Source organism: Oerskovia sp. USHLN155 (assembly GCF_037145535.1).
In the GTDB taxonomy this organism is placed as follows: Bacteria; Actinomycetota; Actinomycetes; order Actinomycetales; family Cellulomonadaceae; genus Oerskovia; species Oerskovia rustica.
In genome coordinates this window covers 57,672-114,486 of the sequence record NZ_JBBCXG010000013.1, presented here as the reverse complement: position 1 = coordinate 114,486, position 56,815 = coordinate 57,672, and the positions used below count along the sequence as shown (strand labels likewise).

The following is a 56,815-nucleotide window of genomic DNA, read 5'->3' as shown; positions in this document are numbered from 1 at the left end:
AGCTAAGCCTCTCAGCGCCGATGGTACTGCCCTGGAGACGGGGTGGGAGAGTAGGTCGCCGCCGGACAACCATTCACCAAAGGCCCACCCCAACAGGGGTGGGCCTTTGGCATACCCGGACCCCATCACCCCGCCGCGACGCCCACGACCGGAGCCTCCACGTCCTCGGCCCGGGCACGGTCCGCCCTCCGTCACCGAGACAGGCCGCGGTACCAGCCTGCTCGCATGGCCGAACGAGGGATCTACGTTGAACTGATCCTGACGTCCGGTGCGCAGCGTTTCTACGAAGGTCCGCTGGGGTTCCGTTTCCCCCTCCTTATGAGCGGCCGTGCCCACCTCCACGAGTGGTACGACGAGGCCGCCGAGGTGTTCCGTGTCGACCTCGAGGTGACGAACGACCGGTTCGGCTTCCTCTTCGGGCATCGCGGGTCGTTCACGTGCGAGTGGACCTCCGCGCACGACGCTCCCGAGCGGCTCACGCCCCGTCGCCACGAGGCGCGGACCTGACCCGCGACACCCGCGACGCGGCCCGCCGCGCGGCGGGCCGGGACGCCCCGGTGAGCGCCGTCGTCGGGCACTAGACTGGCGACCATGTCCACCATCTCCCGTGATGAGGTCGCGCGCGTCGCCGTGCTGGCCCGCATCGACCTCCGGCCCGAGGAGCTCGACCGCCTCGCCGGCGAGCTCGACGTCATCGTCGATGCGATCGCCCAGGTGAGCGAGGTCGCCACTCCTGACGTCCCCGCCACGAGCCACCCGCTGCCGCTGACCAACGTCTTCCGTGACGACGTCCCCGTGCCGCCGCTGCCCGTCGAGGACGTCCTCGCCGCAGCACCGGCCAGCGAAGACGGACGCTTCAGCGTCCCGCAGATCCTCGGGGAGGAATGATGAGCAACGACCTGACGCGGCTGAGCGCCGCGGACCTCGCCGCGCACCTGGTCTCGGGCGAGGTGAGCAGCGTCGAGGCGACGCAGGCGCACCTCGACCGCATCGGCGACGTCGACCCCGCGGTCCACGCGTTCCTGCACGTGAGCACCGAGGACGCCCTCGCGACGGCTCGTGACATCGACTCGCGCCGCGCCGCGGGCGAGGACCTGCACCCGCTCGCGGGCGTGCCGATCGCCGTCAAGGACGTCGTGGTGACCAAGGGTCTCCCGACGACGGCCGGCTCCAAGATCCTCGACGGCTGGATCCCTCCGTACGACGCGACGCTCGTCGAGCGCATCCGTGCCGCGGGCCTGCCCATCCTCGGCAAGACCAACATGGACGAGTTCGCCATGGGCTCCTCGACCGAGCACTCGGCGTACGGGAACACCCACAACCCCTGGGACCTCGACCGCATCCCCGGCGGCTCGGGCGGCGGCTCGGCCGCGGCCGTCGCCGCGTACGAGGCCCCCCTCGCGATCGGCACCGACACGGGCGGCTCGATCCGTCAGCCCGGCGCCGTGACCGGCACGGTCGGAGTCAAGCCCACCTACGGCGGCGTCTCCCGCTACGGCCTCATCGCCATGGCGTCCTCGCTCGACCAGGCGGGCCCCGTCACGCGCACCGTCCTCGACTCGGCGCTCCTGCACGAGCTCATCGGCGGCCACGACCCCCGTGACTCGACCTCGATCAACGAGGACCTCCCGCTCCTCGTCGACGCGGCCCGCCAGGGTGCGATCGGCGACCTGCGCGGCCTGCGGGTCGGCGTCGTCTCCGAGCTCTCGGGCGAGGGCTACCAGGAGGGCGTGAGCGCGCGCTTCGCGGAGTCGCTCGACCTGCTGCGCTCGCTCGGCGCCGAGATCATCGAGGTCTCGTGCCCGCACTTCAAGTACGCGCTCGGCGCCTACTACCTGATCATGCCGAGCGAGGCGTCGAGCAACCTCGCGAAGTTCGACGGCATGCGCTTCGGCCTGCGCGTCGAGCCTGAGGACGGCCCGATCACCGCAGAGCGCGTCATGTCCGCGACCCGCGGCCAGGGCTTCGGTGACGAGGTCAAGCGCCGCATCATCCTGGGCACCTACGCCCTGTCGGCGGGCTACTACGACGCCTACTACGGCAGCGCGCAGAAGGTCCGCACGCTCATCCAGCGCGACTTCGACGCGGCGTTCGCGCAGGCGGACGTCCTGGTCTCCCCGACGGCCCCCACCACGGCCTTCAAGTTCGGCGAGAAGCTCGACGACCCGCTCGCGATGTACCTCAACGACGTCGCGACGATCCCCGCGAACCTCGCGGGCGTCCCCGGCATGTCGCTGCCGAACGGTCTCTCGGACGACGGCCTGCCCGTCGGCTTCCAGATCCTCGCGCCGGCCAAGGCCGACGACCGTCTGTACCGCGTGGGTGCCGCCCTCGAGGGCGCCCTGGAGAACACGTGGGGCGGGCCGCTGCTGGCCAAGGCCCCGGAGCTGGAGGTCGCGCGATGAGCGCACACGCAACCGTGGACCTGGTCGACTACGACGAGGCCGTCCGCCGCTACGACCCGGTCATCGGGATCGAGGTGCACGTCGAGCTCGGCACGAAGACCAAGATGTTCTGCGCGGCCGAGGTCGAGTTCGGCGGCGAGCCCAACACGCAGGTGACCCCGGTGAGCCTCGGCCTGCCCGGTGCGTTGCCCGTCGTCAACGGCAAGGCCGTCGAGTACGCGATCAAGATCGGGCTCGCGCTCAACTGCCAGATCGCCGAGTCGTGCCGCTTCGCCCGGAAGAACTACTTCTACCCGGACGTGCCGAAGAACTTCCAGACGTCGCAGTACGACGAGCCCATCGCGTTCGACGGCTACCTGGACGTCGAGCTCGAGGACGGCACGATCTTCCGTGTCGACATCGAGCGCGCGCACATGGAGGAGGACGCCGGCAAGAACACCCACGTGGGTGGTTCGACCGGTCGTATCCACGGCGCCGAGTACTCGCTCGTCGACTACAACCGTGCGGGCATCCCGCTCGTGGAGATCGTCACGCGCCCCATCACGGGCGCGGGCGAGCGCGCCCCGGAGGTCGCTCGTGCGTACGTCCAGACGCTGCGCGACATCTTCCGCGCTCTCGACGTGTCGGAGGCGCGCATGGAGCGCGGCAACGTCCGCGCGGACGTGAACCTGTCGCTGCGCGCGACCCCCGAGTCCCCTCTGGGCACGCGCACCGAGACCAAGAACGTGAACTCGTTCCGCTCGATCGAGCGCGCCGTCCGCTACGAGGTCTCGCGCCAGGCGGCGGTCCTCGACGAGGGCGGCACGGTCATCCAGGAGACGCGTCACTGGCACGAGGACACGTCGATCACGACCGCCGGTCGCGTGAAGTCCGACGCCGAGGACTACCGCTACTTCCCGGAGCCGGACCTGGTCCCGGTCGCCCCGAGCCGTGACTGGGTCGAGCAGATCCGTGCCACGCTGCCCGAGCTGCCCGTGGCCCGCCGCAACCGCCTCCAGGGCGAGTGGGGCTACGCCGACGCCGAGATGCGCGACGTCGTCAACGCGGGTGCGCTCGACCTCATCGAGGCCACCGTCGCGGCCGGGGCGAGCCCCGCAGCCGCTCGCAAGTGGTGGATGGGCGAGCTCGCCCGGTACGCCAAGACGAGCGAGACCGAGCTCGCGGAGATCGCGGTCACGCCGACGCAGATCGCCCAGCTCCAGGCCCTCGTGGACTCGGGGCGCATCAACGACAAGCTGGCCCGCCAGGTGCTCGAAGGCGTCCTCGCCGGCGAGGGAGACCCGGAGGCCGTCGTGGTCGCACGCGGCCTGGAGGTCGTGTCGGACGACGGCGCTCTCCTCACCGCGATCGACGCGGCCCTCGCGGCGCAGCCCGACATCGTCGAGAAGGTGCGCTCGGGCAACATGGGGCCGATCGGTGCGATCATCGGTGCGGTCATGAAGGCCACCAAGGGCCAGGCCGACGCCGGTCGCGTCCGCGAGCTGGTCATCGAGCGGATCGGCTGATCCGTGCCCCGGACGACGGAGGTGGTCGCGTGACGCGCGGACCGGAGCTCGTCGGCGAGATGATGCGGCTGCGGCCCATCGAGGCTCGCGACGCCGAACGCATGTGGGAGTCCGTCCAGGACCCGGAGTCGAACCGGCTCACGGGGACGACGGCGGAGTTCACGCGCGAGCAGATCGACGAGTGGGCTGCGACGATCAGCGACCGTGAGGGCCGTTACGACTGGGCCATCACCTCGGCGGCCCAGCGCGACGGTCAGCTCGTGAGCGACGAGATGATCGGCGAGATCGTCCTCAACGACATCGACGAGCACGCGCTCTCGGCCAACCTCCGCCTTGTCCTGCTCACGAACTACCGTGGGCGCGGCTACGGGCGCGAGGCGATCTTCGAGGTGCTGCGCTTCGCGTTCGACCACCCCGAGGGCCCGCACCTGCACCGGGTGAGCCTCGACGTGCTCAGCATCAACCCTCGGGCGCGCATGCTCTACGAGTCGTTGGGCTTCCGTGAGGAGGGCCGCCTCCGGGACGCGTTCCGGGACGGTGACGGCTGGGCGGACGCGGTCGTCATGAGCATCCTCGAGGACGAGTTCCGCGCGGGGCTCTGAGGAACCTCCTCACCGCCTGGCAGGACGGGCGTGACCTTCGGGTCACGCCCGTCCTGCCATGTCCGGGCGTCATCGCCCCCGGCCGCGCTCGAAGTCCTCGAGCGACACCTTGCGCTCGAGCGCGTGGTCGACGACCCGCTCGGGGTACCCGGGCGCGGCACCGGCCAGCTTCCAGGGCTCGTGCACGGCCTTGCCGGCGATGCCCCGCAGCTCGGGGACCCACTCGCGCACGTACGCGCCGTCGGGGTCGAACTTCTGCCCCTGCGTGACGGGGTTGAAGATCCGGAAGTACGGCGCCGCGTCGCGCCCGGTCCCGGCGACCCACTGCCAGTTGAGCTGGTTCTGCGACACGTCGCCGTCGACGAGGTGCGCCATGAAATGCTCGGCGCCGCGCTGCCAGCGCACGTGCAGGTCCTTGACGAGGAACGACGCGACGATCATGCGCACGCGGTTGTGCATCCAGCCCGTCCCGAGGAGCTGACGCATCCCGGCGTCGACCACGGGGTAGCCCGTGCGCCCCTCGCGCCACGCGGCGAGCATCGCGTCCTCGGCGGCCCCCGTCGCCCACGCGTCCTCGGGGACCACCGTGCGCAGCGACCGCCTCGCGGCGCCCGGATGGTGGAACAGGACGTCGGCGTGGAACTCGCGCCACGCGAGCTCGGAGCGGTAGGTCGCGGCAGCCTCCTCGGGCACCGCGCCCGAGCGCACGGCCGACGCGAGGTCGGCGAGCAGTGTGCGCGGGTGGATCTCGCCCCACTTGAGCGCGGGGGACAGGTACGAGGTCCCGACGAGGTCCGGACGGTCGCGGTCGGTCGGGTAGTCCGCGAGCCCGTCGGCGAGGAAGGCGCGCCAACGAGCGAGTGCCGCGGCCTCGCCCGCCTCGGGCAGGCGCGCCCCCGGCTCGGGCGCGTCCGGGAGACCGTCGGACGCGAGCGCGGCCCATGCGACGTCGTCGGGCAGGGGAGCGGGGGCCCGCCACCCGTGCTCGAGCCACGCCGTACGGAACGGCGTGAAGACCTGGAAGGGCGTGCCGCCGCGCGTGCGGACGCGGCCCGGTGCGACCGCGTACGGCGACCCCGTACGGCGCAACCGCACACCGGCGGTGGCGAGCGCCTCCTCGACCGCGTCGTCGCGGCGGCGCCCGTACGGCTCGTAGCTCGCGGCGACGTGGACGCTCCGGGCGCCGACCTCGGCGCAGACCGCGGGCACGACCGCGCGCGGGTCGCCGTGGCGCACCACGAGCCGACCGTCCGTCGATGCGTGCAGCGCACGCAGGCTGCGGGCCAGGTACGCCTGCCGCACGGGCCCGGCGGTCGCCCAGAGCGCGGGGTCCAGGACGTACAGCCCGACGACGTCGCTCCCCTCTGCGCGCGCCTCGCCCACGGCCTCGCCGAGAGCCGGGTTGTCGGCCAGGCGCAGGTCGCGGCGGAACCACAGGACGGTCGGTGCAGGGGAGGGCATCCGCCCACGCTAGCCCGTGTCTCACGGGCCCGCGCAGGTGCGTCTCGTCGGGTGCTCAGCAGTCGCCGGTCGTCACCGCCGGTGGCAGCATCGATCCATGAGCGGTAACGACGAGAGGCCCGTCCAGCCCGACCTCCCGGATCCCCGGCTCGAGGCCGAGACGGCCGCCGCAGCGGGGCGGATCCCGCGCGACCACGCCTTCTTCGGGCACCCGATCGGGCTGATGACCCTGTTCACGACCGAGCTGTGGGAACGGTTCAGCTACTACGGGATGCGGGCCATCCTCCTCTTCTACCTGACGGACACCATCGCGAACGGCGGCCTCGCGCTCGACGAGGTCACGGGGCTCGCCCTGGTCTCGATCTACGGCACGGGCGTGTACCTGCTCTCGGTCGTCGGCGGCTGGCTCGCGGACCGGGTCATCGGTTCCCGGCGCTCGGTGCTGTACGGCGGCATCGTCATCGCGGCGGGGCACGTCTCGCTGACGATCCCGGGGGCCGGCTTCTCGATGCTCGGCATCGCGCTCGTGGCGCTCGGCACCGGTCTGCTCAAGCCCAACGTGTCGTCGATGGTCGGCGAGCTGTACGCGCGCAACGACCCCCGCCGCGACTCGGCCTTCTCGATCTTCTACATGGGCATCAACCTGGGCTCGCTCGTCTCCCCGATCATCGTCGGGTTCGTCAACCGGCAGTGGGGCTACCACGCGGGCTTCGCGGTCGCGGCGGTCGGCATGGCCATCGCCCTCGTGTTCTTCGTGGCGGGGCGCAAGTACCTGGGCGGTGCGGGCGACTCGGTGCCGAACCCGATCCACCCCGAGGAGTACCCGAAGCTCGTCCGGATCGGGCTCGTCATCCTCGCGGGGCTCGTCGTCGCGGCGCTCGTCGCGTGGGCGGTCTCGGGGGCCTTCGGGATCTCGACGTTCATCGACACGCTGTCCTACGTCGCGTTCGCCGCCCCCATCGCCTACTTCATCGTGATGTTCCGCTCGCCCAAGGTCACCGCGCCCGAACGCTCACGCCTCACGGCGTACATCCCGCTGTTCGTCGCCGCGATGCTGTTCTTCATGATCTTCGAGCAGGCGGCCACGACGCTCTCGAGCTTCGCGAAGAACCGCACCGAGCTCTCGTTCTTCGGCGTCCCGATCGAACCGGCCTTCTTCCAGTCCGTGAACCCGTTCTCGATCGTGGTCCTGGCGCCGGTGTTCGCGTGGATCTGGGTCAAGACCAAGGACCGTCCGCCGACGGCCGTGAAGTTCGCGATGGGCCTGACCCTGGCCGCGCTGTCGTTCGTGTGGCTCGCAGGCGCGTCGGCGATCTTCGCCGACGAGAAGGCGCCCGCGTGGGTGCTCGTGTCGGTGTACGTCATCCAGACGCTCGGCGAGCTGTGCCTGTCGCCCGTGGGCCTCGCCGCGACGACCCTGCTCGCGCCCCGGGCCTTCCGGAGCCAGGCCATGGCGCTGTGGTTCCTCGCGCCGGCCGCGGGTCAGGCCATCACGGCCCAGATCGTCCAGGTCACCGAGGGCGCCTCGGACACTGCGTACTTCGGTGCGGTGGGCGGCATCACGATGGTGTTCGCGCTGATCCTCTTCGCGATCGCGCCCTGGGTCACGCGCCACATCCGCCACGCGGACGAGCAGGAGGAGGCTGCGGCGGTCGCCTGACGCTCGCCCTGCAGGGACGCACGTGCCCGACGGCGCCGCGGGCCCGGTTGCACCGACGCACCCGGGCACGCTCCGCCGTCGGGCAGGGGGCGTCAGCGCATCCAGCCCGGCACGCCCACGCGCGCCGCGACCCGGCCCAGGCCGAACGTCTCGCCCGCGCGGGTCAGCGCGACGACGATCACGACGAGAGCCGTCACGACGTGGTCGTCGACGACCGGATTGTTCGAGCCCGCGGCCAGGGGCCATGTGGTGACCCACAGCAGCGCCATGAGGAGCGTGCCCGAGACCGCGGCGACCCGCGTCCCCACACCCAGCAGCAGCGCGAGCCCGGTCAGGCCCATGCCGAGCATGAAGAGCCAGTCGGTGGCCGGGCCCGCCATCTCGACGAACGGTCCCGAGAGCGGCCCCTCGAGCGAGGACAGGTAGCCCGTGGTCGGCGAGCCGCCGTTGAGCCACGCCCGCTCGGACGGCGTCGCGTAGCCCAGGCCCAGCGTCTTGTCGAGCACGGGCCACAGGAAGACGAACGAGATCGCGATGCGCAGGACCGCGAGGGCGCCGCGTGCGGCGGCGCTCGTCACGACGCGCTCGCCCGTGACGGGTGCGGTCGTCGGGGTGTCGGTGTCCGAGGGGTCGGTGCCGGTCGACGTGGAGCGAGCGCTCCGGTTCGTTGCAGCGGTGGCCTGGCTCATGAGGGCTGGTCTCCCTGATCGGTGGTGGCTCGTCCGGTGGGGCGCGGGGCGCCGGGGATACCGGGGTCGCCGGGGATGGGAAGGGGGTCTGGCTGCGAGGGGCCGCGGTCCGTCACGACCGTCGTGTCGACGGCACGCATCGGCGGGCGAGCGGCGTGCGGTGCACTACCGGGGCAGCCCTGCCAACCTCCCACCCGGGTGAAGTTCGCTGCAACCTTTTGAGCAGATTGACGGGTTTTCCCGTATCGGTGGTGCTACGTAGGGGGATCGCACATCGAGGTGCGGGTGGGAGCGCTGCACCCGTACGTGGACCACGAGCCGGACGACCGACGTCGCGGCCCCGACGCGGGCGTAGTGTGTCCGGGCGGTCACCTCCCAGGCCGCAGCACCACGTGAAGGAGCTGAACCGCCATGAGTCGCCCCCTGCGCTCTCGGACGTCCACCCACGGCCGCAACATGTCCGGTGCCCGCGCGCTCTGGCGCGCCACCGGCATGGGCTCGGAGGACTTCGGCAAGCCGATCATCGCGATCGCGAACTCGTACACGCAGTTCGTACCGGGCCACGTCCACCTCAAGGACATGGGCGACCTCGTCGCGTCGGCGATCCGCGAGGCCGGCGGCGTCTCCAAGGAGTTCAACACCATCGCGGTCGACGACGGCATCGCGATGGGTCACGCGGGCATGCTGTACTCGCTGCCCAGCCGCGACCTCATCGCCGACTCGGTCGAGTACATGGTCAACGCGCACTGCGCGGACGCGATCGTGTGCATCTCCAACTGCGACAAGATCACGCCCGGCATGCTCAACGCCGCGCTCCGGCTCAACATCCCGGTCATCTTCGTCTCGGGCGGGCCCATGGAGGCCGGCAAGGCCGTCGTGGCCGACGGCGTCGCATCGACGCACCTGAACCTCGTCAACGCGATCAACTACGCCGCGGACGACAACGTGAGCGACGCGGCCCTCGCCCAGGTCGAGGAGAACGCGTGCCCCACGTGCGGCTCCTGCTCGGGCATGTTCACCGCCAACTCGATGAACTGCCTGACCGAAGCCCTGGGCCTGTCGCTGCCCGGCAACGGCTCGACCCTCGCGACGCACTCGGCGCGCCGCGAGCTCTTCCTCGAGGCGGGCCGCACGATCGTCGACCTCGCGCGCCGCTACTACGACGACGAGGACGACTCGGCCGCGCCGCGCAACATCGCGACCAAGGCCGCCTTCGCCAACGCCATGACGCTCGACGTCGCCATGGGCGGATCGACCAACACGGTCCTGCACATCCTCGCCGCCGCGCAGGAGGGCGAGATCGACTTCGACCTGACCGACATCGAGCGCATCAGCCGCCAGGTCCCGTGCCTGTCCAAGGTCGCACCCAACCACCCGAACTTCCACATGGAGGACGTCCACCGTGCGGGCGGCATCCCCGCGCTGCTCGGCGAGCTCGACCGCGCCGGGCTCCTGGACCACGACGTCACCTCGGTCCACACCCCGACGCTGCGCGAGTGGCTCGACGACTGGGACGTCCGCGGCGGCAAGGCCACCGAGCGGGCCGTCGAGCTGTTCCACGCGGCCCCCGGCGGGGTGCGCACCACGCAGGCGTTCTCCACGTCGAACCGTTGGGACCACCTCGACACCGACGCCGCGAACGGGTGCATCCGCGACCTGGAGCACGCGTACACGGTCGAGGGCGGACTGGCCGTGCTGCGCGGCAACCTCGCCGAGGACGGTGCGGTCTTCAAGACCGCAGGCGTCGACCCCGACGTGTTCCACTTCGTCGGCAAGGCCCTGGTCTGCGAGTCGCAGGACGAGGCCGTCGAGAAGATCCTCACCAAGCAGGTCGAGCCCGGTCACGTCGTCGTCGTGCGCTACGAGGGCCCCGCAGGCGGGCCCGGCATGCAGGAGATGCTCTACCCGACCTCCTTCATCAAGGGACGCGGCCTCGGGAAGGTGACCGCGCTCATCACCGACGGCCGATTCTCGGGCGGTTCGAGCGGCATCTCGGTGGGCCACGTGTCGCCCGAGGCCGCGGCCGGCGGCGTGATCGGGCTGGTCGAGGACGGCGACGAGATCGAGATCGACGTCGACACGCGCCTCATCCGCCTCAACGTGTCCGACGAGGTCCTCGCCGAGCGCCGCGCCAAGATGGAGGCGCGCGAGAACCCCTGGCAGCCCGTCGACCGCGACCGCTACGTGTCCCCGGCGCTCCAGGCCTACGCCGCGATGGCGACGTCCGCCGACCGCGGCGCCGTGCGCGACGTGTCGCTGCTCAAGCGGCGCTGACCCGGCCGCAGGTCCCACGACGACGGGCCCGTACCCCTGGAGGGTGCGGGCCCGTCGTCGTCGGCGCGGTGCTGGGACGGGCTGGTCAGGGACGAGCGCGCGTCAGCACTGCTCCTCGGACTGCTCCGTGACGACCCACGTGGACCCGGCCGGCGCCATGACGGCCGTACCGCAGTCCCCGCCCGCGTACGCGACCGCGAGGACCGTCGCGTCGGGGCGCTCCTCGCGCACCGTGACCTCGACCTGCGCGACGTCACCGACCGCGGCGTAGAGCGCGGCCGTGGTCGTGATCATCGACGCGCAGTCCGTGATGCCCGGCCACCCCTGCGCGGTCATCTCCGCGACCATCCGGTCGGCGAGCGCCGGAGCGAGGTACCCGCAGGCCGTCTCCACGTCCGGCACGCGGCTCGCGGCGAGCCACGCGCGGAACGCGTCCTCGGGTGCCTCGGCGCTCTGGGGGGTGGGCGGTGCGTCGGGAGACTCCGGGGCCGGGGCCGGGGCCGGGGGTGCGGCGGGTGCGGTCACGGTGGGCGAGTGAGCGGAGCCTGTGCCACCCCTAGCCGGGGCGGACGCGTCCGTGCGGGTCGACGCGCCGGTCGACGCGCCCCCGGCGCAGGCCGTCAGCGCGGCGAGCGCGAGAGCCGCCACGGCGAGAGCACGACCGGGGCGGGCGCGGGCGCTGTGCGGCGTCGTTGCAGTCACGCGGGCATCCTGCCACAGGTACAGCGGCGCCACTGCGGGTGTCTGGTGGCCCGCCGCCCACCGCGAGGAGATACTCGGGTATGGCCAGCGACGACATCGACATCAAGCCCCGCTCCCGCACCGTGACCGACGGCATCGAGGCCACGGCCTCGCGCGGCATGCTCCGCGCCGTCGGCATGGGAGACGAGGACTGGGGCAAGCCCCAGATCGGCATCGCGAGCTCGTGGAACGAGATCACGCCGTGCAACCTGTCGCTCGACCGGCTCGCGCAGGGGGCCAAGGAGGGCGTGCACGCGGGCGGCGGGTACCCGCTGCAGTTCGGCACCATCTCGGTGTCCGACGGCATCTCGATGGGTCACGAGGGCATGCACTTCTCGCTCGTGTCGCGCGACGTCATCGCGGACTCGGTCGAGACGGTCATGCAGGCCGAACGCCTGGACGGGTCGGTGCTGCTCGCCGGGTGCGACAAGTCGCTCCCGGGCATGCTCATGGCTGCCGCCCGCCTCGACCTCGCGAGCGTGTTCCTCTACGCGGGCTCGATCATGCCGGGCTGGGTCAAGCTCGAGGACGGCACCGAGAAGGACGTCACGCTCATCGACGCGTTCGAGGCCGTGGGCGCGTGCTCGCGCGGGCTCATGAGCCGTGAGGACCTCGACCGCATCGAGCGCGCGATCTGCCCGGGCGAGGGCGCGTGCGGCGGCATGTACACCGCGAACACCATGGCGTCGGTCGCCGAGGCCATGGGCATGTCGCTCCCCGGATCGGCCGCACCGCCCTCGGCCGACCGACGCCGCGACAACTTCGCGCACCGTTCGGGCGAGGCCGTGGTCGAGCTGCTGCGTCGTGGCATCACCGCGCGCGACATCATGACCAAGAAGGCGTTCGAGAACGCGATCGCGGTCGTCATGGCGTTCGGCGGCTCGACCAACGCGGTGCTCCACCTCCTCGCGATCGCGCACGAGGCCGAGGTCGACCTGACCCTCGACGACTTCGACCGGGTCGCTGCGAAGGTCCCGCACCTGGGCGACCTCAAGCCGTTCGGCCGCTACGTCATGAACGACGTCGACCGCATCGGCGGCGTGCCCGTGGTCATGAAGGCGCTGCTCGACGCGGGCCTGATCCACGGTGACGCGCTCACGGTCACTGGCCGGACGGTGAGTGAAAACCTAGCGGACCTGGCGCCCCCCGACCCCGACGGCAAGATCCTGCGCGCCCTCGACAACCCCATACACCGCACCGGCGGCATCACGATCCTCGGCGGCTCGCTCGCGCCCGAGGGAGCCGTGGTCAAGTCGGCAGGCTTCGACTCCGACGTGTTCGAGGGCACGGCCCGCGTGTTCGAGCGCGAGCGCGCGGCGCTCGACGCCCTCGAGGACGGGACCATCACCGACGGCGACGTCGTCGTCATCCGGTACGAGGGGCCCAAGGGCGGGCCGGGCATGCGCGAGATGCTCGCGATCACGGGAGCCATCAAGGGCGCGGGCCTCGGCAAGACCGTGCTGCTCCTGACCGACGGGCGCTTCTCGGGCGGGACGACGGGGCTGTGCGTGGGGCACGTCGCCCCCGAGGCCGTGGACGCCGGGCCCATCGCGTTCGTGCGTGACGGCGACCGTATCCGCCTCGACGTCGCACGCAAGACGCTCGACCTGCTGGTCGACCCGGCCGAGCTCGAGGCCCGCAAGGACGGGTGGGAACCTCTCGCCCCGACGTTCACCCGGGGAGTGCTCGCCAAGTACGCCAAGCTCGTCCAGTCGGCCTCGCGCGGGGCGATCCTCGAGTAGGGGGCTGCGCGCGGTCGAGCACGGGGTGGGGGCCGTTCCGACGGTCGGAACGACCACGACCCCGTGCTCGGCACCCGCGGTCGCGACTGCTGGCGACGTGGTCCGGGCTGCGGGATAGTGGACGAGGAACGCCCACCGTCCGCGCCGAACCGCACCGGAGCAGCAGCCATGAGCGACGCGATCACCGCCCGACAGTTCCACGACAGCGACGGGGTGGAGGACTGGCGCGTCGTGCTCGGCCCCGCGCAGGCCCGCTTCCGGACCGACTCGTTCACGGCCGGGGTCGAGCTGGTCGACGCGATCGGCGAGCTGGCCGAGGGCATGAACCACCACCCCGACGTCGACCTGCGGTACGCGACCGTCACCGTCCGGGTGTCCTCGCACGACGTGGGCGGGCTGAGCAGGCGCGACGTGACCCTGGCCCGGCGGATCTCCCTCGTGGCCAAGGAGCTCGAGCACCCGGCCGAGACCGACGGGCTGCTCGAGGTCGAGATCGCGGTCGACGCCCTCGACCGGCCCGCCGTCCGGCCCTTCTGGCGGGCGGTGCTCGGCTACGCCGAGGCGCCGCCCGAGGACGAGGGGCTGGGGCTCACCGACCCGGCAGGGTATGGGCCGTCGGTCTGGTTCCAGCAGATGGATGCGCCGCGCCCCCAGCGCAACCGCATCCATCTCGACGTCTCCGTCCCGCACGACCAGGCCGAGGCGCGCGTCACCGCGGCCATCGCGGCGGGCGGGCACCTGGTCTCCGACTCCCGGGCGCCGGCGTTCTGGGTGCTCGCGGACGTCGAGGGCAACGAGGCGTGCATCTGCACGTGGCAGGCGCGCGACTGAGTCGCGAGGCTCGACCGAACAACCTGTCGGAGCGAGCGTGCCCCCGAGGGCAGGCTCGCTCCGACAGGTTGCGGGGCGTCAGTCGCGCGCCACGACCAGGGTCCGGTAGCCCGGGATCAGCACCCCGCGCTGCGCGCTGCGCGACACGACCCGCAACGGTTCGCCGTCGTCCCAGAGCGTGTGCAGGAGCGCGCCGATCTCCGCGCGGGCCAGCGCCGCCCCGAGGCACAGGTGACGCCCCGCACCGAACCAGAGCTGGCGGCTCTCGCGGACGTAGGGGCGGTCGGCACGGAACGGTCCGGCACCGATGTTCGCGCTCCAGACGAGCATCATGATGCGCTCGCCCTCGGCGAGACGGCGACCCGCGACCTCGACGTCGGCCGCGACGCCCCGGCCGATGACCGAGGCGGGGCTCGTGACACGCAGCCCTTCACGCACGGCGTTCTCGACGGCGTCGGGCTCGCCCGGGGCGCGGACCTCTCCCGCCGCCGAGCGGTCGGCATCGGCGCGCATCCGGTCGAGCAGGCGGTGCTGCTCGCCCGTGTCGACGAGCAGCGCGGTCGTCCGTGCCATGGCGGAGGCCGAGGTCTCCGTGCCCGCGACCATGAGGAGGCACGCGAGCCCCGTCGTCTCCTCGAGGCCGAGCCCCAGCTCTCGGCAGCGGCCGAGCAGAGTGTCGGCGGGCGCGTCGCGCCAGCCCGCCGGGACGCCGCGGGTGAGCTCGGCGACGATCTCGCGGGCCGCGGCGACCTGGGCGGGGGACAGGTGCGTCGACCCCGCGCTCCCCAGGGCGATCGTCGCGAGGCGCTCGCCGGTCTCGAAGACCGTCAGGGCGTCCTCGTCGGTGGGCCAGGTACCTGGCGCCCGCCTGGACCCTCGCGAGGGGTCGCCGTCGGCGCTGGCGTCCGGCCCCGGTACGCCCAGGAGCGAGATCATCATGCGACCCACGAGCACTCGCGCCAGGCGTGCGACGTCGACCGTCCCGCCCGCCCGCAGCGCCTCACGGGCCGCGGCGAGAGGACCGGACCACGCGCCCTCGACGAGCTCGGCCGAGCTGGCCTCGGTGAACAGCTCGCGCGACCGCGAGCGCAGGTCGTGGTGCCCCGGGCCGTCGAACAGGTCGAGCACCCAGTCGCCCAGGATCTGCGCCCACAGGTGCCCGACCCCGCCCTCGCCCACGATCGTGAACGACCGGTGGTCGCCCAGGACGGTGCGGGAGACCACGGGGTCGGCCGTGACCCAGCCCAGGCCGGGCACCTTGCGCAGGGGCGGCCCGGGCAGGTGGCGCGAGAGATGGCCGCCGAGCAGCACGGCGGCCATGCCGGGGCGGGCACGGCGCAGGAGGTCCACCTCGTGGCGGGTCGTGGGGAGCACGACGGACAGTCTGGCGCATCCGGCGGCCGGTCGTGGTCGTCCGGGGTCGTCCTGTGGGCGACGGCAGGGCGACGGCGGGGCGACGGCAGGGCGACGGCGGGGCGACGGCGGGGCGACGGCCTGTGGGCCGAGCGCCCGACTCTCACCCGTGGACAACCTCGGTGGGGCTCGGGTTCGTGGCTACGCTGTCGCGGGTGCCGATCATCGCCCACCCTCCAGCGCACCCTTCGGGGACCCGCGCGACGCTCGCCCCGGTCCGGGGCCCGGCTCCTGCCGCCGTGATCGCGGGGGTGGGCGTCCACCTGCCCGAGCGCACCGTGCGGGTCGCCGACGCCGAGCGGGACCTGGCCCGCACGAGCGCTCCCGGTGCCGTGCCGCGCCTGCCCATGGTCTCGCGCCTGACCGGGGTCCGGCAGGTCCACGTCCTGCCCGACGACTGGAACGCCTCGGACCTCGCGGCCGCCGCCGCGGCCAAGCTCCTCGCTGCGCAGGGGCTCGACGCCCGGGACGTCGACCTGCTGATCTTCGCCTCGGCGAGCCAGGACATGGTCGAGCCGGCGACGAGCCACATCGTCGCGGCCAGGCTGGGGGTGCGCTCCCCGGTCATGGACGTCAAGAACGCGTGCAACTCGGTCCTCAACGCGATCGAGGTCGCCGAGGCCCTCGTCGCCACGGGCCGGTACGGGACGGTCCTCGTCGCGTGCGGCGAGGCGCCGTCGCGCGCGGTCCGGTGGGACGTCCCGGACCGGGCGACGTACCTGCTGTCCGCGCCGGGCTACACCATGTCCGACGCCGGAGCGGCGGTCCTGGTGCGACGCGCACCTGAGCCGGTGGTCGGCACGAGCGACGACGCGCCCGCCCCGGCGGGCATCCTCGCGAGCGCTTTCGGTGCCGAGTCGACGCACTGGGACGTCGGTATGCTCCCCGGTGGGGGGACGGCCTTCCCGCGAGATCTCGACCGCACGTACTTCGAGATCGACGGGTCGCGGCTGCGCGACGCGTTCCTGGCGCTCGGGCCGGGCGTGATCCTCGAGGCGCTCGACCGCGCGGGACTGACGTGGGACGACGTGGCCCTGGTCGCGGTGCACCAGGTCGCGGTCGCCTACCTGGCGGACGTCCACGAGGCCCTGGGCCTGCCCGAGGGGCGGACGATCGTCACGGTCGCCGAGCACGGGAACGTCGCCTCGGCGACGCTGCCGCTCCAGCTCGTGACCGCACTGGAGAGCGGCCGCGTGGGTCCGGGGGACGTCGTGCTGCTCGTCGGGCTGGCCGGCGGGATCAGCATCGGAGCCATGGCGGTGCGGCTGTGACCGCGGAGGGCCCCGCGGGGACGGGTGCGGCGCCCGGGCAGCGGACGCCACCGCTCCCGGTCCGTCTCGCGGTCGTCGTCCCGGCGCTCAACGAGGCGCACGAGCACGGGATCCTCGCGACGCTGCGCGCCCTGCGCGTCCAGGAGGACCGTGACTTCGACCTGGTCGTGGTCGACAACGGCTCGACCGACGGCACCCCGGACCTCGTGCGGGCGACCCTCGCGGACTGGGACGAGCCACGCTGGCGTCTGGTGACCGAAGCCCAGAAGGGGACGGGCGCCGCGGCGGACACGGGCATGCGCGCGGCGATCGCCGCGGGCGCGACCCACCTCGCGCGCACCGACGCGGACTGCGTGCCCCCGCCGGACTGGACGGTCCGCGTGAAGGCCGCGTTCGCCGTCGGGCACGACCTGGTGGCGGGGCGGATCGTCGCGCGCACCGACGACCTGCCCGTGTCCCGTGCGCGGCAGGCGATCCTGTCGGGGGCCGTGAGCCTCGCGAGCACGTTCGGGAAGTTCCGCCCCGGCAACCAGGACCCGTCCTACCTGGGTCCGTACGTCATGGCGCCCGGGTGCAACATGGCCGTCACGGCGGACCTGTACGAGCGCGCGGGCGGCTTCCCCCGCACCGCGATCGAGGACCTGCACGAGGACCGCGCCCTGGTGAACGCCGTGCGCCGCCTCACGTCGGCCTACGGCGCGCACCCCGAGGTCGTGGTGCGCGCCTCGACGCGACGCGCGCACGCCTGGGGGCTCGTGCGGACCCTGGGCTGGTACGCCGACCACCGCTACAAGCCCGAGGTCGTGGACATCCGATGACGGCAGACACGTCCCCGCGAGCGCCGGGCGCCGGGTCGAGCACCGCCCAGGGATCCGCCCGTGACGCGCACCGCTGGGAGGAGCGCGTCCAGCGCGGCGCGCACCCGCTCGTCTACCCGGCGTTCCGGGCGCTCGCCCGGCGTGGCCCGGTCGTGCGCGTGCCGGGGCTCGGGGTCGTGGTGAACGACGCCGTGACGGCACGTGAGGTCCTGCTCGACACCGAGCACTTCTCCAAGGTCGGCCCCGGGGCGCCCTCGGACCTGTGGACGCCCGTGCTGGGGCCGTCGGTCCTGCTCAACATGGAGGGCGAGGACCACGCGACGCTGCGGCGGGCCCTGTCGGGGCTGTTCACCCAGCGCTCGGTCGCGCAGCTCACCGCGACCGAGGCAGGGGCGTCGCTGGGGACGTTGGCCCCTCGCCTGCTCGCGGGCGAGACGGTGGACCTGGTGCAGGAGGTCGGGGCGCTCGCGGGCACGGTCATCTGCCGCATGACAGGTCTGCCGCCCACCGACGCCGCGGTGCGCGACGCGATGGTCGCGGCGCAGTCCGTCGTCGGGCTCGTGCGCCTGCACCGGCGCAGCCTCACGCCCTCCCAGGTGCGCTACGCCCGCGAGGTGCTGGGCACGCTGAGCGAGCCCGCGCGGGCCGCGTACCACGACGGGGACCCCGCGACGGTGCCGGGGCGCATGCGCGGTCTCGGGCTGAGCGAGCGCGAGGCGCTGGGCGCGGTCGGGGCGTTCGTCATGACGGGCACCGAGACCATCCAGTCGTTCACGCCGCGCCTGGTCGCGCTCGCGGTCGACACCGGGTGGATGGATCGCCTGCTGCTCGCGGGACCGGACGACGCCCTGCGCGGCCGCGTGGTCGAGGAGGCGCTGCGCGTCACGGTGCCGACCCCGGCGATGCTCCGGTCCGTGCGCTCGGCCCACAGGGTGGGAGCCGTGCCGGTGCGGGCGGGGGAGCGCGTCGTCATCGCGACCGTGACGTGCTGCCGGGCGGGCGGGGCGTTCGACCCCGCACGTGACGCGGACCCGGCGCTGCGCAACCTGTGGTTCGGCGCTGGTCCGCACTTCTGTCTCGGCATGCCGCTCGCGATGGCGCAGGTGGGGGCGGTCCTGGACGCGTTGCGCCCGGTCGCGACGGCCGGGCGCTCGCTGCGGGTCGCGGGGCGCGAGGTCGCGCGGGGCGTCCTCATCCCGTCCTACCGGCGCCTGCGGATCGAGGCCGCCGCGTCGGCCTCGGTGCCGGTGGAGGAGGCGCCGTGAGCGGCCCGACGACGGAGCACCTGCTCGCGACCATCGGCGGCCACGCGCGGGGGGCGCGCGGCGACGAGGTGGCGCTGCGCTGGTGGGCGCGTCCGGCGCACCGCGCACGACGGGGCCGGGAGAGTGCGGGCGGCGCGCCCGCACCGGGCGGCGAGCCGCTCGACCGGGTCCGCGAGGAGGTCACGTACCGCGAGCTGGCGCGCCGCATCGAGGCCACGGCCGACGCCTTGCACCGGGAGGGCATGCGACCGGGGGACCGCGTGCTGTTCTCGGTCCGCCCCCGGCCCGGGGGGATCGTTCTCGCGCTCGCCGTCGTGCGGCTCGGGGCCGTGATCGTGTTCGTCGACCCGGGCTCGACGCCCGAGCTCTTCGCCGCGCGCGTCGCGGCCGCAGGCCCGCGCTGGGCCATGACCGAGTCGCTGCTCTACGCGATCTCGCGCGGTCCGTTGCGGCGCCTGGCCCGCTCGCGCGGCCTCCTGCTGCCCGACTACGCGAGCCTCCCGCTGCGGCACGTCCGGTCCGGCCCGTGGCTGCCCGGGGTGCCCCGGCGGTCGCTGCCGGCGCGCGCGCTCGCCTCGGGGGTACGTGGGGCCGGCGGGCAGGGCGTCGGGCCGACGCCCGTGACGGGCCTGCCGCTCGACGGCGAGGCGCTCGTGGTCTTCACGTCGGGCACCACGTCGGACCCGAAGGCCGTCGTCCACTCCGCGGGCTCGCTCGGTGCGGGCTGCGCCCTGCTGGGCGCGGCCTTCGAGCTCATGCCGGGAGACGTGGTGCACACCGACCAGATGCTCCTGGGCATCCCGGCGCTGCTCGCGGGTGGGACCTGGTCCATCCCGCCGGGGACCCCCGCGCAGGACGTCGTGGCCTTCGGTCGGCACGCGGCCGGGCAGGCCGGGACGTACCTGGTCCCGGCGGACCTCACGCTCCTGCTCGACGCGGTCGAGACCGGCCGGGCTCCCGCGCTGGGCCCGCGGGTCGGGCTCGTCGGTGGCGCGCCCGTGACGCGGTCGATCCTCGACCGCGCCCGCCGGTCGCTGCCGACCACGCGGTGGATCGGGGTCTACGGCATGACCGAGATCCTGCCCGTCGCGGTGGTCGAGGCCGCAGACAAGCTCGCGCACGCCGGGGACGGCGACCTGGTCGGTCGCCCGCTGCCGGGCGTCGAGGCCCGGATCGACGCCACGGCCGTGGAGGGCTGTGCGAGCGAGCCCGGCGACGACGCCCGACCGACCGGCCCCACGGTGGGCGAGCTGGTCCTGCGCGGCCCGTCCCTCATGAAGGGGTATCTCGCCCACCTCGACGGCGGACGGCCACCGGTGAGCGAGCACCGCACGGGCGACCTCGCGCACCTCGACGAGCTGGGTCGGATCGTCCTCGTGGGGCGCACCCGCGACATGATCATCCGCGGCACGGTCAACATCTACCCGGGGCTGTTCGAGCCGCGGCTCGCCGCGCTGCCCGGCGTCGGGGAGGCAGCCCTCGTGGGCGTCCTCCAGGAGGACGGCGACGAGAAGGTCGTCCTCGTGGTGACCTCCGCCCCCGCCTGCGCGGCCGGTGCACCCGCCGGGACGCACGCGGCCAGGGCGGCGGGCGTCGTCGGGCCGGCAGAGGGCCAGGGCGAGCCCGTCCTGACTGCCGACCACCCGCTGCTCGTCGGCGTCCGGTCCGCGCTGCCGGACGTGCTGGACCATGGAGCGCTGCCGGACCTGGTCCTGCATGCCGACCGCCTGCCGCTCGCGGGGCGCAGCCGCAAGCCCGACCGCGCGACGCTCTCCCGCGCCGCGGCGCGCCACCTCGCGACGACCGGGGCGCGGCCCACGTGAGCCTGCGCGTCGGCGTCACGGGGGCGTCGGGGTTCGTCGGGGGAGCCGTCGCTCGACGCGCCGTGGCCCACGGTCACCGGGTGTGGACCTTCTCGCGGCGCGACGCGCACGTCTCCGGGGCAACGCACCGGACGTGGGACCTCGAGGCAGGGGTGCTCGCGGCACCGCCCGCGCTGGACGTCGTCGTGCACGCGGGGGCGGCGGTCTCCGACTGGGCGCGCCACGACGTCGCGTGGGCGACCAACGTCGAGGGCACGCGCGCCGTGCGGGACACGTTCCCGGCGGCGCGGTTCGTGCACGTGTCCTCGGGCAGCGTCTACGACCCCTTCATCCCTACGGTCCGGGGACGGGAGGGCGAGGCACCCGTCGAGCGGTACCTCAACGCCTACGGCGCGACCAAGGCCGCCGCCGAGCGGGTCCTCGCCACCGACGCCCGCACGCCCGGGCGCGGACCCGTCGTCGTGCTGCGCCCCCACGCCGTGTACGGCCCGGGGGACACGACGCTCCTGCCGCGCATCGAGGGTGCGATCCGGGGCAGGCGGCTCGTGCTCGTCGGGGATGGGTCGGCGCTGCAGTCGCTCACGCACGTGGACACGCTCGTCGAGGCGGCGCTCGCGGCCGCGACGGTCGACCTGCCGCACGGTCAGCCCCTCGTGGTCAACGTCGCGGACGCCGGGCCCGTGGTCCTGGGCGAGGTCGTCGTCGAGCTCCTGCGCCGTAGGGGGCACGACGGCGTCACCCTCGCCGGGATCCCGGCCCGCCCCGCGTGGGTGCTCGCCGCGTGCGCCGAGGCTCTCGCACGCTGGACGCGGCGGCCCGAGCCGCCGCGCCTGACCCGGTACGCCATCAGCCACCTCGCGGCCGAGCGCACCTACGACCTGACGGTGCTGCGCGAGGTCCTGGGGGTCGAGCCCCGGGCGACGTCGCTCGCGGGGGCGGAGAACTGGTGACGCGCGGGCCGGTCGCCCCGTGCCAGGTCAGAGCGCCCCGAGCGCCTGACGGACGGCCTGCGAGAGCGCCTTGCCGTCGACACGGCCGATCCCGGCCGCCGCGGCAGTGGCGGTCTTCATGACCGTGCCCATGTCCTTCATGGACGAGGCGCCGGTCGAGACGACCGCGGCGGCCACGAGTGCGTCGAGCTCGGCGGGCGTGAGGCTCGCAGGCAGGTACTTCTCGATGAAGTCGGCCTCGCGGGTCTCGTTGTCGGCACGCTCGGTCGCGGCCGCGTCGGTGTAGATCTGGGCGCTCTCGCGACGCTTCTTGACCTCGGCGGCCAGGACCGTCTGGACCTCGGCGTCGGTCAGCTCGCGCGCGGTCGAGCCGGACTTCTCCGCGGTGCGGACGGCGCCGATGACCTGGCGCAGGGTGTTCTTGGCGAACTCGTCGCGGGCCTTCATGGCGGTGGTGAGGTCGGCTGTCATTCGCTCGATCGTGGTGGTCATGGGTCCATGGTGCCTGGTCCCACGGCTCCGGCCCTACTGCATTGCCCCGCAGCACGGGGCAGGGACTCGGACAGCCCCCGTCCTCGGTGCCCCGCGCGCCCGGCCGGACCATCGTCGTCGGGCCGGACGTCCCATTCCCTGAGATGTCCGGCCCGACGCATGACATCGCCGGATCGAGGGCGTAGTGTGCACAACGTGCAGACGATCCTTCTCGTAGTACTTCCTGAGCGCGCCGGCTGAGGCCAAGCAACCAGGTCTCGTCAGCGCGCTCACCCCTCGAAGAGCCCTCACCGGGTACGAGGGGTTTTTTCATGTCACGACCACGACCGTCATGACCACCCCCTCCGGGCACACCCCGCTCCGGAGCCGGTCACCGGACCGCACCACCCCGCGGCAGAACAGCACGGAGAGCACCAGAAGTACCAGCACCACCACGGTGAGCTCGATCCAGCCGGTGGCAGCCAGTCGCCACCGAGAAACAGGAGATACCGATGGTCCAGGGTCCCCACCCGGCCCCGCCGACGCCGAGCGCCCCCGCGCCCGCCGGCGAGGCCGTGGCGCCGAAGCCAGCCCCTTCCCCCGCGAGCCTCGCAGCCCGCCCCGACAGCCGAGCACGCGCCTCGGTCACCGGCGAGCGCACCCCCAGCCTCGTCGTCGGGCCCGAGGAGGTGACGGGCGCGCAGTCGATCGTCCGCTCGCTCGAGGAAGCCGGTGTGGACGTCGTCTTCGGCATCCCCGGCGGTGCGATCCTGCCGACGTACGACCCGCTCATGGACTCCAAGAAGCTTCGCCACATCCTCGTGCGCCACGAGCAGGGCGGCGGCCACGCGGCCTCGGGCTACGCCCACGCGACCGGCCGCGTCGGCGTGACCATGGCGACGTCGGGCCCCGGCGCGACGAACCTCGTCACGCCCATCGCCGACGCCAACATGGACTCGATCCCGCTCGTGGCCATCACGGGCCAGGTCGGCGCGTCCCTGATCGGGACCGACGCCTTCCAGGAGGCCGACATCGTCGGCATCACCCTGCCGATCACCAAGCACAACTTCCTCGTCACCGACCCCGACGAGATCCCGCGCGTCATCGCCGAGGCCTTCCACATCGCCCAGACCGGGCGCCCCGGGCCCGTCCTCGTCGACATCGCGAAGTCCGCGATGCAGGCGCGCACCACGTTCTCGTGGCCGCAGGAGCTGCAGCTGCCCGGCTACCACCCCGTGACCAAGCCGCACTCCAAGCAGATCCGCGAGGCCGCCCGCCTGCTCGCGACCGCCAAGCGCCCCGTGCTGTACGTGGGCGGTGGCGCGATCCGCGCGAACGCCTCGGCCGAGCTGCGCAAGCTCGTCGACCTGTCGGGCGCCCCCGCCGTGACCACCCTCATGGCCCGCGGCGCGCTGCCCGACTCGCACCCGCAGAACCTCGGCATGCCCGGCATGCACGGCACCGTCCCCGCGGTCGCCGCGCTCCAGAAGGCCGACCTCGTCGTGGCCCTCGGTGCCCGCTTCGACGACCGCGTCACGGGCACGCTCTCGAGCTTCGCACCGCACGCCACGATCGTGCACGCCGACATCGACCCCGCAGAGATCGGCAAGAACCGCGAGGTCGACGTCCCGATCGTGGGCGACCTGCGCGAGGTCATCTCCGACCTGCTGCCCGAGCTCGAGCGCGAGCACGCCGCCAAGGGACAGCCGGACCTCGGCGCCTGGTGGCGCCAGATCGACGACTGGCGCGAGACCTACCCCCTCGGCTACTCCGAGCCCGAGGACGGACACCTCGCCCCGCAGCACGTCATCCAGCGCCTCGGCGAGATATCCGGCCCCGACTCGATCTACGTCGCGGGCGTCGGCCAGCACCAGATGTGGGCCGCCCAGTTCATCCGCTACGAGCACCCCAAGACCTGGCTCAACTCGGGTGGCCTCGGCACCATGGGCTACTCGATCCCGGCCGCGATGGGCGCCAAGGTCGGCCAGCCCGACAAGACCGTGTGGGCGATCGACGGCGACGGCTGCTTCCAGATGACCAACCAGGAGCTCGCGACCTGCACGATCAACGAGATCCCCATCAAGGTCGCGCTGATCAACAACTCCTCGCTCGGCATGGTCCGCCAGTGGCAGACCCTGTTCTACGAGTCCCGCTACTCCAACACCGACCTGCACACGGGTCGCGGCACGCAGCGCGTGCCCGACTTCGTCAAGCTCGCCGACGCGTACGGCTGCGAGGGCATCCGGGTCGAGTCCAAGAGCGAGGTCGACGCCGCGATCAAGCGCGCCATGGAGATCGACGACCGGCCCGTCGTCGTCGACTTCAACGTCTCGCGCGACGCGATGGTGTGGCCCATGGTCGCCTCGGGCGTGAGCAACGACAACATCCAGTACGCACGCGGCATCTCGCCCGCGTGGGACCGCGAAGACTGAGACCGGGGAGAGCCGCAACCATGTCCCGACACACCCTCTCCGTGCTCGTGGAGAACAAGCCCGGCGTGCTCACGCGCGTCGCGGGCCTGTTCGCCCGCCGCGCGTTCAACATCCACTCGCTCGCCGTGGGCCCCACGGAGCACGAGGAGATCTCGCGCATCACCGTGGTCGTCGACGTCGACCAGAACCCGCTCGAGCAGGTCACCAAGCAGCTCAACAAGCTCGTCAACGTGATCAAGATCGTCGAGCTCGACCAGACGTCCTCGGTCCAGCGCGAGCTCCTGCTCGTCAAGGTCCGCGCCGACGGCGCCAACCGCACGGGCGTCCTCGAGGTCGTCGAGCTGTTCCGCGCCAAGGTCGTCGACGTCGTCCCCGACGCCGTGACGATCGAGGCCACGGGCACCCCGGAGAAGCTGAGCGCCCTCCTCGGCGCGCTCGACCCCTACGGCGTCCGTGAGATCGTCAAGTCCGGCACCGTGGCCGTCGGCCGTGGCGCCCGCTCCATCACCGACCGGGCGCTCGACCGCGCCCACCGGTCCGCCTGACCCAGTCCATCCCGGTGGACACCCCCCACGTTGCCCACCGACGTCGAACTATCGTGTTCGGCATCACCTCAAGAACCCAAGGAGTAACACCGTGGCAGAGCTCTTCTACGACGACGACGCCGACCTCTCGATCATCCAGCAGAAGAAGGTCGCGGTCGTCGGCTACGGCAGCCAGGGACACGCGCACGCGCAGAACCTCCGCGACTCCGGCGTCCAGGTCGTCATCGCCCTCAAGGAAGGCTCCAAGTCGATCGCCAAGGCGACCGACGAGGGCTTCGAGGTCAAGACCGTCGCAGAGGCAGCCCAGTGGGCGGACCTCATCATGATCCTCGCGCCGGACCAGCACCAGCGCTCGATCTACAACGACGAGATCAAGCCGAACCTGGCCGCCGGCAAGACGCTCGCGTTCGCGCACGGCTTCAACATCCGCTTCGGCTACATCGAGGCCCCCGAGGGCGTCGACGTCATCCTCGTCGCGCCCAAGGCTCCGGGCCACACCGTGCGTCGCGAGTTCGTCGCGGGCCGCGGCATCCCCGACATCATCGCCGTCGAGAAGGACGCGTCGGGCCACGCGTGGGACATCGCGCTCTCGTACGCGAAGGCGATCGGTGGCACGCGCGCCGGCGTCATCAAGACGACGTTCACCGAGGAGACCGAGACCGACCTGTTCGGCGAGCAGGCCGTCCTGTGCGGTGGCGTGTCGCAGCTCGTCCAGTACGGCTTCGAGACCCTGACCGAGGCCGGCTACCAGCCGGAGATCGCCTACTTCGAGGTCCTGCACGAGCTCAAGCTCATCGTGGACCTCATGTGGGAGGGCGGCATCGCCAAGCAGCGCTGGTCGGTGTCGGACACCGCCGAGTACGGCGACTACGTCTCGGGCCCCCGGGTCATCGACCCGCGGGTCAAGGAGAACATGAAGGCCGTCCTCGGGGACATCCAGAACGGCGCGTTCGCGAAGCGCTTCATCGACGACCAGGACGCGGGCGCCCCCGAGTTCAAGGAGCTCCGCGCCAAGGGCGAGGCGCACCCGATCGAGGCCACGGGCCGCGAGCTGCGCGGGATGTTCGCGTGGGCGAAGTCGGGCGACGACGACTACACCGAGGGCTCGGTCGGTCGCTGACCCTCGCTTCGCTACGGCGAACCTTCTGAGGAGGGTGACCCGTCCTGCGCGATCTTCCGTCCGGCCCGGCGGCCTCCCGCCGGACCCGACCACGATCGCGCAGGACGGGTCACCCTCCTCTGTGCGTCCGGCTCGCCCGCGTGCTGCTCCGATGCCCGACGGCGGAGCCTCCCCGGGGTGCTCGTGTCACCTAGGGTGCGGCCCGCCGAGGGTGACGGCCCTGCCCGCCGACGGTGACGCTCCGTCGCCAAGGATCATGGGTCGGCGTGTCCCGCGGTCACCGTCGGCGCAGCGGGGCGCCATGGGAACAGGGTGGAATCGCCGACACCCCGTCGGTCAAAGCACGACAAGGCGGGCACTCCGGGTGTCCGTGGTCCACCATGGACGTATGAGCCACCACGACGACCGCGGACCGGACAGCACGAACGACAGCGCCGAGCCGGCGCCGCTGCCCGCCACAGGCGACGAGCACCGTGCCGCTTCGGCCGTCCCCGCGGGCGCGGATCCCGCTCGGGATGACGACGACTCGCGCGGCGAGGAGATCCTCGAGTTCTGGGAGACTGCGCGCGTCCGTGCGGGGGAGGGCAAGGTGGGCGTCGTGACCGGTTTCGGGATCTCGGCGACCGTGCCGCCGCCCGCCTGGTCCTTCGGGGACAACCCCGCGCTCGCCGACGGTCTGCTCGCAGCGGTGCTGTCGGGTGACAAGACTGCGACCTCCTCGTCGCACTGGGAGTACGGCGACGACGTGCCGCTGCCGCAGGTCGGCGAGCTCTCGATCATCCTCGACGGCGACGGGCACCCGCGGGCGCTCATCCGCACGACGTCGGTCGAGGTCGTCCCGTTCGACCAGGTCTCGGCCGACTTCGCGGCGGCCGAGGGCGAGGACGACCGGACGCTCGAGTCCTGGCGTGCCGGTCACCGGACGTACTTCACGCGGGTCCTGGTGGGCCACGAGTTCCGTGAGGACATGCCCGTGGTGTGCGAACGGTTCGAGCTGCGGTTCCCGCGGCAGCGGTGAAGCCGCCGCGCCCACCGGGCCCACCCAGGGACTGCGTGCCCGGTGGTGACGCGCACGGGTGAGGTGCCTCGAGGGGTCGGCGTGACGCCGTCGGGCAGCGAGCCGTCGGCCCGGGGGTGAGCGGTGGTCGCCGTCCCAGGCCGCGACCACCGCCCGTCGGGGCAGCGAGAGGAGCTACCCCGAGTAGGAGGGCGCCGGAGCGCCGCTGGTCGCCGTGCCCGCGCGCACCGTCTGGGCAGGCACGCCGTGCGCGCCGTGGTCCGAGGGGTGGGTCGAGACGCGGTCGAGGAGGAGCGCGCGGACGTCGGCCGCGACGACCGCCTGGGCGCCGCGGAGGACAGGGGCCGAGGGGGCCAGGGTCGGGACGATGAGCGCCACGCCCTGCTCGGTGTCCGTGAGGTGGCTGCGGGTCACGTCGGCGAGGCGTTGCCCCCCCGCGATGCACGTCGGGCCGCTGAGCACGACGAGGTGCGGCTCGACGACCGCGACGACCGGCTGGACGACGGTGGCGAGGCGGCGGCCGAAGTCCTCGACGAGCGCGACGACCGCCGGGCTGTCCGGGGCGGCGGTCATGGCTGCGAGGTAGTCCGTGTAGCTCTCTCCGGGGACGCCGTGCCGCTCGGCGAGCTCCTCGAACCGGCGGCCTCCGACGAGGTCCTGGAGGTTGACCGAGTGGTCGTCGTAGTCGCGGACGGTCACGGGCACGGGGAGGTAGCCGAGCTCGCCGGCGGCACCGGTGGCGCCGTGGTGGAGCCTGCCGTCGATGAGGGTCCCGAGGCCGATGCCGCCGCCGATCCACAGCAACGAGAAGCTCGCGTCGTCGCCCCGGCCGGCGTCGTGCTCGGCGATCGTGGCGAGGTTGACGTCGTTCTCGATGTGGACGGGGACGCCGAACTCCTGCTCGAGGAGCGAGCGGACGGCGAGGCGGGGCCATCCCGGCAGGTCGCCGACGAGCCAGAGGTCTCCGGTCGTCGGGTCGGCCGCGGCCTGGACCCCTGCGACGACCGCGCCGACCCGCTCGACGGGGACGTGGGCGTCGGCGCAGGCGGCGTGCCATGCGGCGCGGACGTCGCTCACCGCGGTGCGGTCGTCCGAGGTGGGCACCTCGGCGCCGCCGAGGACGGTTCCGTGGGCGTCGACGAGGCGGGCCTGGACGCCTCCGGGAAGGACGTCGAGCGCCAGCCCGACGACGACGTCGGTGCGCGCGGCGTACGTGACCGCCTGCGGGCCGCGGGCTCCTTGGACGGCCCCGGTGGGCTCGATGAGACCGGCCGACTCCAGGCGCGCCACGATCTGGGAGGATGTCGGACGGGAGACGCCGGTGAGGTCTCCGATCTGCGACCGGGTCATGGGGCCCGTGTCGAGCAGGAGCTCGAGCGCGGCGCGGTCGTTGATCGTGCGGAGCAATCCGGGGGTCCCCGGGACGTGCGTGCGGGACACGGCGTGGTGGCCTCTCTGCCAGCATCTTAGGAAAGTTTCCTAAGAGTTGCGTACTCTGGCGGTTTGCGCAAGTCGACGCGCGGTCCGCGCCTACCACCATCGAGCGTCGCGCGGGTCGGCGCGGACACCGTGGGAGCGCGACCAGCCGAGACGGCGACGCTCGGACCGCGAGATGACGCGGATCGTGGCCCTCGACCCGCCCACGGTGTGAGATGGGCGTCCCGAGGGCTGGCCCGGGGCGTACGGTTCGAGCATGACGCGCAACATCGACTTGGCAGTGGTCGCCGGAGACGGCATCGGTATCGAGGTCGTCGAGCAGGGCCTCGCGGTCCTCGAGGCGGCCCTCTCCGGAACCGACGTCAAGGTCTCCACGACGCCCTTCGACCTCGGTGCGCGCCGTTGGCACGCGACCGGCGAGACCCTCACCGACGAGGACCTCGCGGCGATCCGCACGCACGACGCGATCCTCCTCGGTGCGATCGGTGACCCGACCGTCCCGTCGGGTGTCCTCGAGCGCGGTCTGCTGCTCAAGCTGCGCTTCGCGCTCGACCACTACGTCAACCTCCGCCCGGGCAAGCTGTACCCGGGCGTGAGGTCCCCGCTGGCGGACCCGGGCGAGATCGACTTCGTCGTCGTCCGCGAGGGCACCGAAGGTCCCTACGTCGGCAACGGCGGGGCGCTGCGCGTCGGCACGCCCCACGAGATCGCGACCGAGGTCTCCGTGAACACGGCCTTCGGCGTCGAGCGCGTCGTGCGTGACGCGTTCGCCCGCGCCCAGGCGCGCCCCCGCAAGCACCTGACGCTCGTGCACAAGCACAACGTCCTGGTGCACGCCGGTCACCTGTGGCGCCGCACGGTCGAGGCCGTCAACGCCGAGTTCCCCGACGTCACCACGGACTACCTGCACGTGGACGCCGCCACGATCTTCCTCACGACGAACCCGTCGCGCTTCGACGTCATCGTCACCGACAACCTGTTCGGCGACATCCTGACGGACCAGGCCGCCGCGATCACCGGCGGCATCGGCCTCGCGGCCTCGGCCAACATCAACCCCGACCGCACGGCCCCCTCCATGTTCGAGCCGGTGCACGGCTCGGCCCCCGACATCGCGGGCCAGGGCAAGGCGGACCCCACCGCCACGGTCCTGTCCGTCGCGATGCTGCTCGACCACCTCGGCCTCGCCGAGGAGTCGCAGCGCGTCGAGGCCGCGGTCGCCGCGGACCTCGCCGAGCGGGGGACCCGAGTACGGTCGACGGCCGAGGTGGGGCGCGAGCTCGCCGCCCGCGTCGCCGGCTGATCGGTCCTTCCGACCTGCCGTCGCGCCGCCGTCGTGTCCCTGCTCGGGGGCCCGACGGCGGCGCGCACCCTCTGCCGTCCTCACCGCTCCCACGTCCTCGTCGAAGGTCCGGGAGTTCTCGCCCGCCCTGCGGGCGCCGAAGGGCGCTCTGTCATGGAAAACTAGGCGAGGAACCCACCCGGGTCGCCAGGTGAAAGGCCCATGACATGACTTCCCCCCTCACAGCGCAGCCCGCTTCCTCGGCCGAGGATCTCGTCGCGCTCTTCGACATCCGCACCTCGGACACCCCGACCTCCCCCGAGGCCAGGGCGGCCGCGATCTCCGCCCCGAAGTTCGGCACCGTGTTCTCGGACCACATGGCCCGGATCAGCTGGAACTCGACGGACGGCTGGATCGACCGCCGCATCGAGAAGTACGGCCCCCTCCAGCTCGACCCCGCGACCGCGGTCCTGCACTACGCCCAGGAGATCTTCGAGGGCCTCAAGGCGTACCGGCACCAGGACGGGTCCGTGTGGACCTTCCGTCCCGAGGCCAACGCCGCTCGGTTCGCCCGGTCCGCGCACCGTCTGGCGCTGCCGGCACTCTCGGTCGACGACTTCATCGGCTCGATCACGGCGCTCGTGCGCACCGACGTCGAGTGGGTCCCGAGCGGCGAGGAGGCGAGCCTGTACCTGCGTCCGTTCATGTACGCCTCGGAGTCGTTCCTCGGTGTGCGGGCCTCGCTCGAGGCCGAGTACCTCGTGATCGCCTCGCCCGTGGGCCCGTACTTCTCGGGCGGCGTCAAGCCCGTGTCGATCTGGGTCGACCGCGAGTTCAGCCGCGCCGGTGCCGGCGGCACGGGCGACGCCAAGTGCGGCGGCAACTACGCGTCGAGCCTGCTGCCGCAGACCCTCGCGCAGGAGAAGGGCTTCGAGCAGGTCTGCTTCCTCGACTCGTCGACGGGCACGTTCCTCGAGGAGCTCGGCGGAATGAACGTGTTCGTCGTCAAGGCCGACGGCTCGGTCGAGACGCCCGAGCTCACGGGGTCGATCCTCGAGGGCGTGACCCGCTCGTCGATCATCCAGCTCCTCAACGACCGCGGTCACGAGGTCACCGAGCGGCGCATCCCGCTCGAGGAGCTCCTGGCCGACATCCGGTCCGGCGGGGTGACCGAGGTGTTCGCGTGCGGCACGGCTGCGGTCGTCACGCCGATCGGCCGCCTGGGCGGGTCGAACTTCGACCACACCATCGCCGACGGCGGAGCGGGCGAGCTGACCCTGGCGATCCGCGGCGAGCTCACCGACATCCAGAACGGCCGGGCGGCGGACCGTCACGGCTGGATGACACGCCTGGCCTGAGGTCACCACCGACGTACCGCTGAGTGCGGAGCAGCCGTCGCCGATCGACCCGGTCGGCGACAGCTGCTCCGCACTCGGCGTGTCGGCGGGGGCTCAGACCGGCCGGCGCACGATCGTCCGGCCTGCGACGCCCGCGAGCAGCGACCAGACGGCGACCCCGATGAGCAGGTTCACGAGCCCGGACAGCACGGCCGACGTCGTGTCCGTGGTCCAGGCGAACGGCAGGGCCGTGATGACGACGATCACGAGCGCCATGATCCAGCCGAAGAACGCCCGCGGGCGCGGGGTCGTGAGGATCAGCACGTGCAGCAGCCCCGCGGCGAGCAGGGCGAGGATCGCCCCGTCGATCGCGAACGCGGCCTGGTGCGAGGCGGTCGAGAAGATGTCCGGCGGCGGCACGAGCGTGAACGAGAAGATCCGCTCGAGGATGATCACGGCCACGAGGCCGATGAGCGCGGCCACCAGCGCCGTGGCGGCCGCCCCCGCCCAGAAGCGGCCGACCTCGACCGCGAGGCGCGGGTCCGCGGGGTTGACGGGCTCGTGGGGCGCAGGGAAGTCGACGTGCGGGTCGGGCGGGACCGTGGGCGGGATGGCCGGTGGGACCCCCTGGGGGTGGCCGGGGGAACCGGGCTGCGGGACGTTGCCGCGGGGCGGGAAGTTCGGGTCGCTCATGATGCGTCTCCTGTCGTTGCAGGCTGTCGTTCCGGGCGCTCGCTGGTTGGCGTGCTCAGTCCGTGGACACCGTTCCATCCTGGCGGCTGCTGTGGCAGCATGTGTCCTGTGACACACCTCGTATCCCACCTCATTATCGAGTAGCGCGCCCGGCCACCACACCGGACGCGCAAACCTCCCGCACCCTCGGGGGGTTTTTTTGTTGCCTGACACCACCCCGGTCGGGCACCGAAGCGCCGGGCACGAGCTTCACGAGAGCGACCGCCCGGCGCGTGGGAACGAGGAACCCCCGGCGGACGCGGAAGCGGATCGCCCGATCCACCTAGAGTGGTCTCGCCCAGGCGGCACCGCTGGACCCCGAGATCTCCCCAGAGAGCGGCACGATGACTTCCCAGGTGAACCCCGTAGCTCCTGCCACAGCGAGCGCACCCTCGACGTTCCACGTCTACGACACGACCCTGCGCGACGGCGCGCAGCAGGAGGGCATGAACCTCACCGTCGCCGACAAGCTCGCGATCGCCCCGCTCCTGGACGAGCTGGGCGTCGGGTTCATCGAGGGCGGTTGGCCCGGGGCCATCCCCAAGGACACCGACTTCTTCTCCCGTGCCGCGAAGGAGCTCACGCTCAAGAACGCGGTGCTGGCCGCGTTCGGCGCGACCCGCAAGACCGGGATCAAGGCCGCCGACGACCAGCAGGTGCGCGCGCTCGTCGCATCGCAGGCGCCGGTGATCACGCTCGTCGCCAAGTCCGACCTCCGCCACGCCGAGCGCGCGCTGCGGACCACGGGCGCCGAGAACCTCGCCATGATCACCGACACCGTCGCGTTCCTCGTGGCCGAGGGGCGCCGCGTCGTCCTGGACGCCGAGCACTTCTTCGACGGCTACCGGTTCGACCCCGCCTACTCGCGCGCGGCGGTCGAGGCCGCGTTCGCGGCGGGGGCCGAGGTCGTCGCGCTGTGCGACACCAACGGGGGCATGCTGCCCGAGTGGGTCGGCGAGATCGTCACGGAGCTGCGCGACGCCGTCGGGATCCCGCACGGCCTTCACGCCCGGGCCGGCGACCCGTTGCTCGGGATGCACGCGCACAACGACTCGGGCTGCGCGGTCGCGAACTCGCTCGCGGCCGTGGCCGCGGGCGCCGCGCACGTCCAGGGGACCGTCAACGGCTACGGCGAGCGCACCGGGAACGCGGACCTCATCACGGTCGTCGCGAACCTCGAGCTCAAGCACGGCCGGAGCCTGCTCGTCGACGGCGGCCTGCAGGAGACCACGCGCATCGCGCACGCGATCAGCGAGATCACCAACATCTCGCCCTACGCGCGCCAGCCGTACGTCGGGGCCAGCGCGTTCGCGCACAAGGCCGGGCTGCACGCCTCGGCGATCAAGGTCGACCCGGACCTCTACCAGCACATCGAGCCCACGCTCGTCGGCAACGACATGCGCATGCTCATCTCGGACATGGCGGGCCGCGCGTCGATCGAGCTCAAGGGCCGGGAGATGGGCTTCGACCTCTCCGACCAGGCCGACGTGCTCTCGCGCGTGACGCACCGCGTCAAGGAGGCCGAGGCCCGCGGGTACACCTACGACGCGGCAGACGCCTCGTTCGAGCTGCTGCTGCGCGAGGAGATCGCGGGCGAGCGGCCGCAGTTCTTCCGGGTCGAGAGCTGGCGCACGATCGTCGAGCGGGCCGGGGGACGCGGCACCGAGGCGACGGCGGAGGCGACCGTCAAGCTGCACGCCGGGGGCAAGCGCATCGTCAAGACGGGCGAGGGCAACGGACCGGTGAACGCGCTCGACCACGCGCTGCGGCTCGCGCTGCGGCGCGTGTACCCGGAGATCGAGGCGTTCGAGCTGATCGACTTCAAGGTCCGCATCCTCGACACCGAGCAGGGCACGGACGCCATCACGCGAGTCCTCATCGAGATGACCGACGGGGCGACGTCCTGGTCGACGGTGGGCGTCGGGCCGAACCTCATCGAGGCGGCCTGGGAGGCGCTGACGGACTCCGCGATCTACGGGTTGATCCACGCGGGCGTGCAGCCGCGCTGAGCCTGCGCCCCGCTCCGGGCGCCTGCGCCCACGTGTCGGAAGGAGCGTGACCTCCGGGTCACGCTCCTTCCGACACGTCGGGGTGCGGGACCCGTCAGGGACGCGTGGCCGCCTCGAGCAGCTCGACGACGTGCACGTAGTCCTGCCCCGTCGCCCGGCTCAGGCCCATCTCGCACGTCCGGTTGCTCGACGCGTACGCGTCCGCGGTGCCGTGATCGCGTGCGTGGGCCGCGACCTCGGCGGCCTCGGCGCGCGTCGCCGCGGCGGTGAGCTCGGGGTGGAGCATCCCGCGGTCGCCGGCGAACCCGCAGCATCCCGCGTCGAGGGGGAGAACGACGTCGTCGGCCACCGCGCGTGCGACCGCCTCGAGGTCGCCCACGACCCCCAGGTGGATCGACGAGCACGTCGGGTGCAGGACGAGCGAGCCCAGCGTCGTACCGGCGGCCCGGGGGGAGCGGCCGCTCGCCTCGAGCGCGGGCAGGACGGCGCTCCGCACGAAGGTCACGGCGTCCAGGACGCGCAGCCGTTCGAACTGCTCGCGCGCCTCGCCGGCCAGGTGGGACCCGACCCCTTCGAGCCCGTGCGTGCAGCTCGACGCGTCCGAGACGACGGGCAGGCGACCGCCGTCGGTCGCGGCCCAGAGCGCGTCGAAGGTCCGCTCGGCCATCGCGGCGGCGCCGTCGGTCAGCCCCTTGGAGACCCACGGCGTGCCGCAGCACAGGCCCGCGATCCCCGCCGGGATCGCGACCGTGATCCCCGCGCGCTCGCACAGCGCGAGGAATGCCGGGCCCACGCCGCCCGGGCTGGGCGACGCCTCGGCGGGGGAGAAGAGCGAGCCCATGCACGACTGGAAGAAGACGACCGACGCGTCAGCGACGGCCCCGGCCGACGCCACGCGACGTGGTCCGGGCCCGGGCAGGTCCGACCCGACGAGCGGTACGACGTCCGCACCCAGCACGGCGCGCCCCACCTTCGAGGCCGCGGACACGAGCGGGGTGGGCAGGCGGTCGACGACGCCGAGCGCCCCACGCAGGCCGGTGACCGCGCCGCCCCAGTGGTCGGCCGCCGTGCGCCCGGCGCGCTGGACGACCGGCCCATGTCGCTGCGCGCGGCGGACCTTCATGACCTTGCCGGTGTCGATCCCGACCGGGCATGCGGTCACGCACAGCGAGTCCACGGCGCACGTGTCGACGGCCGAGTACTCGTAGGCGCGCTCGAGCTCCGCGAGCTCGGACGGGGCAGCCGTGACCATCTCGCGCAGCAGCGCGATGCGCTGGCGCGGGGTCGTCGTGACGGTCCGCGACGGGCACGCGGGTTCGCAGTAGCCGCACTCGACGCACCGGTCCACGACCTCGGCGAGGTCTCCCGCTGCCGGTTCCCCGACGGGCGGCACGAGCTTGAGGTGCGCCAGGTGCCCCTCGTCGTCGTCCGTGAGGAGAACACCCGGGTTGAGCAGTCCGGTCGGGTCGCACAGGGCCTTGACCTCGCGCATCACGGCGTACAGGTCGTCCCCGAACTGCCGACGGACGAACGGCGCCATGATGCGACCCGTGCCGTGCTCGGCCTTGAGCGAGCCGCCGCGGTCGAGCACCAGGGTCACCATGTCCTCGGTGAAGGCCGCGAACCGGTCGAGCTCGCCGTCGTCGGACAGGCGCGGGGTGATCATGAAGTGCAGGTTGCCGTCCTTGGCGTGCCCGAACGTCACGGCGTCGTCGTAGCCGTGCCGCTCGAAGAGCCCGCCCAGGTCGCCGACCGTCGCGGTGAGGTCGGGGACGGGGACGACCAGGTCCTCCAGCAGCGCGGTGCTGCCGGGCGCCCGGGCCCCGGCCACCGCGGTGTACAGGCCCTTGCGCACACGCCACAGGCGCCCGCGGGCCGCGGGGTCGCGCGTGAGCTCGGCAGGCGTCGCGAGGGCGAGGTCGCCGATGACGCGGCGCGCGGCCTCCTCGAACGGTTCGAGCCCGTCGGGGGACGTGGCCTGGTACTCGACGAGCAGGGCCGTCTGGGTCGTGGCGGCCGCGAAGGCCCGCATCGACGCGTCGGTGAGCGGGTCGGTGGCGGCGACGCGGAGCGAGGCCGCGTCGAGCAGCTCGATCGCCCGCGCGCCCGAGCCGGTGATGGTCGCCAGGGCGTCGGTCGCGTGCTCGAGCGCGTCGAAGACCAGGAGGGTGGTCGAGGCCGCGGGCAGCAGAGGCACCGTCCGGAAGGTCACGTCCGCCACGAACGCGAGCGTCCCCTCCGACCCGACGACCAGGTGCTCGAGGATCTTGACGGGGGAGTCGTGGTCCACGAACGTGTTGACGCCGTAGCCCATGGTGTTCTTCATGGAGTACTGGTGCGCGATCGTGGCGCGCATCGACGCGCTCGCGCGCACCCGGTCGCGCAGCTCGGCCAGGCCGCGGTGCAGCGCGGGCTCGAGGGCCCGCAGCCGCTCGTCCGCGTCCGGGGCGCCCGTGTCGAGCACGGTCCCGCTGGGCAGGACCAGGGTCATCGACTCGATCGTGCGGTACGCGGTGTCGACCGTCCCGCAGGCCATGCCCGAGGAGTTGTTGGCGACGACCCCGCCGATCGTGCACGCGATCTCGCTCGCGGGGTCGGGGCCGAGGCGCCGCCCGTGGCGCAGGAGCCGCCCGTTGACCGATCGCAGCGTCACGCCGGGCTGGCAGCGCACGCGGGCGCCGTCGTCGAGCACCTCGACGCGCGTGAAGCGCGTGCGCGTGTCCACGAGCAGGCCCGCGCCCGACGCCTGTCCCGACAGGCTCGTCCCGCCCGAGCGGAACGTGACCGAGAGCCCGCGGTGACGGGCCTCGGCAAAGGCGGCGACGACGTCGGGCACGTCCTGCGCGCGCGCGACCGCCTCGGGGCGCAGCAGGTAGTGCGACGCGTCGTGCGCCTGGGCGACCCGCGTCAGGAGGTCGGTCCGGATCTCGAGGGCCCGCGTCGTCGCGGCGGAGACGTTCATGCCCGGGCCTTGCGCTCCCCGTCGAGCCGGTGGGGCTGGACCGCGTCGTAGGTCGCCTTGAGGTTGGCGCTGGTCTGCTCGTACAGGCGCTGGGCCACGCGGACGAACAGGAAGTCGACGACCGCGAGCTGCGCGATGCGGCTCGACAGGGCGCCCGAGCGGAACTGCGTCTCGCGCGCCGTGGTGCCGAGGACGATGCCGGCCTCCTGCCCCAGGGGGGACTCGGGGAAGTTGGTGATCGCGACGGTCGTCGCTCCGCGCGCCTGCGCGATGCCGAGCGCGTGGTTGGTCTCGACCGTCTGCCCGCTGTGCGAGATCCCGATCGCGACCGCGCCCGGGCGCAGGAGCGCCGCGGACTGGAGCTGGAGGTGCGGGTCGGGCGCGGCGAAGCACACGAGCCCGATGCGCTGGAGCTTCTGCGCGAGGTCCTGCCCGGTGAGCTGGCTCGACCCGACGCCGAACACGTCGACCCGGGGCGCGGCCGCGACGGCCGCCGCGACCTGCTCGAGCGCGCCGAGGTCGAGCATGCGCGCGGTCTCCTCGATCGTCCGCGCCTCGTGGAACGCGATCTTCGCGACGACGTCCTCGGCCGTGTCCGTCTCGTTGATCTCGCCGTGCGCGACGTTCGAGCGCTCGAGCTCCATCTCGCGGCGCGACGTGGCCTGGGCGAGGTCGATCCGGAACTCGGGGTAGCCCGCGTAGCCGATCGCCCGGCAGAAGCGCACGACCGTGGCCTGGGAGGCGCCCGCTCGCGCCGCGAGCTCGTTGATCGTGGACCCGACGACGGCGGTCGGGTCCGCGAGCACGGCCTCCGCGATCCGGGCCTCGGCCGGGCGGAGGGTCGGCAGGGCCTGCCGGATGCGGACGAGTCCATCACCTGTCATGTCGGATCTCCTGTGATCGGTGCGGGGTGGCTGGCGGTGGGGTTGTCGCTTCGGGGGCGGGCGCCGGTGGCGGGCGCGGGGTCCGGGGGCGAGCCCCCGAGACTCAGCCACGGCTCGTGCGCGACGAGCGAGCCGGTGCCACCGGCGCGCCCGGCGCTCCCCGCGCTCTCGGCGCTCTCGGCGAGCAGCCGGGCCAGGTGCAGCGCGCCGTCGAGCGGGGTGCCTGCGGAGGGGACGAGCTCGGCGTCGGGGCGCAGCGCGGCGAAGCGGCGCGCGAGCGCACCCGTCAGCGACGGGCCTGCTGCCAGGACGCCACCCGTCGCGGCGGCGAGCGGCGGCAGCCCGGGCACGAGGGCGGCCGCGAGCGACTCGGCCAGGTGCCGGCCGGCCTCGGTGAGGATCTGCACGGCCGCCGGGTCGCCCGCCGCGGCGGCCGCCGCGACGTCGGGCGTGAACGACCCGAGGACCTGGGCGCGGTCGGGGCGCGTGTAGAGCTGGGCGGGCCAGGTCGGGGCGGGGCCGAACCGCGCCGTGGCGGCGGCGAGCAGCGGGCGCGAACCGCCCGTCGAACGGCGGTCGTGCGCGGCGAGCGCCGCCCGCAGCCCGTGGGCGCCGATCCACGACGCCGAGCCGAGGTCGCCGAGGAGGTGACCCCACCCGTCGACGCGCTGCCAGGTCCCGGCGAGGTCCGTGCCCAGGGCGATCGTGCCCGTACCGACCGCGACGACCGCCCCGGCCCGGCCGCCGAGCGCGCCGAGGTGGGCGGTCACGGCGTCGGCCGCGACCGCGGTGCGCTCGGCGCAGAGGCTCGCGCGGAGCGCGTCGTGGACGGCGGTCGGGTCCGGGACGAGGGTCGCGACGCCCGTCGCGCCGACCGCGGCGGCGGCGACCACGGGGGGCTCGCCGTGGGTCTCGGTCCAGGCCGCGACGAAGGCTGCGCCCAGGTCGTGCACGACCTCGGCGACGTCGCTGCCGTCGGGTCCGATCGCGACCGGGCGTCCGGTGAGGCTCGTGCGGTGCGCGTCGGGGTCGGCATCGCTGCTGGGATCGATGTCGAGCCTTGCCGCGACGAGGCGGCTGCCGCTCCCGCCGACGTCGATCGCGACGATCCAGCGGGGGGAGCCCGTGGGTGGCGCCGGGACGTCTGCACGAGCCTCCGGGCGGGCGGGGTCGGGGTCCTGCGTGCTGGTCACGCCTCATTGTGGCATGAAGTTTCACAACAGCGCCACAGCGCGGAGAAAAGTGCCACGGGGTTCACCCGGCCCTGCGCCCGGGACTCTCGCCGTCGGCCCGGTTCGTGGCCGGGTCCTTGGCCGGGCCCCCGACCGGACCTCGCACCGGAGCCCCGGGGCGGGCCCTCGACCGGGGGCCGGGCCCTGCTGCTTGGAGGCTACTCCTGCGTGTGGCCCAGGTCACCAGGTGTCCGGCGGTGCGGGCGACCCGTGGAGCGCGGACTCGCGTCCAGCGGCACGTACCGTGGAGCCCATGAGAGGCGAGTACAAGGTTCCTGGTGGCAAGCTCGTGGCGGTCGACGTCGAGACCGACGGGGGGAGGCTGTCCCGCGTCGCGCTGAGCGGAGACTTCTTCCTCGAGCCCGACGACGCGCTCGACGACATCAACGCTGCCCTGACCGGGCTGCCCGAGACGTCGACCGTCGCGGACCTGACGCGTGCGATCGAGGCCGTGCTGACCGACGACATCACGATGGTCGGGTTCTCGCCCGAGGCCGTCGCGATCGCCGTGCGCCGCGCGCTCGGTCATGCGACCGGCTGGGACGACCACGTCTTCGAGATCATCCACGAGGGCCCCGAGCAACCTGCGATGCACCTCGCGCTCGACCAGGTCCTCACCGAGGAGCTCGATGCCGGCCGGCGCGGTCCCACGCTGCGTATCTGGGAGTGGGGCGCGCCCGCCGTCATCATCGGGTCGTTCCAGTCGCTCAGGAACGAGGTCGACCCCGAGGGCGCCGCGAAGCACGGCATCACCGTGGTCCGCCGGATCTCGGGCGGAGGCGCCATGTTCGTCGAGCCCGGCAACACCATCACGTACTCGTTGACCGTCCCGGCCTCGCTCGTCGAGGGTCTGAGCTTCGAGCGCTCGTACGCGTTCCTCGACGACTGGGTGCTGGGGGCGCTCGCCGACGTCGGCGTGAACGCCACCTACAAGCCGCTCAACGACATCGCGTCCCCGGCGGGCAAGATCGCGGGTGCCGCGCAGAAGCGCCTGCGTGGGGGAGCGGTGCTGCACCACGTGACCATGGCCTACGACATCGACGCCGACAAGATGCTCGAGGTCCTGCGCATCGGGCGCGAGAAGATGAGCGACAAGGGGACCAAGAGCGCCAACAAGCGTGTCGACCCCGTGCGCTCGCAGACCGGCATGGCGCGCGAAGAGGTCATCGAGGCCTTCAAGGCGCACTTCCGGTCGCGGTACCGCACGGTCGACGGCGCGGTGACCGCCGACGAGCGCGCACAGGCCGAGGAGCTCGTGCGCACGAAGTTCGGGACCGAGGAGTGGACGGCGCGCGTGCCGTGACGCGGTAGCCGCGGGTCGCGGTCGGGGCGAGGTCGCGCGCCGTGGCGTCGCCGGGGCCCGCGCCGTCGGGTCGCCGAGGTTACCAACAGGTCACAACTTCGCGACCGGCTTCCCTCTGCCCGTCGTTGGCGGTAATCTTCACGAACACCCAACCTGATGTAAGTTTGTTTCAGAGTCGAAGGGTGCCGACGACCCGGCGCCCCCACGAACGATCAGGTCCGCAGGGACGAACGGCTGGCCGCGACGCGGCAGCCGACCAGAAAGGAAGTCACGGCATGCAGCGACGCAGCACGGTGGCCGTCACGGGCACCCTCCTCCTGGCGCTCGGCCTCACCGCGTGTGGCGGTGGGGACAACAGCGGCGGCGAGGCCACGGGGGACGCAGCCTCCGCCGACCACACCGGCGAGACCCTCACCGTCTGGATCATGGAAGGCACCAACCCCGACGGGGACGCCTTCTTCGACGAGGTCACCACCGCGTTCAAGGAAGAGACCGGCGCCGACCTCCAGATCGAGTTCCAGCCGTGGGCCAGCGCCCACGACAAGTTCACGACCTCCATCGCGGGCAACACCACGCCGGACGTCGCCGAGCTCGGCACCACCTGGACCGGTGAGTTCGCCGACGTCGGCGCCCTGTCCGACCTGACCGACCGGATCAAGGACGCGGGCCTCGAGGAGGACCTCGTCCCCGGGCTCGTCGAGTCCGCGACGCTCGACGGCGCGCAGTACGGCATGCCCTGGTACGCCGGTGTGCGCTCGGTCATCTACCGCAAGGACCTCTTCGAGGCGGCCGGCATCGCGATCCCGACGACGTGGGCCGAGCTCCAGTCCGCGGCCGAGACGCTCAGGGCCGCGAACCCGGGCCTCATCCCCTTCCCGATCGCCGGTGACTCCCAGTACGGCGCCATGCCCTTCATCTGGGGTGCGGGCGGCGACCTGGCCGTCAAGGACGGCGACACCTGGAAGTCCGAGATCAACTCCGCGGACTCCGTCAAGGGCCTCGAGTTCTACACGGGTCTCGCGACCGACGCGGGCCTGTCGACCGCGGCGGCGACGACCTGGAAGGAGACCGACCTCCTGTCGAACTTCGAGCAGGGCAACGTCGGCATGATGATCTCCGGCAGCTGGACCCCGGGCAAGATCCTCACGGACGTCCCGGACATGGCCGACAAGATCGGCGCGTTCCCCATCCCGGGTGAGACCGACGGTCTGTCGGACTCGTTCCTGGGCGGGTCGCACCTGGGTGTCTTCGCGGCCAGCGAGAAGCAGGACCTCGCGTGGGAGTTCGTCGAGATGATGACGACCGGCAAGTTCGCGCAGGAGTGGGGCAACCAGTCCGGCTACTTCCCCGGCCAGACCTCGCTCCTGGAGAAGGTCATCGAGGAGAACGACCCGCTCGTCGCGCCGTTCGCCCAGCAGATGGTCGAGGCCGGCGCCTCGGTCCCGGTGACGCCGCTCTACGGCCAGATCCAGGGCAAGAAGACGGTCGAGACGATGCTGCAGTCGATCCTCTCGGGCAGCGCCACGGTGCAGGAGGCCGCTGACACCGCGGCCGCCGACATGAACGAGACCTTCGGGTCCTGACGAGCCCATGGCAGATCTGCACCAGGTTCCCGGCGCGTCGGCCGACCAGCTGACGCGCCGGGCCCCGGCCCCGGCCCCTTCCTCCAGCCCGCGCCGCGGCGTCGGCCGACGTGGCATGCAAGTGCTCGGCCACAAGTCGCCGCTGCGCCCCTGGCTGCTCCTGGCCCCCGCGCTCGGCGTCCTCGGCGTCCTGCTCCTGTGGCCTCTGGCCCGCGTCGTGATGATCTCGCTGCAGGACTACGGCCTGCGGCAGATCGCCTCGGGCGAGTCGAACTACATCGGCTTCGACAACTACGCCGCGATCTTCGGCGACTCGTTCCTGTGGACCGTCGTCCTGCCCAACACGATCGGCTTCGCGGTCGCGTGCGTGGTCCTGACGGTGGTCCTGGGCACGGCCGTCGCGCTGTTCCTCAACAACCTCGGGACGCTCTGGCGCACGGTCTGCTCGACGGCGATCATGGTCGCCTGGGCCGTCCCGGCCATCACCGGCACGTACGTGTGGATCTGGATCTTCGACCCGCTCAACGGTCTGGTCTCCTCGGTGCTCGACTCGGTCGGGCTCATCGACCCGGCGACCACGAACTGGTTCACCGAGCGTCTGAGCTTCTACGCGATCGCGACCCTCAACGTCGTGCACCACGGATTCCCCTTCGTCGCGATCACGGTCCTCGCGGGCCTCCTGACGATCCCCAAGGAGCTGCACGAGGCCGCGATGATGGACGGCGCCACGCCCTGGCGCCGGTTCTGGACCATCACCGCGCCGATCCTGCGCCCCGTCTTCGCGGTCGTGACGATCCTGTCGACCATCTGGGACTTCAAGGTCTTCACGCAGATCTACCTGATGCCCGGCGGCAACGGCGGCAACAAGGAGGTCTTCAACCTCGGCGTGTGGTCGTACATCCAGTCCTTCGCGCAGGGCAAGTACGGGATGGGCTCGGCGATCGCCGTGCTGCTCACCCTGATCCTGCTCGGGATCACCATCGTGTACATGCGCACCCTGTTCAAGGAGGAGGAGCTGTGAGCGCCCTGACCGGTGCCCCGTCCAGCACCCCGCCCACGGCCGGCCGCGCGGGTCGCACGGTGGCCGCATCGATCGACGGAAGCGCCCCGCGCCCCCCGCAGGCCCTGCGGGTCAAGGCGCGCAAGCGTCCCCTGCCGACCGCGGGCAAGGTCGTCGGCATCGTCGCGCTGCTCGCCTTCGCGCTGTTCCCCGCGTACTGGATGTTCTCCTCGGCGATCGACCCCGAGGCCGCGACGCGAGGCGCGCGGATCCTGCCCGCCGGGGTCACGTGGGACAACTTCGTGACCGTGATCGACGACGGCGGGTTCGGGCACTACCTGCGCAACTCGATCGTCGTCGCGATCGGCGCGGTCGTGTTCTCCTCGGTGCTCGCGCTGCTCGCGGCCGTCGCGGTGAGCCGCTTCAGGTTCCGCTTCCGCAAGTCGATCCTCGTGCTCGTCCTCATGGTGCAGATGGTGCCGCTCGAGGCCCTCGTCATCCCGCTGTTCCTCCAGATGCGCACGCTGGGCATGCTCAACTCGCTCCTGGGTCTGACGATCGTCTACATCGCCTTCTCGCTGTCCTTCGCGATCTGGATGCTGCGCGGCTTCGTCGCGGCGGTCCCGGTCGAGCTCGAGGAGGCCGCGTACCTCGACGGTGCTTCGTGGGGCCGCATGTTCTGGAAGATCCTGCTGCCGCTCGTCGCCCCCGGCGTGGTCGCCACGAGCGTCTTCTCGTTCATCACCGCGTGGAACGAGTTCATCTTCGCCCTGACGTTCCTGCAGCAGTCGGCCAAGTACACCGTGCCGATCGGTCTGCAGAAGTTCTTCGGCGAGAACACGACCGACTGGGGCGCCGTCATGGCCGCCTCGACCCTCATCACGCTGCCCGTGATCGTCTTCTTCGTCCTCGTGCAGCGCAACCTGTCCTCCGGCCTGACCGCTGGGTCGGTGAAGGGATGACCACCGTGCACCACGACGCGCTGCGCGCCGTCAACGGCGTCCTGCTCCCCGGTTTCACGGGGACCGACGCCCCGGCCTGGCTCCTCGCGGCCTGCGAGGAGGGGCTCGCGGGAGTCGTCTACTTCGCGTACAACACGCCCGACGTCGCCACGACCGCCAGGCTCTCGGCCCACCTCCACGAGGTCTCGCCCGACCTGCTGATCACGATCGACGAGGAGGGTGGGGACGTCAGCCGGCTCGAGGCCGTCACGGGGTCGAGCATCCCGGGGGCCGCGGCCCTGGGGGCGGTCGACGACGAGGACCTCACGGAGCGGGTCGCGCTCGCCCTCGGGCGGCTCCTCGCGGCGACCGGCGTGGACCTCGACCTGGCGCCCGTGCTCGACGTGAACTCCCGGACCGAGAACCCCGTCGTGGGCGTGCGTGCGTTCGGCGCGACGCCCGGGCTCGTGTCCCGGCACGGCGCCGCGTTCGTCCAGGGCCTGCACCGTGCGGGCGTCGGGGCGTGCGGCAAGCACTTCCCGGGGCACGGCGCGACGGACGTGGACTCCCACCTGTCGCTGCCCGTGGTCGACGACTCGCTCGAGACGGTCCGCGAGCGCGACCTGCCGCCCTTCGTGCGTGCCTTCGAGCCCGACGTCGACATCGACTCGATCATGACCGCGCACCTGCTGGTCCCTGCGATCGGTCCGCGACCCGTCTCGCTCGAGCCTGCTGCCGCCGCCCTGGCGCGCGAGCTCGGCTTCGAGGGCCCGATCATCACCGACGCGCTCGACATGGGCGCGGTCTCGGGCGGTGACGGGATCGGCGAGGTCGCCGTCCAGGCCGTCGAGGGCGGCGCGGACCTGCTGTGCCTCGGCACGACGGTCGGCCGCGACGACGAGGCGCTGTTCCGCCAGGCGCAGTCCGCGCTCCTCGCCGCGGTCGAGGAGGGTCGGGTCACGATCGAGCGCCTCCAGGAGTCTGCGGCCCGCACCGCACGCACGGTGCGCCGGGTGCGCGAGCGCCAGGCGTCCGCGGGCGCGACCTGCGGCCCCGAGGAGGCGACGGCCGCGCTCGAGGCGCTCGCCGCCGTCGGGCAGGAGGCCGCCGAGCGGGCCGTGCGCGTGCACGGTCCCGCCACGCACCTCGACCCGTCCGGCCCCGCACCCGACGTCGTCGACCTGCGCCAGCGGTTCGACCACGCCGCCGGGCGCACCGCCCAGCACGTCCAGACCGCGCTCGTCACGGCCTTCCCTGACACGACCCTCCACGCCTTCTCCGACCAGGCCGGGTGGGAGGACGCGCTCGCCGCGGTCTCGGCACGACAGGCGGACGGTCCCGCCCGGCCGCTGGTCGTCATCACCCGTGAGCCCGTCCCGGGCAGCCGCGAGGCAGGCATGCTCGACGCCCTGCGCGCCGCCCGGCCGGACCTCGTCGCCGTCCACACCGGCTTCCCCGACGCCGTCCCCGCCTGGTTCGGGGACCGGACCACCGTGGTCGTCGCCTGCGGCACCGGACGTGCGAACGCGCGCGCCGCCGTCGGGCAGCTGACCGCGCTCACCTCGGAGGTGACCCGATGATCGTCCTCGGCCTGTCCTCCGGCACGTCGGTCGACGCGATCGACGCGGCCGCCGCCGACTTCCACCTCGGCCCCGACGGGGTCCTGCGCATGCGGCCCCTCGGGCACACCGAGTACGAGTGGCCCGCCGCGCTGCGCGAACGCATCCTCAAGGCGCTGCCGCCCGCCGCGGTCGACATGGGCGAGGTCACGCAGCTCGACACGCTCATCGGGCAGGAGTTCGGCCGCGCCGGACGCCAGGCCATCGACGACGTCGCCGGCGGTGACGTCGACCTCGTCGCGTCGCACGGGCAGACGCTCTACCACTGGGTCGTCGGCGCCCGCGCGCACGGCAGCCTTCAGCTCGGCAACGCCGCCTGGATCGCCGAGCGCACCAAGCGGCCCGTCATCAGCGACTTCCGCGTCGCCGACATCGCCGCAGGCGGCCAGGGCGCGCCCCTCGTGAGCGTCCTCGACGCCCTGTGGCTCGGCCGCGACCCGCAGTCGCCCGACGGCGCGCCGGCCGGGCTGAGCGCAGCGCTCAACATCGGCGGGATCGCGAACGTCACGCTCGTCGGCGAGGTCGAGGCACCCGTGACCGGGTGGGACACCGGTCCCGGCAACTGCCTCATCGACCTCACCGCCCGCCAGCTCACGGGCGAGCCGTTCGACCGCGACGGCGCCCTGGGCGCCGCCGGGACGGTGGACCAGGCCGCGCTGCGCGCCCTGCTCGACGACCCGTACTTCGCGGCCAAGGCCCCCAAGTCGACCGGCCGCGAGCTGTTCGACGCGACCTACGTGCCGCGCAAGCTTGCGTCCGTGCGCCCCGATCTCACCGGTCCCGACCTCGTCGCGACCCTCACCGAGCTCACCGCGGTCACCATCGCGGAAGGGCTGCTCACGGTCGCCCAGTCGATCCCCGCCGACCGACGCAGCGCGGGCGACGCCGCCGCGGAACCCCAGCGCGAGGTGCGCCGCGTCGTCGTCTCGGGCGGTGGCGCGCACAACCCGACGCTGCTCGAGCGACTCCGCGCCTACCTGCCGGACGGCTGCGAGCTCCTCACGGCCGACCAGCTCGGGATGCCCATCGACGCCAAGGAGGCGTACCTCTTCGCGCTCCTCGGCTTCCTGTCGGCGCACGGGGTCGCCGGCACCGCCAAGGGGGTCCAGCGCCGCCGCTCGACCGGGGCGCGCCGCGCCGCGGTCCTCGGCTCGCTCACCCCGCCCACCCCGCTCGTCTGGCCCGCGTTCACCGGGCCCATCCGCCGGCTCGTGCTGGCCAACACCCCGTTCGGGCTCGCCCCGATGCCGAAGGGAACGCACCGATGACCGACACCCGCCCCGCGACGGACGCCGGACCGGCAGGACTCACGTCCTCCGACGAGGACTGGCAGGAGGTGCTCCGGCTCGCGTCGCCGACCGAGGACCGCAACCCGCGCACCACGGACATCGACCTGCTGCCCACGGCCGAGGTCGTGCGGCGCATCACCGACGAGGACGCCGGGGTCGCCGACGCCGTACGTGCCGAGGCCGACCGCATCACCGCGGCCGTCGACCTCGCCGTGGCCGCGCTCCGCGGCGGCGGGAAGGTCCACTACTTCGGCTCCGGCACGTCGGGGCGTCTCGGTGTCCTCGACGCGGTCGAGCTCCTGCCCACGTACGGCGTGGGGGACGAGTGGTTCGAGGCGCACCTCGCGGGCGGCGCCGGCGCCATGATGCTCGCGGTCGAAGGAGCCGAGGACGACGTCGAGCTCGGACGGCGCGACGCCGACGGCGTCCGGGCCGGCGACCTGGTCGTGGGGCTCGCCGCCAGCGGCCGCACCCCCTACGTGGGCGGCGCGTTCGACGTCGCCGCCGAGCGAGGCGCCGCGACCGTGCTCGTGAGCGCCAACCCGCAGGCGCGCCTCGCCTCGCGCGTCGACGTCGCGATCCTCCTCGACACGGGCCCCGAGGTCGTGACGGGCTCGACCCGGATGAAGGCCGCCACGGCGCAGAAGCTCGTGCTCAACACGTTCTCGACCGCGACCATGATCCGCCTCGGCAAGACGTACTCGAACCTCATGATCGACGTGCGCCCGACCAACCAGAAGCTGCGCGCCCGCATCGTGCGCATGCTCGTCCAGGCCACGGGACTCGGCACCGACGAGTGCGAGCAGGTCCTGCACCGGGCCGGCGGCGAGATCCACGTCGCGCTCGTCATGCTGCTCGCCGGCGTCGGCGTCGACGAGGCCCGCGAGGCGCTGCGTGGGGCCGGGGCGCCCGGCGTGCGCCGCGCGCTCGAGCTGCTGGGGGCCTGAGGGTCTCGGTCGCGCGACGTCCCTGGTCAGAGGGCCAGGTCGGGAAGCAGACGGCCGCAAGGTCGGATCGCGACATCTGGCGCCGAATCGTTATCCGGCCGGCATGCGGTACACGTGTCCCACGGTCGAGGATAGGAGGACATCTCGCCGCACCACGCGGTGACGTCCGAACATTCTGGGGGAGTCATGGGAGCACGTCGTCGTCCATCGGTCGGAGCAGGGCCCGCCGCCTACGGCCGGGCCACGAGGGCGGGACTCGTGCTGGTCCTCGGCGCGACGCTCGCAGCGTGCGCGACCGAGGCGCCCGCCGACAGCGAAGGTCCCGTCGAGACTGCGGGGACGACCACCGTGCCGTCCGCGGGGGACGACGTTGCGCAGGTGACCGCCGAGCTGGGAGCGTCCGTCGTGGCTCCGGCACCACCTCACGTCGACCCGTCCGCGATCCGGTCCCTGCTCCTGCCGGAAGCCGGGGTCCTCAGCGGCATCCCGGCGATCCAGGGGAACGTCGTGACGATCCTTCGTGACGAGCCCCGGGTACCCCCGGCGAACACCCAGTCCCCGGCGGACTGCGACATCGCGGCGATCCTCGCGGGACTCGGCACCAGTGGTTACGCCTTGCAGGACACCATCAGCCCCGGGGGCCGCGTCCAGCAGGAAGCTCACCTCTTTGCGGACGCGGCCGCGGCCGAGTCCGCCTACGCGATCGTCCAGGACCGGGCGGCGTCGTGCCCCACCGTGACGATCGACTACGTCGAGGCCGGTGACCCGATCAACGTCGAGGTCTCGGGCACCGCGGACACCACCGGGACCTTCCCCTCGCTCGCCCAGGACGCGCGCCTCTCCGCCGACGCCTACTGGGTGACCGAGGGTTACAACGGCTACGTGCTGGTCGGCAACGCGATCGTGCACTGGTCGGCCGACGCGGCCAACTATCACGCCGAGCAGATGCCGCGGGTCGACCGTGCCGTCCTGGGGACGCGCAGCGCCGTCGAGGCGGTCGTCCTGGCGCACCTGCAGCAGTTCGCGACGTCGTAGCCGGGCGGAGGTCGCCCGGCACAGGGCGCGGGACCGTCCACGTCAAGCGGACGGTCCCGCGTCACGTCCCTCGCCGGTCAGCCGACGGGCGCGGTGGCGGTACGTGCCCCGAACACCGCGGTCCCCACGCGCACGATCGTCGCGCCCTCGGCGATCGCCGCCTCGAGGTCGCCGCTCATGCCCATCGACAGCTCACGCGCCTCACCCGTCCCCGGGGCCTCGCTCGCGAGCACCTCGTCACGTATCCGGCGCAACCGCTCGAACCCGGCGCGCACCAGCGCGGTGTCGGGGGAGTTCGCCCCGATCGTCATGAACCCCGTGAGGCGAAGACCCTCCAGAGCGGCGACCTGACGGGAGAGGTGTGCGGCGTCCTCGGGCCCCACCCCCGCCTTGGACCCCTCTCCCGACACGTTGACCTGGACCATGACGTCGAGCGTGCGGCCCTCGCGCGCGCAGCGGCTCGCGAGCGCCTCGGCGAGCGCGAGCGAGTCGACCGACTCGACACCCGTGGCCGTCGCGAGGACCTGGTTGACCTTGTTGCGCTGCAGGTGCCCGATCATGTGGATCCGCACCGAGCCGCCTGCGACCAGGTCGGCGAGGTCGGGTGCCTTGGCGACGAGCTCCTGGACGCGGTTCTCGCCGATCAGCGTCGCGCCCGCGGCGACGACCGCGCGCACCGCGCTGGCGTCCTGCGTCTTGGTCGCCACGAGCAGCCGCACCTCTTGCGGAGCGCGGCCTGCGGCGAGCGCCGCGGCGTCGACGCGGGCGCGCACGGCCGTGTAGCGGTCGGCGATCGTCCGGGACGGCTCGGCCGGGACGTCGAGGGGCGAGTCAGGGGAGGGGGAGGGCACGGGAGCAGTCTAGTTTTCCGACGGCGTCACCGGGGTGGGCGTCCGGCCGACGTCCGTGAGGCAGAATCGGGGCATGAACGCGATCCTGAACGTCATCTGGCTCATCTTCGCGGGGCTCTGGCTCGCGATCGGCTACGTCGTGGCGGGGATCGTCTGCTGCATCCTCATCATCACCATCCCGTTCGGCATCGCGAGCTTCCGCATCGCCGGGTACGCGCTGTGGCCCTTCGGGCGGACCGTCGTCGACAAGCCCACGGCCGGCGCGTTCTCCACGATCGGCAACGTGATCTGGGTGGTCTTCGCGGGGATCTGGCTCGCGATCGGGCACGTCATCACCTCGATCCCGCTGTTCGTCTCGATCATCGGCATCCCGCTGGGCATCGCGAACCTCAAGATGATCCCGGTCTCGCTGCTGCCGCTCGGCAAGCAGATCGTGCCGACGAACGCGCGCTTCGGCGCCTGACGCGCGAGTATCGGGTGGTGGCCGCCGAGGGTGACGGTGACCGACGCCGAAGGTGATGGCGACCGACGCCGAGGGTGACTGTGTGGGCCGCCGAGGGTGACGCTGACCGTTGCCGACGGTGACCGCAGGTGACGACGACAGGGGAGCCATGCGCGACGGGAGCCGGGACCTGGGCCAGCGTCTGGGGCTGGGCCTGCGGCGGACCTGGTGGCGCGTCCGCGACTACGCCTGCGTGCTGCGCTGGCAGGCGACAGGGTTCGTGTCCCGGGTGGGGCCCGACGAGCTGCGCCAACCCGACCGGCCCGTCGGACCGCCCGTCGTCCTCGTCCCCGGGGTGTACGAGTCCTGGCACTTCCTGCTGCCCCTGGCCACCCTCCTGCACGACCACGGGGTCGCGGTCCACGTGCTCCCGGAGCTCCGGGACAACCGGCGACCTGTCGCGGACGGCGCCGTCCTCCTCGCGCGGTACCTCCGGGAGCAGGACCTGCACGACGTCGTCGTCGTCGCGCACAGCAAGGGCGGGCTCATCGGGAAGCTCGCCATGGTGCGCGAGAGCCCGGGCCGGATCGCGTCGATGATCGCGATCAACACGCCGTTCGCGGGCTCCGTCTACGCGCGATGGTTCGTCGCGCCGGCCGTCCGGGCGTTCATCCCGAGCGACGCGACGATCGTGGCCCTGTCCGCCGAGCGCGCCGTCAACGAACGCATCACCTCGGTGCACAGCCGCTGGGACCCGCACATCCCCGCCGGAAGCACGCTCGACGGCGCGCACGACGTCGTGCTCGACACCCCGGGACACTTCCGGCCGCTCGCCGACCCGCGACTCCACGAGCTCCTGGTCGAGCAGATCCGCGGGCCGCGGCCGTCCTGACGTCCTGGCCGACGCCGTCGGCGTGCCGACGATGTCCCGGCTAGCTGCGCGGCAGCTGCAGGACGCGCGTCAGGCCGGGGGAGTCCGGGTCGTCGACGATCTCGACGTCGTCGAGCCAGGACCCGATGACGTGCGCGAGCTCGCCGGGATGGCTGAAGTTGATCGCGTGCGCGGCGCCCTCGATGAGGGCGACAGTCGTGTTGTCGCCCGCGAGACGGCTCACCTCCCGCACGCGCGCAGGAGGCGGCATGAGCGGGTCCCTGCTCCCGATGACCGCGAGCGTCGGCACGGTCGACCGGACGATGCGCTCCAACGACGGGAACCGGGTGAGCTCGCTGAACAGGTGGAACGTGTTGACCGGCCCGAACCGCACGTAGTCCGGGACCGCCACGCGAGCCATCTGCCGGCTCTCCCGCGGACCGTCCATCGCGAGCTGCCGGATCGCGCGGGCCAACCCCTGGTTGTGCACTCCGCCCGCGGGAGACACGAGCACGATGCGCTCGACGCGGTCAGGGTCGCTGTGGGCGACCTCGAGGCTGATGGGGCAGCCCATCGAGTTGCCGACCAGGACCACCTTCTCGAGCTCGAGGGCGTCGAGGATGCGGATCAGCGCGTGCGCCAGCGCCGGGATGCCGAGCGTGTAGTCCCACTTCTCGCTCCGGCCGTAGCCCGGTAGGTCCGGGACGAGGTTCATGGCCCGCCCGGCGAGCACGCGCGCCGTCGGCATGAGGTAGGTGCCCGAGATCGCGAAGCCGTGCACGTGGACGATCGGCAGGCTGCCGGGCACCTCCGCGCTGCGCCGGTAGAACACGGGGTGCCCCTCGACCTCGACGGTTCCCTCGGTCCATCCGGTGGTGTTCGTGCCCATGAGGCCGATCGTGGCAGAGGGGGTGCGTGGGGGCCACCGGTGCGGGGCGTGGAGGGGGCCGGTGGTGGTCGGCGCATCTCGTGAACCTTCGGGCGGCCAGGTCGTCAACCGCCCGCCGTGGACTCCGGTGGGCTGACTGCCGCCCAGGGTCAGCGCATGAACGCCAACGCCCACGTCTCGGGACCGCGCTCCAGGTAGTCGACCGTGAACGTGCCCGGCCAGCGGGCGTCGACCTGGGCCAGGAGGGGCAGGGGGTCGTGCGGGGCGAGCAGTACCATGCCCGCGCCGGGGACGACGCCGTCGAGCGCACCGAAGATCGTCGCGTGCCGGATGGCGTGCGGCACCGCGCGGGCGTCGAGGACGGGGAGGTTCCCGGCGTCGTCGTGCCCGCCGCACCCGCACGAGTGCCCGCCCGGGGCCGGGGCGGTCGGGTCCGTGGCCGGGTCAGCCGTCCGGGGCTCGTCGGCCGGCTCGGCGCCACTGCCGCACCCGCCGCCCAAGCCTCCGTCGACACTGGCGCACCCGCACCCGACGCCGGCCTCGGCAGGCCCAGGACTGCCCGTCCGCCCGTGCTCGTGCCCGCCGAGCAGCTCGTGCATCCCGTCGAGGACGGTCGCGAGCGACACGTCGGAGGACAGGGCCAGCAGCGGCAGGATCTGCTCGTTCTCCTTGGTCATGTGCACCTCGAAGAGGACCTGGAGGGCGCGGCCGAGCGCGGCGGCGCGCACGGGGCCCGTCGCGCCGGCGAGCGCGTCGACGAGGCCGCCGATGACGCCGTGCTCGGCGATCATGGCGTCGACCAGGAGGCGGGCGTCCGGGGTGCGGTGCGCGTGCGGGTACATCGCGCCCTCCTCGGCGAGCGCGTGCGGTAGCAGGTCGGAGCGGGCCCAGTCGACGAGCCGCTGGTGGGCGGCGCTGGTCGCCGTCGCGTCGCCCGTCTCGACCGCCCGGACGAGGGCCTCGACGAGGAGGCCGAGGGTCCCGTTCATCTCGGTGTGGTGGGCGACGACGGCCTCGACCGCGCGTGAGTCTTCGGCCGACGTGGCCAGGACGATGCTGCTGCTCATGACGTGGGTCCTCCGGGGCGGGTGTGGTTTCCGAACGCCTTCGAGATTAGTACACTTTATTCCGTGGAAAATACGGAGCCTCTGGGTCAGGCAGGACGAGCGATCTCCCCGCGCCCGGGGTACGGCCCCCCGCTGGTCCGACGTCCGGTGCGCCCCGCGCGGCTGTCCAGGGCGCGGCTCGCGGTGCTGGACGTCCTCGCGTCGCAGTCCGAGCCCTGCTCGGTCGCCTCGGTCGCGACGGCGCTCGACCAGCACCCCAACACGGTGCGCGAGCATCTGGAGGGCCTGGTCGAGGCCGGGCTCGCGACCAGCGAGAACGCTCCGGCGCAGGGGCGCGGACGCCCGGCCCGGCTCTACTCTCCGGCGACGGAGTCCCCGACGACGGCAGGAGCCGCCGAGTACGCGGGCCTCGCGTCGGCGCTCGCGGCCCAGATCGCCCGGTCGAGCGCCGACCCGGTCGGCGACGCCCTGGCAGCGGGCCGTGCGTGGGGTGCGGACCTCGTCGCGGGTCACGAGCCCCCGTCCGGCGACCGAGGCCACGGGCCGAGCGGCGAGGGAGCCGACGGCGCCGCGCTCCAGGCGACGGCGCTTCCGGACAGGGCGCACGTCGCGATCGCCGCGCGCCACGAGGTCGTCGCCCTGCTGGACAGGCTCGGCTTCGCACCGCAGGCCGACGACGACGCGGCATCGGTCGCGCTGACCCGGTGCCCGCTGCTCGAGGCTGCGTACCGCAACCCGGAGGTCGTGTGCGCGGTGCACCTCGGTCTCGCCCAGGGGGCGCTCGAGCGCCTGGGCGCTCCGCGGGAGGGCACCTCGTTGCTGCCGTTCGCCGAGCCGGGCGCCTGCCGGCTGCGCCTGCGCCCCCAGCCAGAGCCTCGCAGGAACAAGGCGTCGTGATGCGCCGTGCGGTCTTCGTCCTGCCCGCCGGGCTCGCTCTTCTCGCGGGCCTCGACGCGGCGCTCCTGCTGCTCGGCCTGCCGGCTCCCGTCACGACCGAGCGCCTGCCCGTGGTCCACGGCGTGCTGCTCGTCCTGGGGTTCGTCGGCACGGTCGTCGCGCTCGAACGGGCCGTCGCGCTGCGCACCCGCTGGGGGTTCGTCGCCCCGGGTCTGCTGGGGGCGGGGGCGCTGGCCCTGCTCAGCCCTGTGCCCCTCGTCGTCGGGCAGGTGCTCCTCGTCGGGGGATGTGCCGCGCTGTGCGCGGTGTACGTGCCGCTGTGGCGGCGGCAGCACGACGACGCGGTCCTCGCCCAGCTGATCGGCGCACTGCTCGCGACGGGCGGCGCCCTGCTGTGGCTCGGCGGGGTGGGTGTCGCGGACGTGCTGCCGTGGCTCGCGTGCTTCGTCGTGGCGACCATCGCGGGCGAGCGGCTCGAGCTCGCCCGGATCGCGTTCCTCGGCCGGGGCGCGGCCCTCGTCCTGTGGGTCTGCTGGGCGCTCGCGGCGGGGTGCGTGGCCACGTTGCTGTGGCCTGGGGCCGGCTACGTGATCCTGGGCGCGGCGGTCCTGGTGCTGTGCGGCTGGCTCGCCGTGCACGACGTCGCGCGGCGCACGATCCGCTCGACGGGCCTCGCGCGCTGCATGGCGGCGTGCCTGCTCGCGGCGTACGTGTGGCTCGCGGTCGCGGGCGCGGTCTGGCTCCTCGGCGGGAGGCAGGACACGGGACCGGGGTACGACGCCGTGATCCACGCGGTCTTCCTGGGGTTCACGATCTCGATGGTCATGGCGCACGCGCCCGTGATCCTGCCCGCGGTGCTGAGGATCCGGCTCCCGTACACGCCCCTGATGTACGGCCCGGCCGTGCTCCTGCACGTCGGGCTCGTGGTCCGGCTCGGGCTGGGCGACGCCCGCAGCCTGCCCGTGGCGCACCAGGTCGGCGGCGTCCTGAACGTCGTGGCGCTGCTCGCGTTCGTCGCCCTCATGGTCACCGTCGGGATCCGCGCGAACCTGCGCCATGCCGCGCCCCCCGCCACGGCCGCACCCGGCCGGTGCGACGCCGTCGGGCCTGCACCTGCCCTCGAGGAGACCGTCCCGTGAAGCTCGACCTGTCCGCCGCCCCCGCCCCGCTGCGGCCCCTGACCGACCGCAGCACGTGGCACCTGCGCGCCAACGCGCCCGTGGTCGGGTGGCTGCTGGCCACGGTCGTGGTCGCGGTCGGCCACCGGTGGGTGCCCGCCTCGCCCTGGCTGCTCGTGCACCTGCTGCTGCTCGGCGCGGTGACCAACGCGATCTGCGTCTGGAGCCAGCACTTCACCGACGCGCTGCTGAGCCGCCGGGTCACGCCCGCGTCGCGGCGGTGGCAGGTTGCCCGGCTCGTGCTGCTCAACGTCGCGGTCGTCACGACCGTCGCGGGCATGGTGACCGCGGCGTGGGTCGTCACGCTGGTCGGGGCGGTCGGCGTCGGAGTAGCGGTCGCGGCGCACGGCACGGCCCTGTGGCGGCAGTCGCGCCAGGCGCTCGCGGCCCGCTTCCGGATCTGCGTCGCGTTCTACGTCGCCGCGGCCTGGCTCCTGCCGTTCGGGGCCGGGCTCGGCGCGACGCTCGCGCGCGGTCTCGACGAGGCCTGGCACACGCGCGTGGTGCTGGCCCACGCGGGCGTCAACCTGCTCGGGTTCGTGGGCCTGACGGTCATGGGCACGCTCATGACGCTGTGGCCGACCATGCTGCGGACCAGGATGGCCGACGACGCGCCCCGCGCCGCGCGTACGACGCTCGCCCTCGTGCTCGGCGGGCTCGCGGCCGGTGTCGCGGCGGTGCTGCTCGCGGCGCCGCCCGTCGCGGCCGTGGGCCTCGCGACGTATCTCGCGGGTGTCCTGGTCTCGGTGCGCCCCATGGTCACGGCGGCCCGACGGCGACCGCCCGCCACCTTCGCGACGTGGTCGGCGGCGTGCGCGCTCGCGTGGCTCGTGGGGTCGCTCGCGACGCTGACCGGTGTCCTCGCGTTCAGCGGAGGCTGGGAGACGGCCGCCGATCGCGTCGGGACCGTGACCGTGCCGCTCGTCGCGGGCTTCGCGGCCCAGGTCCTGCTGGGGGCGCTGACCTACCTCGTGCCCGTGGTGCTCGGCGGGGGACCGGCCGCCGTGCGCTCGACCACGGCCGTCCTCGAACGGGGAGCCGTCGTGCGGGTCGTGCTGTTCAACGGCGCGCTCGCGCTCTTCGTGCTGCCCGCGCCGAGCCTGGTGCACGTGCTCGCGTCGCTGACCGCGCTGGGCGCTCTCGTGGCCTTCCTGCCGTTGCTCGTCGGTGCGGTGCTCGCTCACCGCCGTGCGCGGCGCACGCCGTTCGTCCCACCGACCGCTGACGACGTCGCGGCGGCCCACGCCCTGGGACAGGACCTGCGTGCGCGAGCCGGCGGCGCTCGCCAGGGGCCGCCCGTGGAGGCCGTGACCGGCCCCCGCCGCAAAGGCCTGGCCGTGGCTGCGCTGAGCGTCCTGCTCCTCGTCGCGGCCGGCGGAGTCGCACTGGACCCGGCCGCGCTCGGCACGGGCAGCGGCGCGACGTCGGCAGCGGCCGGTGCCGCGGGGACCGTCGCCGCGACGGGCCGCACCACGACGGTCGAGGTCGAGGCCGCCGACATGCGCTTCGTCCCGAGCGAGATCGAGGTCCCTGCCGGCGACACCCTCGTCCTCGTCGTGACCAACACCGACACCACGGTCCACGACCTCGCGCTCGACACCGGCCGGACCAGCGGCCGGATCGCGCCGGGCGCGACCGTGACGTTCGACGTCGGGGTCGTGGGGCGCGCGATCGACGGGTGGTGCACGGTCGTGGGGCACCGGCAGATGGGCATGGTCCTGACGATCACGCCGACGGGAGCGGGCGCCGTGACCGACGCCGCGGCGTCCTCCGGGAACGCCGGAAGCATGGGCGACCACGAAGGCATGGCCGGCATGGACCACGGTTCGGGTGGATCAGCGGGCTCGGGCCCGTCGGGCGGCGCTGTGCCGGGCGGCGCAGCGCCCCGCGCCGCCGAGGACCTGGACCTCCTGGCCATGCCGGGCGAGGACTTCACGGCGTACCCGGCCGCGCTTGCACCCGCGGGCCCGGAGACCGTGCACCGTGTGCGCATGG

General features: G+C 73.1%; 47 protein-coding genes (1 of these 47 running past the window's edge). 34 read left to right on the top strand and 13 right to left on the bottom strand.

Translation table 11 applies throughout. The annotated features are described in order from the left end of the window. Window positions 1-225 precede the first annotated feature (225 nt). From WFH32_RS17735 to WFH32_RS17715, 5 genes are all read left to right on the top strand, one after another. The gene (locus WFH32_RS17735; RefSeq protein ID WP_336708629.1) at window positions 226-507 is read left to right on the top strand and encodes a DUF4166 domain-containing protein; all 282 of its coding nucleotides are present in this window, start codon (window positions 226-228) and stop codon (window positions 505-507) included. Between the two features lie 84 nt (window positions 508-591). Continuing rightward, entirely contained in the window at window positions 592-888 is a 297-nt protein-coding gene (gene gatC / locus WFH32_RS17730; protein ID WP_030152198.1) for an Asp-tRNA(Asn)/Glu-tRNA(Gln) amidotransferase subunit GatC, read from the top strand. Beyond that, window positions 888-2,405, top strand: a complete 1,518-nt coding sequence (gatA, locus tag WFH32_RS17725) for an Asp-tRNA(Asn)/Glu-tRNA(Gln) amidotransferase subunit GatA (RefSeq protein WP_336708627.1) — start codon at window positions 888-890, stop codon at window positions 2,403-2,405. The genes gatC and gatA overlap by 1 nt, the downstream gene beginning before the upstream one ends. Continuing rightward, complete coding sequence (gatB, locus tag WFH32_RS17720) at window positions 2,402-3,910, top strand: Asp-tRNA(Asn)/Glu-tRNA(Gln) amidotransferase subunit GatB (RefSeq protein ID WP_191797394.1); 1,509 nt, start codon at window positions 2,402-2,404, stop codon at window positions 3,908-3,910. The genes gatA and gatB overlap by 4 nt, the downstream gene beginning before the upstream one ends. A 29-nt stretch (window positions 3,911-3,939) precedes the next feature. Next, on the top strand, window positions 3,940-4,512 hold the full coding sequence (locus WFH32_RS17715) for a GNAT family N-acetyltransferase (RefSeq protein ID WP_307822614.1): 573 nt from the start codon (window positions 3,940-3,942) through the stop codon (window positions 4,510-4,512). A 69-nt stretch (window positions 4,513-4,581) separates the two neighbouring features. On the opposite strand, the gene WFH32_RS17710 is transcribed toward WFH32_RS17715, so the two are convergent. Continuing rightward, entirely contained in the window at window positions 4,582-5,973 is a 1,392-nt protein-coding gene (locus tag WFH32_RS17710) for a cryptochrome/photolyase family protein (protein ID WP_336708624.1), read from the bottom strand. 97 nt (window positions 5,974-6,070) lie between these two features. On the opposite strand from WFH32_RS17710, the gene WFH32_RS17705 reads away from it, so the two are divergent. After that, window positions 6,071-7,633: a peptide MFS transporter gene (locus WFH32_RS17705; RefSeq protein WP_191797398.1), complete on the top strand. Its 1,563-nt coding sequence runs from the start codon at window positions 6,071-6,073 to the stop codon at window positions 7,631-7,633. Window positions 7,634-7,725: 92 nt separating this feature from the next. Here the strand turns inward: WFH32_RS17705 and WFH32_RS17700 are convergent, their stop codons facing one another. Beyond that, the gene (locus WFH32_RS17700) at window positions 7,726-8,322 is read right to left on the bottom strand and encodes a DoxX family protein (protein WP_191797400.1); all 597 of its coding nucleotides are present in this window, start codon (window positions 8,320-8,322) and stop codon (window positions 7,726-7,728) included. Between the two features lie 411 nt (window positions 8,323-8,733). Between WFH32_RS17700 and ilvD (WFH32_RS17695) the strand changes: the two genes are divergently transcribed. After that, the gene (gene ilvD / locus WFH32_RS17695) at window positions 8,734-10,596 is read left to right on the top strand and encodes a dihydroxy-acid dehydratase (protein WP_191797402.1); all 1,863 of its coding nucleotides are present in this window, start codon (window positions 8,734-8,736) and stop codon (window positions 10,594-10,596) included. A 102-nt stretch (window positions 10,597-10,698) separates the two neighbouring features. Here the strand turns inward: ilvD (WFH32_RS17695) and WFH32_RS17690 are convergent, their stop codons facing one another. After that, on the bottom strand, window positions 10,699-11,298 hold the full coding sequence (locus tag WFH32_RS17690; RefSeq protein ID WP_336708620.1) for a hypothetical protein: 600 nt from the start codon (window positions 11,296-11,298) through the stop codon (window positions 10,699-10,701). Between the two features lie 80 nt (window positions 11,299-11,378). Here WFH32_RS17690 and ilvD (WFH32_RS17685) point away from each other — a divergent pair, with 80 nt between their 5' ends. Next, window positions 11,379-13,079, top strand: coding sequence for a dihydroxy-acid dehydratase (gene ilvD / locus WFH32_RS17685; protein WP_336708618.1), 1,701 nt, complete (start codon window positions 11,379-11,381; stop codon window positions 13,077-13,079). A gap of 168 nt (window positions 13,080-13,247) precedes the next feature. After that, window positions 13,248-13,910: a VOC family protein gene (locus WFH32_RS17680; protein ID WP_336708616.1), complete on the top strand. Its 663-nt coding sequence runs from the start codon at window positions 13,248-13,250 to the stop codon at window positions 13,908-13,910. Window positions 13,911-13,988: 78 nt separating this feature from the next. On the opposite strand, the gene WFH32_RS17675 is transcribed toward WFH32_RS17680, so the two are convergent. Then, window positions 13,989-15,284, bottom strand: coding sequence for a cytochrome P450 (locus WFH32_RS17675; RefSeq protein ID WP_336708614.1), 1,296 nt, complete (start codon window positions 15,282-15,284; stop codon window positions 13,989-13,991). A gap of 194 nt (window positions 15,285-15,478) precedes the next feature. On the opposite strand from WFH32_RS17675, the gene WFH32_RS17670 reads away from it, so the two are divergent. From WFH32_RS17670 to WFH32_RS17650, 5 genes are read left to right on the top strand one after another with little or no spacing between them, the layout of a single operon-like run. Further along, window positions 15,479-16,594, top strand: a complete 1,116-nt coding sequence (locus tag WFH32_RS17670; RefSeq protein WP_318244226.1) for a 3-oxoacyl-ACP synthase III family protein — start codon at window positions 15,479-15,481, stop codon at window positions 16,592-16,594. Continuing rightward, window positions 16,591-17,412, top strand: a complete 822-nt coding sequence (locus WFH32_RS17665) for a glycosyltransferase family 2 protein (RefSeq protein WP_191797410.1) — start codon at window positions 16,591-16,593, stop codon at window positions 17,410-17,412. The genes WFH32_RS17670 and WFH32_RS17665 overlap by 4 nt, the downstream gene beginning before the upstream one ends. Next, complete coding sequence (locus WFH32_RS17660) at window positions 17,409-18,677, top strand: cytochrome P450 (RefSeq protein WP_225228372.1); 1,269 nt, start codon at window positions 17,409-17,411, stop codon at window positions 18,675-18,677. Before WFH32_RS17665 ends, WFH32_RS17660 begins: the two co-directional genes overlap by 4 nt. After that, a complete protein-coding gene (locus WFH32_RS17655; protein ID WP_191797412.1) occupies window positions 18,674-20,500 on the top strand; it encodes an AMP-binding protein in 1,827 nt (608 codons plus the stop codon). The genes WFH32_RS17660 and WFH32_RS17655 overlap by 4 nt, the downstream gene beginning before the upstream one ends. After that, entirely contained in the window at window positions 20,497-21,450 is a 954-nt protein-coding gene (locus tag WFH32_RS17650; protein WP_336708610.1) for an NAD-dependent epimerase/dehydratase family protein, read from the top strand. The genes WFH32_RS17655 and WFH32_RS17650 overlap by 4 nt, the downstream gene beginning before the upstream one ends. A gap of 27 nt (window positions 21,451-21,477) precedes the next feature. On the opposite strand, the gene WFH32_RS17645 is transcribed toward WFH32_RS17650, so the two are convergent. Beyond that, window positions 21,478-21,942 carry a GatB/YqeY domain-containing protein gene (locus tag WFH32_RS17645; RefSeq protein ID WP_138823687.1) on the bottom strand — a complete coding sequence of 155 codons (465 nt, stop codon included), beginning with the start codon at window positions 21,940-21,942 and terminating at the stop codon, window positions 21,478-21,480. A 491-nt stretch (window positions 21,943-22,433) separates the two neighbouring features. Between WFH32_RS17645 and WFH32_RS17640 the strand changes: the two genes are divergently transcribed. The 4 genes from WFH32_RS17640 to WFH32_RS17625 all read left to right on the top strand — a co-directional run bounded on the left by WFH32_RS17640 (window position 22,434) and on the right by WFH32_RS17625 (window position 27,036). Continuing rightward, window positions 22,434-24,353, top strand: a complete 1,920-nt coding sequence (locus WFH32_RS17640; protein ID WP_191797414.1) for an acetolactate synthase large subunit — start codon at window positions 22,434-22,436, stop codon at window positions 24,351-24,353. A 20-nt stretch (window positions 24,354-24,373) separates the two neighbouring features. Next, a complete protein-coding gene (gene ilvN, locus WFH32_RS17635; protein ID WP_191797416.1) occupies window positions 24,374-24,898 on the top strand; it encodes an acetolactate synthase small subunit in 525 nt (174 codons plus the stop codon). Window positions 24,899-24,989: 91 nt separating this feature from the next. Continuing rightward, window positions 24,990-26,018, top strand: a complete 1,029-nt coding sequence (gene ilvC / locus WFH32_RS17630) for a ketol-acid reductoisomerase (RefSeq protein ID WP_191797418.1) — start codon at window positions 24,990-24,992, stop codon at window positions 26,016-26,018. A gap of 388 nt (window positions 26,019-26,406) precedes the next feature. Continuing rightward, entirely contained in the window at window positions 26,407-27,036 is a 630-nt protein-coding gene (locus tag WFH32_RS17625) for an ASCH domain-containing protein (protein WP_191797420.1), read from the top strand. Window positions 27,037-27,210: 174 nt separating this feature from the next. Here the strand turns inward: WFH32_RS17625 and WFH32_RS17620 are convergent, their stop codons facing one another. Beyond that, window positions 27,211-28,443 (bottom strand): ROK family transcriptional regulator, encoded by a 1,233-nt coding sequence (locus WFH32_RS17620; RefSeq protein WP_336708607.1) that lies wholly within the window; start codon window positions 28,441-28,443, stop codon window positions 27,211-27,213. 286 nt (window positions 28,444-28,729) lie between these two features. Between WFH32_RS17620 and WFH32_RS17615 the strand changes: the two genes are divergently transcribed. Both WFH32_RS17615 and WFH32_RS17610 read left to right on the top strand, forming a co-directional pair. Further along, on the top strand, window positions 28,730-29,773 hold the full coding sequence (locus WFH32_RS17615) for a 3-isopropylmalate dehydrogenase (RefSeq protein WP_138823702.1): 1,044 nt from the start codon (window positions 28,730-28,732) through the stop codon (window positions 29,771-29,773). Window positions 29,774-29,979: 206 nt separating this feature from the next. Further along, the gene (locus WFH32_RS17610) at window positions 29,980-31,110 is read left to right on the top strand and encodes a branched-chain amino acid aminotransferase (RefSeq protein ID WP_336708605.1); all 1,131 of its coding nucleotides are present in this window, start codon (window positions 29,980-29,982) and stop codon (window positions 31,108-31,110) included. 93 nt (window positions 31,111-31,203) lie between these two features. Here the strand turns inward: WFH32_RS17610 and WFH32_RS17605 are convergent, their stop codons facing one another. Next, window positions 31,204-31,782 carry a DUF6069 family protein gene (locus WFH32_RS17605; protein ID WP_191797424.1) on the bottom strand — a complete coding sequence of 193 codons (579 nt, stop codon included), beginning with the start codon at window positions 31,780-31,782 and terminating at the stop codon, window positions 31,204-31,206. Between the two features lie 383 nt (window positions 31,783-32,165). Here WFH32_RS17605 and cimA point away from each other — a divergent pair, with 383 nt between their 5' ends. Next, window positions 32,166-33,830: a citramalate synthase gene (gene cimA / locus WFH32_RS17600; protein ID WP_191797426.1), complete on the top strand. Its 1,665-nt coding sequence runs from the start codon at window positions 32,166-32,168 to the stop codon at window positions 33,828-33,830. A gap of 94 nt (window positions 33,831-33,924) precedes the next feature. Here the strand turns inward: cimA and WFH32_RS17595 are convergent, their stop codons facing one another. From WFH32_RS17595 to WFH32_RS17585, 3 genes are read right to left on the bottom strand one after another with little or no spacing between them, the layout of a single operon-like run. Further along, window positions 33,925-36,792, bottom strand: coding sequence for an FAD-binding and (Fe-S)-binding domain-containing protein (locus tag WFH32_RS17595; protein ID WP_336708602.1), 2,868 nt, complete (start codon window positions 36,790-36,792; stop codon window positions 33,925-33,927). Further along, entirely contained in the window at window positions 36,789-37,676 is an 888-nt protein-coding gene (locus WFH32_RS17590; protein ID WP_030152170.1) for a MurR/RpiR family transcriptional regulator, read from the bottom strand. Before WFH32_RS17590 ends, WFH32_RS17595 begins: the two co-directional genes overlap by 4 nt. Beyond that, window positions 37,673-38,869, bottom strand: a complete 1,197-nt coding sequence (locus tag WFH32_RS17585; RefSeq protein ID WP_336708601.1) for a BadF/BadG/BcrA/BcrD ATPase family protein — start codon at window positions 38,867-38,869, stop codon at window positions 37,673-37,675. The genes WFH32_RS17590 and WFH32_RS17585 overlap by 4 nt, the downstream gene beginning before the upstream one ends. A 292-nt stretch (window positions 38,870-39,161) precedes the next feature. Between WFH32_RS17585 and WFH32_RS17580 the strand changes: the two genes are divergently transcribed. The 8 genes from WFH32_RS17580 (at window position 39,162) to WFH32_RS17545 (ending at window position 48,625) form a co-directional block, all read left to right on the top strand. Then, window positions 39,162-40,211, top strand: coding sequence for a lipoate--protein ligase family protein (locus tag WFH32_RS17580; RefSeq protein WP_191795881.1), 1,050 nt, complete (start codon window positions 39,162-39,164; stop codon window positions 40,209-40,211). Window positions 40,212-40,486: 275 nt separating this feature from the next. Further along, on the top strand, window positions 40,487-41,794 hold the full coding sequence (locus WFH32_RS17575) for a sugar ABC transporter substrate-binding protein (RefSeq protein WP_336708599.1): 1,308 nt from the start codon (window positions 40,487-40,489) through the stop codon (window positions 41,792-41,794). A 115-nt stretch (window positions 41,795-41,909) separates the two neighbouring features. Then, entirely contained in the window at window positions 41,910-42,815 is a 906-nt protein-coding gene (locus WFH32_RS17570) for a carbohydrate ABC transporter permease (RefSeq protein WP_191795879.1), read from the top strand. 104 nt (window positions 42,816-42,919) lie between these two features. Continuing rightward, on the top strand, window positions 42,920-43,756 hold the full coding sequence (locus tag WFH32_RS17565) for a carbohydrate ABC transporter permease (RefSeq protein WP_371415827.1): 837 nt from the start codon (window positions 42,920-42,922) through the stop codon (window positions 43,754-43,756). Next, window positions 43,753-45,315: a glycoside hydrolase family 3 N-terminal domain-containing protein gene (locus tag WFH32_RS17560; protein WP_336708597.1), complete on the top strand. Its 1,563-nt coding sequence runs from the start codon at window positions 43,753-43,755 to the stop codon at window positions 45,313-45,315. The genes WFH32_RS17565 and WFH32_RS17560 overlap by 4 nt, the downstream gene beginning before the upstream one ends. Further along, window positions 45,312-46,622 carry an anhydro-N-acetylmuramic acid kinase gene (locus WFH32_RS17555; RefSeq protein WP_191795877.1) on the top strand — a complete coding sequence of 437 codons (1,311 nt, stop codon included), beginning with the start codon at window positions 45,312-45,314 and terminating at the stop codon, window positions 46,620-46,622. Before WFH32_RS17560 ends, WFH32_RS17555 begins: the two co-directional genes overlap by 4 nt. Continuing rightward, window positions 46,619-47,590, top strand: a complete 972-nt coding sequence (locus WFH32_RS17550) for an N-acetylmuramic acid 6-phosphate etherase (protein ID WP_336708596.1) — start codon at window positions 46,619-46,621, stop codon at window positions 47,588-47,590. Before WFH32_RS17555 ends, WFH32_RS17550 begins: the two co-directional genes overlap by 4 nt. 258 nt (window positions 47,591-47,848) lie before the next feature. Then, a complete protein-coding gene (locus WFH32_RS17545) occupies window positions 47,849-48,625 on the top strand; it encodes a hypothetical protein (protein ID WP_336708594.1) in 777 nt (258 codons plus the stop codon). 77 nt (window positions 48,626-48,702) lie between these two features. Here the strand turns inward: WFH32_RS17545 and WFH32_RS17540 are convergent, their stop codons facing one another. Then, window positions 48,703-49,476, bottom strand: coding sequence for a YggS family pyridoxal phosphate-dependent enzyme (locus tag WFH32_RS17540; RefSeq protein WP_191795874.1), 774 nt, complete (start codon window positions 49,474-49,476; stop codon window positions 48,703-48,705). Window positions 49,477-49,549: 73 nt separating this feature from the next. Between WFH32_RS17540 and WFH32_RS17535 the strand changes: the two genes are divergently transcribed. Together WFH32_RS17535 and WFH32_RS17530 are read left to right on the top strand one after the other, a co-directional pair. Beyond that, window positions 49,550-49,939 (top strand): YccF domain-containing protein, encoded by a 390-nt coding sequence (locus tag WFH32_RS17535; protein ID WP_191795873.1) that lies wholly within the window; start codon window positions 49,550-49,552, stop codon window positions 49,937-49,939. Window positions 49,940-50,057: 118 nt separating this feature from the next. Then, window positions 50,058-50,810, top strand: a complete 753-nt coding sequence (locus tag WFH32_RS17530; RefSeq protein WP_318244056.1) for an alpha/beta hydrolase — start codon at window positions 50,058-50,060, stop codon at window positions 50,808-50,810. A gap of 40 nt (window positions 50,811-50,850) precedes the next feature. Here WFH32_RS17530 and WFH32_RS17525 read toward each other — a convergent pair whose 3' ends face one another. Both WFH32_RS17525 and WFH32_RS17520 read right to left on the bottom strand, forming a co-directional pair. After that, the gene (locus tag WFH32_RS17525; RefSeq protein WP_336708593.1) at window positions 50,851-51,678 is read right to left on the bottom strand and encodes an alpha/beta fold hydrolase; all 828 of its coding nucleotides are present in this window, start codon (window positions 51,676-51,678) and stop codon (window positions 50,851-50,853) included. Between the two features lie 149 nt (window positions 51,679-51,827). Then, complete coding sequence (locus WFH32_RS17520) at window positions 51,828-52,745, bottom strand: DUF2249 domain-containing protein (protein WP_336708592.1); 918 nt, start codon at window positions 52,743-52,745, stop codon at window positions 51,828-51,830. Window positions 52,746-52,808: 63 nt separating this feature from the next. Between WFH32_RS17520 and WFH32_RS17515 the strand changes: the two genes are divergently transcribed. The 3 genes in view from WFH32_RS17515 to WFH32_RS17505 are tightly spaced (each overlapping or abutting the next) and all read left to right on the top strand, a layout consistent with a single transcriptional unit that may run on beyond the window. Then, a complete protein-coding gene (locus WFH32_RS17515) occupies window positions 52,809-53,642 on the top strand; it encodes a helix-turn-helix transcriptional regulator (protein ID WP_336708591.1) in 834 nt (277 codons plus the stop codon). Further along, on the top strand, window positions 53,642-54,781 hold the full coding sequence (locus tag WFH32_RS17510; protein WP_191795870.1) for a hypothetical protein: 1,140 nt from the start codon (window positions 53,642-53,644) through the stop codon (window positions 54,779-54,781). Before WFH32_RS17515 ends, WFH32_RS17510 begins: the two co-directional genes overlap by 1 nt. Beyond that, window positions 54,778-56,815, top strand: partial view of a multicopper oxidase domain-containing protein gene (locus WFH32_RS17505; RefSeq protein ID WP_336708589.1) — the 5' portion only. Its footprint extends 782 nt past the window's final position; the window shows 2,038 of its 2,820 coding nt (coding positions 1-2,038); its start codon is at window positions 54,778-54,780; the stop codon falls past the right edge of the window. Before WFH32_RS17510 ends, WFH32_RS17505 begins: the two co-directional genes overlap by 4 nt.

Excerpts from the sequence above, each read along its gene's own strand:
- WFH32_RS17615 (WP_138823702.1), top strand. The coding sequence starts at position 28,730 with ATGACGCGCAACATCGACTTGGCAGTGGTCGCCGGAGACGGCATCGGT.
- WFH32_RS17700 (WP_191797400.1), bottom strand. The coding sequence starts at position 8,322 with ATGAGCCAGGCCACCGCTGCAACGAACCGGAGCGCTCGCTCCACGTCG.
- WFH32_RS17660 (WP_225228372.1), top strand. The coding sequence starts at position 17,409 with ATGACGGCAGACACGTCCCCGCGAGCGCCGGGCGCCGGGTCGAGCACC.
- WFH32_RS17710 (WP_336708624.1), bottom strand. The coding sequence starts at position 5,973 with ATGCCCTCCCCTGCACCGACCGTCCTGTGGTTCCGCCGCGACCTGCGC.
- WFH32_RS17680 (WP_336708616.1), top strand. The coding sequence starts at position 13,248 with ATGAGCGACGCGATCACCGCCCGACAGTTCCACGACAGCGACGGGGTG.
- ilvN (WP_191797416.1), top strand. The coding sequence starts at position 24,374 with ATGTCCCGACACACCCTCTCCGTGCTCGTGGAGAACAAGCCCGGCGTG.
- WFH32_RS17570 (WP_191795879.1), top strand. The coding sequence starts at position 41,910 with ATGCAAGTGCTCGGCCACAAGTCGCCGCTGCGCCCCTGGCTGCTCCTG.
- ilvD (WP_191797402.1), top strand. The coding sequence starts at position 8,734 with ATGAGTCGCCCCCTGCGCTCTCGGACGTCCACCCACGGCCGCAACATG.
- WFH32_RS17575 (WP_336708599.1), top strand. The coding sequence starts at position 40,487 with ATGCAGCGACGCAGCACGGTGGCCGTCACGGGCACCCTCCTCCTGGCG.
- WFH32_RS17535 (WP_191795873.1), top strand. The coding sequence starts at position 49,550 with ATGAACGCGATCCTGAACGTCATCTGGCTCATCTTCGCGGGGCTCTGG.
- WFH32_RS17640 (WP_191797414.1), top strand. The coding sequence starts at position 22,434 with ATGGTCCAGGGTCCCCACCCGGCCCCGCCGACGCCGAGCGCCCCCGCG.
- WFH32_RS17520 (WP_336708592.1), bottom strand. The coding sequence starts at position 52,745 with ATGAGCAGCAGCATCGTCCTGGCCACGTCGGCCGAAGACTCACGCGCG.
- WFH32_RS17610 (WP_336708605.1), top strand. The coding sequence starts at position 29,980 with ATGACTTCCCCCCTCACAGCGCAGCCCGCTTCCTCGGCCGAGGATCTC.
- WFH32_RS17625 (WP_191797420.1), top strand. The coding sequence starts at position 26,407 with ATGAGCCACCACGACGACCGCGGACCGGACAGCACGAACGACAGCGCC.
- WFH32_RS17580 (WP_191795881.1), top strand. The coding sequence starts at position 39,162 with ATGAGAGGCGAGTACAAGGTTCCTGGTGGCAAGCTCGTGGCGGTCGAC.
- WFH32_RS17605 (WP_191797424.1), bottom strand. The coding sequence starts at position 31,782 with ATGAGCGACCCGAACTTCCCGCCCCGCGGCAACGTCCCGCAGCCCGGT.
- WFH32_RS17590 (WP_030152170.1), bottom strand. The coding sequence starts at position 37,676 with ATGACAGGTGATGGACTCGTCCGCATCCGGCAGGCCCTGCCGACCCTC.
- WFH32_RS17525 (WP_336708593.1), bottom strand. The coding sequence starts at position 51,678 with ATGGGCACGAACACCACCGGATGGACCGAGGGAACCGTCGAGGTCGAG.
- WFH32_RS17595 (WP_336708602.1), bottom strand. The coding sequence starts at position 36,792 with ATGAACGTCTCCGCCGCGACGACGCGGGCCCTCGAGATCCGGACCGAC.
- WFH32_RS17735 (WP_336708629.1), top strand. The coding sequence starts at position 226 with ATGGCCGAACGAGGGATCTACGTTGAACTGATCCTGACGTCCGGTGCG.
- WFH32_RS17705 (WP_191797398.1), top strand. The coding sequence starts at position 6,071 with ATGAGCGGTAACGACGAGAGGCCCGTCCAGCCCGACCTCCCGGATCCC.
- WFH32_RS17645 (WP_138823687.1), bottom strand. The coding sequence starts at position 21,942 with ATGACCACCACGATCGAGCGAATGACAGCCGACCTCACCACCGCCATG.
- gatC (WP_030152198.1), top strand. The coding sequence starts at position 592 with ATGTCCACCATCTCCCGTGATGAGGTCGCGCGCGTCGCCGTGCTGGCC.
- gatA (WP_336708627.1), top strand. The coding sequence starts at position 888 with ATGAGCAACGACCTGACGCGGCTGAGCGCCGCGGACCTCGCCGCGCAC.
- ilvD (WP_336708618.1), top strand. The coding sequence starts at position 11,379 with ATGGCCAGCGACGACATCGACATCAAGCCCCGCTCCCGCACCGTGACC.
- WFH32_RS17555 (WP_191795877.1), top strand. The coding sequence starts at position 45,312 with ATGATCGTCCTCGGCCTGTCCTCCGGCACGTCGGTCGACGCGATCGAC.
- WFH32_RS17510 (WP_191795870.1), top strand. The coding sequence starts at position 53,642 with ATGCGCCGTGCGGTCTTCGTCCTGCCCGCCGGGCTCGCTCTTCTCGCG.
- cimA (WP_191797426.1), top strand. The coding sequence starts at position 32,166 with ATGACTTCCCAGGTGAACCCCGTAGCTCCTGCCACAGCGAGCGCACCC.
- gatB (WP_191797394.1), top strand. The coding sequence starts at position 2,402 with ATGAGCGCACACGCAACCGTGGACCTGGTCGACTACGACGAGGCCGTC.
- WFH32_RS17560 (WP_336708597.1), top strand. The coding sequence starts at position 43,753 with ATGACCACCGTGCACCACGACGCGCTGCGCGCCGTCAACGGCGTCCTG.
- WFH32_RS17550 (WP_336708596.1), top strand. The coding sequence starts at position 46,619 with ATGACCGACACCCGCCCCGCGACGGACGCCGGACCGGCAGGACTCACG.